52 protein-coding genes and 1 pseudogene (2 of these 53 running past the window's edge) are annotated in these 57,671 nt (G+C 57.1%); 23 read left to right on the forward strand and 30 right to left on the reverse strand.

What is annotated here, in order from left to right:
- The 5 genes from arcA to SK51_RS01585 all read left to right on the forward strand — a co-directional run.
- Window positions 1-511, forward strand: partial view of an arginine deiminase gene (gene arcA / locus SK51_RS01565; RefSeq protein ID WP_023305333.1) — the final stretch only. It extends 710 nt beyond the left edge of the window; the window shows 511 of its 1,221 coding nt (coding positions 711-1,221); its start codon lies beyond the left edge, outside the window; its stop codon occupies window positions 509-511.
- A 10-nt stretch (window positions 512-521) separates the two neighbouring features.
- A complete protein-coding gene (arcC, locus tag SK51_RS01570; protein ID WP_023305332.1) occupies window positions 522-1,433 on the forward strand; it encodes a carbamate kinase in 912 nt (303 codons plus the stop codon).
- 129 nt (window positions 1,434-1,562) lie between these two features.
- A complete protein-coding gene (gene argF, locus SK51_RS01575) occupies window positions 1,563-2,567 on the forward strand; it encodes an ornithine carbamoyltransferase (protein WP_003863360.1) in 1,005 nt (334 codons plus the stop codon).
- A 46-nt stretch (window positions 2,568-2,613) separates the two neighbouring features.
- Window positions 2,614-4,017 carry a YfcC family protein gene (locus SK51_RS01580; RefSeq protein ID WP_003863365.1) on the forward strand — a complete coding sequence of 468 codons (1,404 nt, stop codon included), beginning with the start codon at window positions 2,614-2,616 and terminating at the stop codon, window positions 4,015-4,017.
- 80 nt (window positions 4,018-4,097) lie between these two features.
- Window positions 4,098-4,577: an arginine repressor gene (locus tag SK51_RS01585; protein WP_003863366.1), complete on the forward strand. Its 480-nt coding sequence runs from the start codon at window positions 4,098-4,100 to the stop codon at window positions 4,575-4,577.
- Window positions 4,578-4,580: 3 nt separating this feature from the next.
- On the opposite strand, the pseudogene SK51_RS25130 reads toward SK51_RS01585, so the two are convergent.
- A pseudogene (locus tag SK51_RS25130) lies at window positions 4,581-4,698 on the reverse strand (hypothetical protein).
- Between SK51_RS25130 and SK51_RS23755 the strand changes: the two are divergent.
- From SK51_RS23755 to gbpA, 5 genes are all read left to right on the forward strand, one after another.
- Window positions 4,678-4,782, forward strand: a complete 105-nt coding sequence (locus SK51_RS23755) for a pyrBI operon leader peptide (RefSeq protein ID WP_022646880.1) — start codon at window positions 4,678-4,680, stop codon at window positions 4,780-4,782. The pseudogene SK51_RS25130 and the gene SK51_RS23755 overlap by 21 nt on opposite strands.
- Window positions 4,783-4,816: 34 nt before the next feature.
- Window positions 4,817-5,749 (forward strand): aspartate carbamoyltransferase, encoded by a 933-nt coding sequence (pyrB, locus tag SK51_RS01590; RefSeq protein ID WP_003863368.1) that lies wholly within the window; start codon window positions 4,817-4,819, stop codon window positions 5,747-5,749.
- Window positions 5,750-5,761: 12 nt separating this feature from the next.
- Window positions 5,762-6,223, forward strand: coding sequence for an aspartate carbamoyltransferase regulatory subunit (pyrI, locus tag SK51_RS01595; RefSeq protein ID WP_003863370.1), 462 nt, complete (start codon window positions 5,762-5,764; stop codon window positions 6,221-6,223).
- Window positions 6,224-6,296: 73 nt separating this feature from the next.
- On the forward strand, window positions 6,297-6,683 hold the full coding sequence (gene ridA, locus SK51_RS01600) for a 2-iminobutanoate/2-iminopropanoate deaminase (RefSeq protein WP_003863373.1): 387 nt from the start codon (window positions 6,297-6,299) through the stop codon (window positions 6,681-6,683).
- A 136-nt stretch (window positions 6,684-6,819) separates the two neighbouring features.
- Complete coding sequence (gene gbpA / locus SK51_RS01605; RefSeq protein WP_023305330.1) at window positions 6,820-8,271, forward strand: N-acetylglucosamine-binding protein GbpA; 1,452 nt, start codon at window positions 6,820-6,822, stop codon at window positions 8,269-8,271.
- 202 nt (window positions 8,272-8,473) lie between these two features.
- On the opposite strand, the gene SK51_RS01610 is transcribed toward gbpA, so the two are convergent.
- On the reverse strand, window positions 8,474-10,858 hold the full coding sequence (locus SK51_RS01610; protein WP_023305329.1) for a beta-N-acetylhexosaminidase: 2,385 nt from the start codon (window positions 10,856-10,858) through the stop codon (window positions 8,474-8,476).
- Window positions 10,859-11,058: 200 nt separating this feature from the next.
- Entirely contained in the window at window positions 11,059-13,767 is a 2,709-nt protein-coding gene (gene mgtA / locus SK51_RS01615; RefSeq protein ID WP_048206572.1) for a magnesium-translocating P-type ATPase, read from the reverse strand.
- Between the two features lie 386 nt (window positions 13,768-14,153).
- On the opposite strand from mgtA, the gene treR reads away from it, so the two are divergent.
- Window positions 14,154-15,101, forward strand: a complete 948-nt coding sequence (gene treR / locus SK51_RS01620) for a trehalose operon repressor TreR (protein ID WP_022646876.1) — start codon at window positions 14,154-14,156, stop codon at window positions 15,099-15,101.
- A gap of 81 nt (window positions 15,102-15,182) precedes the next feature.
- On the opposite strand, the gene SK51_RS01625 is transcribed toward treR, so the two are convergent.
- The 3 genes from SK51_RS01625 to SK51_RS25135 form a co-directional block, all read right to left on the reverse strand.
- Window positions 15,183-15,662 (reverse strand): Hcp family type VI secretion system effector, encoded by a 480-nt coding sequence (locus SK51_RS01625; protein WP_023305327.1) that lies wholly within the window; start codon window positions 15,660-15,662, stop codon window positions 15,183-15,185.
- Between the two features lie 270 nt (window positions 15,663-15,932).
- Window positions 15,933-16,583, reverse strand: a complete 651-nt coding sequence (locus SK51_RS01630) for a hypothetical protein (RefSeq protein WP_023305326.1) — start codon at window positions 16,581-16,583, stop codon at window positions 15,933-15,935.
- 194 nt (window positions 16,584-16,777) lie between these two features.
- A complete protein-coding gene (locus SK51_RS25135; RefSeq protein WP_155404790.1) occupies window positions 16,778-16,936 on the reverse strand; it encodes a hypothetical protein in 159 nt (52 codons plus the stop codon).
- 33 nt (window positions 16,937-16,969) lie between these two features.
- Between SK51_RS25135 and treB the strand changes: the two genes are divergently transcribed.
- The 4 genes from treB to nrdG all read left to right on the forward strand — a co-directional run bounded on the left by treB (window position 16,970) and on the right by nrdG (window position 23,165).
- The gene (treB, locus tag SK51_RS01635) at window positions 16,970-18,388 is read left to right on the forward strand and encodes a PTS trehalose transporter subunit IIBC (protein WP_022646875.1); all 1,419 of its coding nucleotides are present in this window, start codon (window positions 16,970-16,972) and stop codon (window positions 18,386-18,388) included.
- Window positions 18,389-18,439: 51 nt separating this feature from the next.
- Window positions 18,440-20,083: an alpha,alpha-phosphotrehalase gene (gene treC / locus SK51_RS01640; protein ID WP_023305324.1), complete on the forward strand. Its 1,644-nt coding sequence runs from the start codon at window positions 18,440-18,442 to the stop codon at window positions 20,081-20,083.
- A gap of 373 nt (window positions 20,084-20,456) precedes the next feature.
- Window positions 20,457-22,595 (forward strand): anaerobic ribonucleoside-triphosphate reductase, encoded by a 2,139-nt coding sequence (nrdD, locus tag SK51_RS01645; RefSeq protein ID WP_023305323.1) that lies wholly within the window; start codon window positions 20,457-20,459, stop codon window positions 22,593-22,595.
- Window positions 22,596-22,700: 105 nt separating this feature from the next.
- Window positions 22,701-23,165, forward strand: a complete 465-nt coding sequence (gene nrdG / locus SK51_RS01650; protein ID WP_022646867.1) for an anaerobic ribonucleoside-triphosphate reductase-activating protein — start codon at window positions 22,701-22,703, stop codon at window positions 23,163-23,165.
- 32 nt (window positions 23,166-23,197) lie between these two features.
- Here nrdG and SK51_RS01655 read toward each other — a convergent pair whose 3' ends face one another.
- From SK51_RS01655 to pmbA, 12 genes are all read right to left on the reverse strand, one after another.
- The gene (locus SK51_RS01655) at window positions 23,198-25,108 is read right to left on the reverse strand and encodes a BglG family transcription antiterminator (protein ID WP_023305322.1); all 1,911 of its coding nucleotides are present in this window, start codon (window positions 25,106-25,108) and stop codon (window positions 23,198-23,200) included.
- Between the two features lie 19 nt (window positions 25,109-25,127).
- Window positions 25,128-26,264: a lactonase family protein gene (locus SK51_RS01660; RefSeq protein WP_023305321.1), complete on the reverse strand. Its 1,137-nt coding sequence runs from the start codon at window positions 26,262-26,264 to the stop codon at window positions 25,128-25,130.
- Window positions 26,265-26,382: 118 nt separating this feature from the next.
- Window positions 26,383-27,123 (reverse strand): 2-dehydro-3-deoxy-phosphogluconate aldolase, encoded by a 741-nt coding sequence (dagF, locus tag SK51_RS01665; protein ID WP_023305320.1) that lies wholly within the window; start codon window positions 27,121-27,123, stop codon window positions 26,383-26,385.
- Complete coding sequence (locus SK51_RS01670; RefSeq protein WP_023305319.1) at window positions 27,120-28,238, reverse strand: DgaE family pyridoxal phosphate-dependent ammonia lyase; 1,119 nt, start codon at window positions 28,236-28,238, stop codon at window positions 27,120-27,122. The genes dagF and SK51_RS01670 overlap by 4 nt, the downstream gene beginning before the upstream one ends.
- Window positions 28,222-29,355: an amidohydrolase/deacetylase family metallohydrolase gene (locus SK51_RS01675; protein ID WP_023305318.1), complete on the reverse strand. Its 1,134-nt coding sequence runs from the start codon at window positions 29,353-29,355 to the stop codon at window positions 28,222-28,224. The genes SK51_RS01670 and SK51_RS01675 overlap by 17 nt, the downstream gene beginning before the upstream one ends.
- Window positions 29,356-29,397: 42 nt before the next feature.
- Window positions 29,398-30,039 (reverse strand): DUF4310 family protein, encoded by a 642-nt coding sequence (locus tag SK51_RS01680; RefSeq protein WP_003856081.1) that lies wholly within the window; start codon window positions 30,037-30,039, stop codon window positions 29,398-29,400.
- A 13-nt stretch (window positions 30,040-30,052) separates the two neighbouring features.
- Window positions 30,053-30,829: a DUF4311 domain-containing protein gene (locus tag SK51_RS01685; protein WP_006810337.1), complete on the reverse strand. Its 777-nt coding sequence runs from the start codon at window positions 30,827-30,829 to the stop codon at window positions 30,053-30,055.
- A gap of 22 nt (window positions 30,830-30,851) precedes the next feature.
- Entirely contained in the window at window positions 30,852-31,151 is a 300-nt protein-coding gene (locus tag SK51_RS01690) for a DUF4312 family protein (protein WP_006810338.1), read from the reverse strand.
- A 2-nt stretch (window positions 31,152-31,153) separates the two neighbouring features.
- Window positions 31,154-31,516, reverse strand: coding sequence for an SFCGS family glycine-rich protein (locus SK51_RS01695; protein ID WP_006810339.1), 363 nt, complete (start codon window positions 31,514-31,516; stop codon window positions 31,154-31,156).
- 10 nt (window positions 31,517-31,526) lie between these two features.
- On the reverse strand, window positions 31,527-31,865 hold the full coding sequence (locus SK51_RS01700; protein WP_026080657.1) for a PRD domain-containing protein: 339 nt from the start codon (window positions 31,863-31,865) through the stop codon (window positions 31,527-31,529).
- Between the two features lie 310 nt (window positions 31,866-32,175).
- Window positions 32,176-32,472, reverse strand: a complete 297-nt coding sequence (locus SK51_RS01705) for a cytochrome b562 (RefSeq protein WP_048206573.1) — start codon at window positions 32,470-32,472, stop codon at window positions 32,176-32,178.
- A gap of 42 nt (window positions 32,473-32,514) precedes the next feature.
- A complete protein-coding gene (gene pmbA / locus SK51_RS01710) occupies window positions 32,515-33,867 on the reverse strand; it encodes a metalloprotease PmbA (protein WP_023299182.1) in 1,353 nt (450 codons plus the stop codon).
- 95 nt (window positions 33,868-33,962) lie between these two features.
- Between pmbA and yjgA the strand changes: the two genes are divergently transcribed.
- Complete coding sequence (gene yjgA / locus SK51_RS01715; RefSeq protein ID WP_003856072.1) at window positions 33,963-34,514, forward strand: ribosome biogenesis factor YjgA; 552 nt, start codon at window positions 33,963-33,965, stop codon at window positions 34,512-34,514.
- Between the two features lie 105 nt (window positions 34,515-34,619).
- Here the strand turns inward: yjgA and mpl are convergent, their stop codons facing one another.
- Window positions 34,620-35,993 (reverse strand): UDP-N-acetylmuramate:L-alanyl-gamma-D-glutamyl-meso-diaminopimelate ligase, encoded by a 1,374-nt coding sequence (gene mpl / locus SK51_RS01720; protein WP_022646859.1) that lies wholly within the window; start codon window positions 35,991-35,993, stop codon window positions 34,620-34,622.
- Between the two features lie 179 nt (window positions 35,994-36,172).
- On the opposite strand from mpl, the gene fbp reads away from it, so the two are divergent.
- Entirely contained in the window at window positions 36,173-37,171 is a 999-nt protein-coding gene (gene fbp / locus SK51_RS01725) for a class 1 fructose-bisphosphatase (RefSeq protein ID WP_022646858.1), read from the forward strand.
- A gap of 39 nt (window positions 37,172-37,210) precedes the next feature.
- Here the strand turns inward: fbp and SK51_RS01730 are convergent, their stop codons facing one another.
- The 5 genes from SK51_RS01730 to ytfQ form a co-directional block, all read right to left on the reverse strand.
- On the reverse strand, window positions 37,211-38,779 hold the full coding sequence (locus tag SK51_RS01730) for a methyl-accepting chemotaxis protein (protein ID WP_048206574.1): 1,569 nt from the start codon (window positions 38,777-38,779) through the stop codon (window positions 37,211-37,213).
- 93 nt (window positions 38,780-38,872) lie between these two features.
- Entirely contained in the window at window positions 38,873-39,874 is a 1,002-nt protein-coding gene (yjfF, locus tag SK51_RS01735; protein WP_022646856.1) for a galactofuranose ABC transporter, permease protein YjfF, read from the reverse strand.
- Window positions 39,861-40,886 (reverse strand): galactofuranose ABC transporter, ATP-binding protein YtfT, encoded by a 1,026-nt coding sequence (gene ytfT, locus SK51_RS01740; RefSeq protein WP_161496795.1) that lies wholly within the window; start codon window positions 40,884-40,886, stop codon window positions 39,861-39,863. Before ytfT ends, yjfF begins: the two co-directional genes overlap by 14 nt.
- A 10-nt stretch (window positions 40,887-40,896) precedes the next feature.
- On the reverse strand, window positions 40,897-42,399 hold the full coding sequence (gene ytfR, locus SK51_RS01745) for a galactofuranose ABC transporter, ATP-binding protein YtfR (protein ID WP_022646854.1): 1,503 nt from the start codon (window positions 42,397-42,399) through the stop codon (window positions 40,897-40,899).
- 131 nt (window positions 42,400-42,530) lie between these two features.
- The gene (gene ytfQ / locus SK51_RS01750; protein WP_022646853.1) at window positions 42,531-43,487 is read right to left on the reverse strand and encodes a galactofuranose ABC transporter substrate-binding protein YtfQ; all 957 of its coding nucleotides are present in this window, start codon (window positions 43,485-43,487) and stop codon (window positions 42,531-42,533) included.
- 310 nt (window positions 43,488-43,797) lie between these two features.
- On the opposite strand from ytfQ, the gene ppa reads away from it, so the two are divergent.
- The gene (gene ppa, locus SK51_RS01755; RefSeq protein WP_006810347.1) at window positions 43,798-44,328 is read left to right on the forward strand and encodes an inorganic diphosphatase; all 531 of its coding nucleotides are present in this window, start codon (window positions 43,798-43,800) and stop codon (window positions 44,326-44,328) included.
- Between the two features lie 141 nt (window positions 44,329-44,469).
- On the opposite strand, the gene SK51_RS01760 is transcribed toward ppa, so the two are convergent.
- The 3 genes from SK51_RS01760 to tamA are packed head-to-tail and all read right to left on the reverse strand — an operon-like array spanning window position 44,470 to window position 50,323.
- A complete protein-coding gene (locus tag SK51_RS01760; protein ID WP_022646852.1) occupies window positions 44,470-44,814 on the reverse strand; it encodes a gamma-glutamylcyclotransferase family protein in 345 nt (114 codons plus the stop codon).
- Window positions 44,815-44,816: 2 nt separating this feature from the next.
- Window positions 44,817-48,593: an autotransporter assembly complex protein TamB gene (gene tamB, locus SK51_RS01765; RefSeq protein ID WP_023305315.1), complete on the reverse strand. Its 3,777-nt coding sequence runs from the start codon at window positions 48,591-48,593 to the stop codon at window positions 44,817-44,819.
- Complete coding sequence (gene tamA, locus SK51_RS01770; protein WP_023305314.1) at window positions 48,590-50,323, reverse strand: autotransporter assembly complex protein TamA; 1,734 nt, start codon at window positions 50,321-50,323, stop codon at window positions 48,590-48,592. Before tamA ends, tamB begins: the two co-directional genes overlap by 4 nt.
- A 224-nt stretch (window positions 50,324-50,547) precedes the next feature.
- On the opposite strand from tamA, the gene msrA reads away from it, so the two are divergent.
- Window positions 50,548-51,189, forward strand: a complete 642-nt coding sequence (gene msrA / locus SK51_RS01775) for a peptide-methionine (S)-S-oxide reductase MsrA (RefSeq protein ID WP_003856057.1) — start codon at window positions 50,548-50,550, stop codon at window positions 51,187-51,189.
- A 250-nt stretch (window positions 51,190-51,439) separates the two neighbouring features.
- Entirely contained in the window at window positions 51,440-52,777 is a 1,338-nt protein-coding gene (locus SK51_RS01780; protein ID WP_022646849.1) for a polyamine export protein PaeA, read from the forward strand.
- Between the two features lie 76 nt (window positions 52,778-52,853).
- Here SK51_RS01780 and SK51_RS01785 read toward each other — a convergent pair whose 3' ends face one another.
- The gene (locus tag SK51_RS01785) at window positions 52,854-53,060 is read right to left on the reverse strand and encodes a DUF1107 domain-containing protein (RefSeq protein WP_003856054.1); all 207 of its coding nucleotides are present in this window, start codon (window positions 53,058-53,060) and stop codon (window positions 52,854-52,856) included.
- 324 nt (window positions 53,061-53,384) lie between these two features.
- On the opposite strand from SK51_RS01785, the gene SK51_RS01790 reads away from it, so the two are divergent.
- Complete coding sequence (locus SK51_RS01790; protein ID WP_017694658.1) at window positions 53,385-53,942, forward strand: YtfJ family protein; 558 nt, start codon at window positions 53,385-53,387, stop codon at window positions 53,940-53,942.
- On the opposite strand, the gene cysQ is transcribed toward SK51_RS01790, so the two are convergent.
- Window positions 53,936-54,676: a 3'(2'),5'-bisphosphate nucleotidase CysQ gene (cysQ, locus tag SK51_RS01795; protein WP_022646848.1), complete on the reverse strand. Its 741-nt coding sequence runs from the start codon at window positions 54,674-54,676 to the stop codon at window positions 53,936-53,938. The two genes, SK51_RS01790 and cysQ, sit on opposite strands and share 7 nt — an antisense overlap.
- A 190-nt stretch (window positions 54,677-54,866) precedes the next feature.
- On the opposite strand from cysQ, the gene SK51_RS01800 reads away from it, so the two are divergent.
- The gene (locus SK51_RS01800; protein ID WP_023305313.1) at window positions 54,867-56,810 is read left to right on the forward strand and encodes a bifunctional 2',3'-cyclic-nucleotide 2'-phosphodiesterase/3'-nucleotidase; all 1,944 of its coding nucleotides are present in this window, start codon (window positions 54,867-54,869) and stop codon (window positions 56,808-56,810) included.
- Between the two features lie 93 nt (window positions 56,811-56,903).
- Here SK51_RS01800 and SK51_RS01805 read toward each other — a convergent pair whose 3' ends face one another.
- Window positions 56,904-57,290, reverse strand: coding sequence for a winged helix-turn-helix transcriptional regulator (locus tag SK51_RS01805; protein ID WP_022646846.1), 387 nt, complete (start codon window positions 57,288-57,290; stop codon window positions 56,904-56,906).
- An 84-nt stretch (window positions 57,291-57,374) separates the two neighbouring features.
- Here SK51_RS01805 and SK51_RS01810 point away from each other — a divergent pair, with 84 nt between their 5' ends.
- Window positions 57,375-57,671, forward strand: the start of a protein-coding gene (locus SK51_RS01810) for an SDR family oxidoreductase (RefSeq protein ID WP_023305312.1). The gene runs 552 nt beyond the window's last position; only the first 297 of its 849 coding nucleotides appear in the window; the start codon lies at window positions 57,375-57,377; the stop codon falls past the right edge of the window.

Raw genomic sequence — 57,671 nt, forward strand, 5'->3', positions numbered from 1 at the left:
GCCGCAGGGCGTGGAGTTCCTCGCCAACAGCCTGTTTAAACATCGTCAGGCCGAGCGCGTGATCGCCGTTGAGCTGCCGAAACATCGCTCCTGCATGCACCTCGACACCGTGATGACCCACATCGACGTGGACACTTTCTCCGTTTACCCGGAAGTGGTGCGCAAGGACGCCCAGTGCTGGACGCTCACCCCGGACGGACGCGGCGGCCTGCTGCGTACCCAGGAAACCGACCTGCTGCACGCCATCGAAAAAGCCCTCGGCATTAACCAGGTGCGCCTGATCACCACCGGCGGCGATGCCTTTGAAGCCGAACGCGAGCAGTGGAACGACGCCAACAACGTCCTGACCATCCGTCCGGGCGTGGTGATCGGCTACGAGCGCAACGTCTGGACCAACGAGAAATACGACAAGGCGGGCATCACCGTGCTGCCGATCCCGGGCGACGAGCTGGGGCGCGGTCGCGGCGGCGCGCGCTGCATGAGCTGCCCACTGGAACGCGACGGAATTTAAAGGAGCCATCATGGAACGAAAACCCACTCTGGTTGTGGCCCTTGGCGGCAACGCGCTGCTCAAGCGCGGCGAGCCGCTGGAAGCGGACATCCAGCGTCAGAACATCGAGCAGGCCGCCCGCACCATCGCAGGCTTAACGGAGCAATGGCGCGTGGTGCTGGTGCACGGCAACGGCCCGCAGGTCGGGCTGCTGGCGCTGCAAAACAGCGCCTACGACAAAGTCACCCCCTACCCGCTGGACGTCCTTGGTGCAGAAAGCCAGGGAATGATCGGCTACATGCTCCAGCAGGCGCTGAAAAACAATCTGCCCCAGCGCGAGGTGAGCGTCCTGCTCACGCAGGTGGAAGTGGACGCCGCCGACCCGGCGTTCAGCAACCCGACCAAGTACATCGGCCCGGTCTATGGCGAAGCCCAGGCGAAAGCACTGGCCGCGGAAAAAGGCTGGGTGTTCAAGGCCGACGGGGCCTATTTCCGCCGCGTTGTGCCCTCTCCGCAGCCGAAGCGCATCGTGGAGAGCGACGCCATTACGGCGCTTATTCAGCGCGACCACCTGGTCATCTGCAACGGCGGCGGCGGCGTGCCGGTGGTGGAAAACGCCAACGGTTATCGCGGCATTGAGGCGGTGATCGACAAAGACCTCTCCGCCGCTCTGCTGGCGCGGCAGATCGAGGCCGATGCCCTGCTGATCCTCACCGATGCCGACGCAGTGTACCTCGACTGGAGCAAGCCGACCCAGCGCCCGCTGGCGCAGGTCACGCCGGAACTGCTCAGAGGCATGCAGTTCGACGCCGGATCGATGGGGCCAAAAGTGGCCGCCTGCCGCGAGTTTGTTGAAGCCTGCAACGGCATTGCCGGGATCGGCGCGCTGGCCGACGGCGCGGAGATCCTGGCGGGCGAGAAAGGCACGTTGATTCGTAACTGAGCACCCATTTCCCCTCACCCTAACCCTCTCCCCAAAGGGGAGAGGGGACGATTACACCCTCTCCCCTTTGGGGAGAGGGCTGGGGTGAGGGGTAAGGTCTTAGACATTAATTTTAAAAAGGATTTACCCATGACCATCAACCTGAAAAACCGCAACTTCCTGAAACTGCTGGACTACACCCCGGCGGAGATCCAGTACCTGATCGACCTCGCCATCGAGCTGAAGGCGGCCAAAAAAGCCGGGCGCGAAAAGCAAACCCTGGTCGGGAAAAACATCGCCCTGATCTTTGAAAAAACCTCCACCCGCACCCGCTGCGCCTTTGAAGTGGGCGCGTTCGACCAGGGCGCGCAGGTCACCTACCTCGGCCCAAGCGGCTCGCAGATTGGCCACAAAGAGTCGATGAAGGACACCGCGCGCGTGCTGGGCCGCATGTATGACGGCATCGAGTACCGCGGCTACGGCCAGGCCATCGTTGAGGAGCTGGGCGAATACGCGGGAGTGCCGGTGTGGAACGGCCTGACCGACGAGTTCCACCCGACGCAAATCCTTGCCGACCTGATGACCATGCTGGAGCACTCTCCGGGCAAAACCCTGCCGGAGCTGAGCTTTGCCTACCTCGGCGACGCGCGCAACAACATGGGTAATTCGCTGATGGTCGGCGCGGCCAAAATGGGGATGGATATCCGCCTTGTGGCGCCGAAATCCTTCTGGCCGGAGGCCGGGCTGGTTGAGCAGTGCCGCGCCATTGCCAAAGAGACCGGCGCGCGCATCACCCTCACCGACGATGTGGAAGAAGGCGTGCAGGGCACCGATTTCCTCTACACCGACGTGTGGGTTTCCATGGGCGAGCCGAAGGAGGCGTGGGCCGAGCGCGTTAGCCTGATGAAGCCGTATCAGATTAATGCGGACGTGATGAAGGCCACCGGTAATCCGAACGTCAAGTTCATGCACTGCCTGCCGGCATTCCACAACGAACATACCAAAGTGGGCCGCGAAATCGAGATGGCGTACGGCCTGAAGGGGCTGGAGGTGACGGAGGAGGTCTTTGAATCCCCGAACTCCATCGTCTTCGACGAAGCAGAGAACCGCATGCACACCATTAAAGCGGTCATGGTGGCGACACTCGGCGACTAATCACCGCCCGGCGCGCCGCGGGGTGCGCCGGGCTCAGGAGAACATCATGGGCAAGTTCAAATTTCCCTCCGCTTATACCATTCTCTTTTTTCTGATTGCCGTGGTTGCCGTGCTGACGTGGATTGTTCCGGCCGGGCAGTACCATATGGCGATGAACGAGGCGCTCGGCAAAGAAGTGCCGGTTGCTGGCACTTACGCGCACGTGGCAGCGCACCCGCAGGGGCTCGTCTCCGTGCTGATGGCGCCGATTGCCGGGCTGTACGATCCGGAGTCCGGCCAGGCCGGGGCGATCGACGTGGCGCTGTTTATTCTGATCATCGGGGGATTCCTCGGGATCGTCACTAAAACCGGGGCGATAGACGCCGGGATCGAGCGCGTCACCACCCGACTGCGCGGCCGCGAAGAGTGGATGATCCCGATCCTGATGGCGCTGTTTGCCGCAGGCGGCACGATTTACGGCATGGCCGAAGAGTCGCTACCCTTCTATACCTTACTGGTGCCGGTGATGCTGGCAGCGCGGTTCGATCCGGTGGTTGCGGCCTCTACCGTGCTGCTCGGCGCGGGGATCGGCACGCTCGGCTCCACCATCAACCCGTTCGCCACGGTGATCGCCGCCAACGCCGCCGGGATCCCCTTCACCAACGGCATCATGCTACGCATCGCGCTGCTGGTGATCGGCTGGATCATCTGCGTGGCGTGGGTAATGCGCTACGCCCGCAAGGTGCGCAAGGATCCGTCGCTGTCGATCGTGGCGGATAAGCAGGAAGAAAATCGCGCCCACTTTCTCGGTAACAAGGGGGAGCAGTCGCTGGAATTTACCCCGGTGCGCAAACTCATCCTGGTGATCTTCGCCCTCGCCTTCGCGGTGATGATCTACGGCGTGGCGGTGCTGGGCTGGTGGATGGCGGAGATTTCGGCGGTGTTCCTCGCCAGTGCCATTATCGTCGGGCTGATCGCCCGCATGAGCGAAGAGGAGCTGACCTCAACCTTTATCAACGGCGCGCGAGATTTGCTGGGCGTCGCGCTGATAATCGGCATCGCGCGCGGTATCGTAGTGATCATGGATAAGGGCATGATTACCCACACCATTTTGCACAGCGCCGAGGGAATGGTCACCGGATTGTCGACGGTGGCGTTCATCAACGTGATGTACTGGCTGGAAGTGGTGCTGTCGTTTCTTGTGCCTTCTTCGTCCGGCCTGGCCGTTCTGACGATGCCGATCATGGCGCCCCTTGCCGATTTCGCTAACGTCAACCGCGACCTGGTGGTTACGGCTTACCAGTCGGCGTCCGGCATCGTCAACCTGATCACTCCCACCTCTGCCGTCGTGATGGGCGGGCTGGCTATCGCCCGCGTGCCCTACGTGCGTTATCTGAAATGGGTCGCGCCGCTGCTGGGGATTTTAACGGTGGTGATTATGGTGGCGTTAAGCCTGGGCGCTTTGTTGTGATTTGCCGGATGGCGCTGCGCTTATCCGGCCTACGGATCGGTGCGGTGCCACCGGTTATTTCGGGAACTGATATGGGAACTATGATGGATTACGAAGAGTACTCTCCCAAAGAGCAACTACAGCTAACGGTCTGCCAGCGTCTGATCGCGGAAAAGAGCTATCTCTCCCAGGAAGAGATCCGCCGTGACTTACAGGAGCGTGGTTTTGAGACCATCAGCCAGTCCACCGTTTCACGTCTGCTCAAGTTGCTTGGTGTCATAAAAATTCGCAATGCCAAAGGGCTAAAGATTTATTCGCTGAATCCCCAGCTGCGCCCGGCCCCCGACGCGGCGCGTACGGTCTCTGAAATGGTGGTGAGCGTGGAGCACAACAGCGAATTTATCCTTATCCATACCGTCGCCGGATATGGCCGCGCGGTGGCGCGTATTCTGGATTATCACCAGTTACCGGAAATTTTAGGTGTAGTGGCCGGGAGCAGTATTGTCTGGGTCGCGCCCCGCGTAGTGAAGCGCACCGCGCTGGTGCATAAGCAAATTAATTATTTACTCAGAACGCATTAATATTCACAAAGAACCGTTTGCATTGAGTAAAGCGTGCATTAAATCGCTTGATCCCAAAAGCGAGCTGCGTATAATGCCCGACAATTTGCCGGGAGGAAGCATGGTCAAGCGTGTACGACATAACGTCTTACCGCGTCTGAAATCAGACGCTGGCCTGCCGTTTTTCTTCCCGTTGCTAAACCTATTCCCAGAGCCCCTCATTTGAGGGGCTTTTTTTTGCCCGGCGTCAGGAGATAAACATGAATCCGCTTTATCAAAAACACATCATTTCCATAAACGACCTCAGCCGCGAAGAGCTGGAACTGGTTCTGGAAACCGCGGCAAAACTGAAGGCCAATCCGCAACCGGAGCTGTTGAAGCACAAGGTGATTGCAAGCTGCTTCTTCGAAGCCTCGACCCGCACCCGCCTCTCCTTCGAAACCTCCATGCACCGTCTGGGCGCGAGCGTGGTGGGCTTCTCGGACAGCAGCAACACGTCGCTGGGCAAAAAAGGCGAGACCCTGGCGGATACCATTTCGGTTATCAGTACCTACGTTGACGCGATTGTGATGCGCCACCCGCAGGAGGGCGCGGCGCGTCTGGCGACCGAGTTTTCCGGCGGCATTCCGGTACTGAACGCCGGTGACGGCGCCAACCAGCATCCGACGCAGACCCTGCTGGATCTGTTCACCATTCAGGAGACGCAGGGCACGCTTGAGAACCTGAACATCGCCATGGTCGGCGACCTGAAATATGGCCGCACCGTCCACTCCCTGACCCAGGCGCTGGCGAAATTTAACGGCAACCGCTTCTTCTTTATCGCGCCGGACGCGCTGGCGATGCCGCAGTACATTCTCGACATGCTGGACGAGAAAGGCATCGCGTGGAGCCTGCACGCCAGTATCGAAGAGGTGATGGGCAACGTGGATATTCTCTACATGACCCGCGTGCAGAAAGAGCGTCTGGATCCGTCCGAGTACGCCAACGTGAAGGCGCAGTTCGTGCTGCGCGCCAGCGACCTTGAAGGCGCGCGTGACAATATGAAGGTGCTGCACCCGCTGCCGCGCATCGATGAGATCACCACAGACGTGGACAAAACGCCGCACGCCTGGTACTTCCAGCAGGCCGGAAACGGCATCTTCGCTCGCCAGGCGTTACTGGCACTGGTTCTGAATCGCGAATTAGCTCTGTAAGGGGAGACGACCATGACACACGATAACAAACTCCAGGTTGAAGCCATCAAGCGTGGCACCGTGATTGACCACATCCCTGCGCAGGTGGGCTTTAAGCTGCTGACGCTGTTCAAACTGACCGAAACGGACCAGCGCATCACCATCGGCCTGAACCTGCCGTCGGGCGAAATGGGCCGTAAAGACCTGATCAAAATCGAGAACACCTTCCTGACCGACGAGCAGGTTAACCAGCTGTCGCTGTACGCGCCGGACGCCACGGTTAACCGCATCGACGATTACGACGTGGTGGGCAAATCCCGCCCAAGCCTGCCGGATCGCATCGAAAGCGTGCTGGTCTGCCCGAACAGCAACTGCATCAGTCATGCTGAGCCGGTTTCCTCCAGTTTCGCAGTGAAAAAACGCGCCAATGACATCGCACTCAAATGCAAATACTGCGAAAAAGAGTTTTCTCATTATGTGGTGCTGGCCAACTAATTGAGGTTGGTAATGAAATCCCGGCTGTTATAATGGCCGGGAACATTCTTAACGCTGTAATTCTGGAGAAAAAATGAGCAAAGTACTCGCGACGGAAAATGCACCAGCGGCTATCGGCCCATACGTTCAGGGCGTTGATCTGGGCAGCATGATCATCACTTCTGGTCAGATCCCGGTGAACCCAAAAACCGGTGAAGTGCCAGCCGACGTAGCGGCGCAGGCGCGTCAGTCGCTGGAAAACGTGCAGGCGATCGTGGAATCTGCCGGTCTGAAAGTGGGCGATATCGTCAAAACCACCGTGTTCGTGAAAGATCTGAATGATTTCGCGACCGTTAACGCCACTTACGAAGCGTTCTTCACCGAGCACAACGCGACCTTCCCGGCTCGCTCTTGCGTGGAAGTGGCGCGTCTGCCAAAAGACGTGAAAATTGAAATTGAAGCGATTGCCGTACGTCGCTAATTCAATTCAATTAAGAAAGGGCAGCTTAGCTGTCCTTTTTATTTCGACTATTTTTACTCTCCATATAAAATGACAAATCGCACCGTCCATTATTAAGCTTCTCCACCCGGTAATATTCTCTAATAATGGATGAGTAATGAAACTTTCAAAAATTGCACTTGCCCTCGCGACAGTGACCGTTGCATCGTCGGCATTTGCTCACGGCTATATTGAATCACCAGCCAGCCGCGCCTATATGTGTAAGCTTGGCCAAAATATTGATTGCGGCGCTGTACAGTATGAACCGCAGAGCGTGGAAAAAACTTCCGGTTTCCCGACCGGCGCTATGCCGCCGGACGGCCAGCTCGCCAGTGCAGGTATTTCCCAGTATTCTCAGCTGGATAAGCAAAGCCAGAATGCCTGGACCAAAAACCCGATAACAGCAGGCCCGCATGAGTTCGTCTGGCATCATACTGCACCGCATAAAACCACTAACTGGCGCTATTACATCACCAAACAAAATTGGGATCCAAATAAGCCGCTGACTCGCGATCAATTTGAATTAACTCCATTCTGTACGATCAACGGAAATAGTCAGGCACCAGCCGTAACAAAATCTATGACTTGCAATGTTCCTGCGCGTACGGGCTACCAGGTTATTTACGGCGTGTGGGAAATTGCGGACACCTCAAATAGCTTTTATCAGGCCATTGACGTTGATTTCGGGAATGGTGGCAACGTAACCCCGGACGAAACGCCTGCGATCGTTTCCGAATGGAGCAAAACCCTGAGCGGCCAGATTGCCGGTAATAACCTGAACGTGGGCGATAAGGTTATCGCACGCTTCTTCGACGCCAACGGTGAAGTGACCGCCATGCGTACCGAAATGACCATCGGCTCTGCTGAACAAGGCGACGCTAACCAGTGGTCTTACGATCTGGCGCAGAAGATCAACACCGCTCAGAGCGATGTCCGCGTCGGTGTTAAAGATGAAGCCGGTGACATCAGCCCGGTTCACGGCGCCAACAGCGTATTCGTGAAAGAGGGCAGCACGCTGAAATCCGTTGCCATCTCCTATGAAGAGCAAAAAGCGCAGGTGAGCGAGACCATCGCCGTTTCCGATCTGCAATACAGCAAAATCGAACATGGCAACGCGACCGTCACCTTCCACGTCAACACACAGGGTGACGTTAATTTTGAAGCACACGTGATGAACCACCACGGTGCGGAAAAAGGTTACCTGAAGCAGGACATGAACAACGTCAATCAGGACGTGACCATGACGCTGACTGACGTGACGGCGGGACACCATATGCTGAAATACTACGCGACCAATAAAGACGGCACGATGTTCGCCCAGGACGTGCTGAACCTGATGCTGGAAAGCGATGCGGCTGCGGACAGCACCGGCCACCACGACTTTACCTTCCCGGAGAATATCGCCTCGTACAAAGCAGGCACCGTGGTACTACAGCCAAAAGACGGTAAGACCTACGAATGTAAGCCTTTCCCGTACAGCGGCTACTGCGTGCAGTACAGCCCAACCGCAAACCAGTTTGAGCCTGGCGTTGGCGCGCACTGGAAAGAGGCGTGGGTGTTGAAGAACTGAGTGGAAAAACCTTACCCCTCACCCTAACCCTCTCCCCAAAGGGGAGAGGGTACCGATAGAGCACCCTCGCCTGGCCCTCCCTCCAAAGGGGAGAGGGTACCGATAGAGCCCCCTCGCCTGGCCCTCCCTCCAAAGGGGAGAGGGTACCGATAGTGCCCCTCGCCCCTATGGGGAGAGGGGTTGGGGTGAGGGGTATTTTTTTCTACTGATTCTGCGTCGCACGCAGCAGCGTTTCCAGCGGGTAAACCGCCGCAATCACCACCTCGTCCTGGATTTTCGCCGCGTTATCCAGTTCGCTCTGGATCGACGCGATCTCTTTATCATCCAGCGTTCCCTGACGTGCCACCAGATCCGTCAGCCGCAGGCCAATCGAGGCCAGCTTGTCCACCTCCTGAATTACCGGTTTGATGGCCTTCAACTGATAGCTGTTTTCGCTCAAGGCCAGCACGTCGCTGGTGTTGTTCTGCCAGCGGTTAAAGACGTGGCGCAGCGCGTCGGCGCTCTCCGTGTCTTCCGCATCGCTCACCAGACGATCAGCCCATTTATTCATCTGACGCACGGTCGCACTTTCCGCGTTTAGCGCGTCAGCGAGCCGGTTGAGCGGCTCAAACTGATGATAGTTTCCGGCCTGGAACTTAAGATGCTGGCGGGTGTAATACTGCGCCGGTTCAAGCGCCTGGGCGAGGATTTGCAGCGGCAAGGTATCCGCATTATTAGCGAGGCGCGTGAACTGTACCTGCTGCTGGGTATGCTGCTGTAGCCCAACCGATACCGTGGACCAGCTGTCCATCGCCTGTAGCCGGGTATACATGTTGTCGATGTCGTTGACGTCCTTCGCCGACCAAAGCCGCTCCGCCACCGCAAAGGCGCGCGGCCACAGACGGATATCCAGCACCGGCGCGACCACGTTTTCCGCCCACAGCGCGGCTTCACCGCCGAGCAGATTGGCCTCGTTCGCCGGGTCCGGCACCACCGGCGGTATGCCTTTTGGCACCGCGTCCAGACGCGTGCCGTCGATCGGGTAGCGGGCGTTACCCACCAGGAAATAGCCGCTGAGCTTATCGTTCTCAACAGAAACGACCGGACGCGTTTCACCCATCCAGGTATCAACGGTAAACGTTACCTGGTTGTCGTCCCGCCACTGAATGTTATCCACCGCCCGACGCGATTTCCCGGCAAAATCAATAAATCCACGCCACCCGGCATCGCCTTTCACCAGCGTAAAGCTGCCTTCCACCGGCTTGCCTTTCAGACGCGGCATGGAGAAAGCCCAGCTCTGGACGCTGTCGGTGTCCGCTATCACATCCACGCCGTTCAGCCCCTGCGGCACAATTTCATTGCGGTAGTGGTAGGCGGTGGATTGCGGCTGATCGAGGTAGAAACCGGTTGAGAGAATGCCCTTATAACCGTTCTGCGCCACCTGCCCCAGCGCGTCCTGTCCCTGCCAGGACTGGATCAGAATGCTTTTCGGCAGATCGGGATGGTAGATCTCATCCCAGCCAACCATCTGCCGGTGGTGCTTCTCAAGGATCGTCTCCAGCTTGCGGTTGAAATACGCCTGCAACGCATGGCTGTCCGCCAGTTTGTTGTCGCGCATGAATCTCTGGATCGCAGCGTTCGCTTTCCACTGGCTGTCGTCAACCTCATCGCCGCCAATATGCAGATACGGATCCGGGAAGATCGCCGCCAGTTCGCTGACCATCGCGTTGGCAAAGGTATAGGTCGCCTCTTTGGTGGGATCCAGCACTGGCTTAAGCACGCCCCAGTGGCGCTCCATGGCGTACGGCCCCGGCGCGCTCATCAGCTCCGGGTAGGCGACGGCAATCGCCGAGGCGTGGCCCGGCATATCAATTTCCGGCACCACGCGTATGCCGCGCTCGGCAGCGTAACGCACAATCTCGCGCATCTGCTCGGGGGTGTAGAACAGCCCATCGCTGGCAAGCTGGGTTAATTTTGGATAACGCTTCGAGGTAAAGCGCCAGCCCTGATCGTCCGTCAAATGCCAGTGCAGGACGTTGAGCTTAGCCGCGGCCATGCCGTCGATCTGGCGTTTGATATCGGGTAACGGGATGAAATGGCGCGCTGAATCGAGCAGCAGCCCGCGCCACGGGAAGCGCGGCGAATCTTCAATGGTAACCCACGGAATCGAGGTGTTTTCGGCACCGTTCTGCATCAGCTGGAGCAAGGTTTCCATGGCGCGCAGCGCGCCGAAGCGGGTGTTGGCGGAGATATTTACGCCGTTGGCGTCCACCGTGAGTTTATAGCTCTCATCGCTGTCCGGCAGCGGCTGCGGCTTCACTTTTTTAGCGATGGAAATACGGATGGTTGGCTTGTCAGGTTTTTCGGCCTGCGGCTGTAGCGTCCAGCCGGTTTGCAGGGCGATGCGCTGGCGCAGGCGGTTGACCGCATCCCCCAGATCGTCGCCGCTGACGCTCACGGTGAGTTGATTGTTAAGCACCAGCGCACCCTGCGTGGTCGGGCGTTCAACCTTCGCAGGCCAGGGCATTAAGGGAAGGTCGCCTGCCGGGGCGGCAAAGGTGGAGGCGCCGAGCATGAGCCCGGCGGTTAAGAGGCTGTACCGTAACATGAATGTTCCTTATCTGACGGGCCAAATAAAGGCAAAACATTCTGTTAACATGCGCTCAAATTGTCGTCAAGCGAATGCGCTGACGGAGATCACAGGTTGTTGAATTTGGGAGGAAAGCCAGCTGCCGGGTGGCGGCTTCGCCTTACCCGGCCTACGTTCGGATCGTAGGCCCGGTAAGCGCAGCGCCACCGGGCTTGCCGTTACTGCCATCCATACCGACGGCTATAGAACCCTTTGACCATCTGCGTCAGCACCATGTAACCCGCGAGGATCGCCACCAGCCACGGGAAGTAGCTCAGCGGCAGCGCCTGAAGTTGCAGGTAACTTGCAAGCGGCGAGAACGGCAGCGCGATCCCGAGCGCCATCACAATGCCCGTCATCACGATCAGCGGCCATGCGGCACGGCTCTGGATAAACGGAATGCGGCGGGTGCGGATCATATGCACAATCAGGGTCTGGGACAGCAGCCCCACCACGAACCAGCCGGACTGGAACAGCGTCTGGTGTTCCGGGGTATTGGCGTGGAACACAAACCACATCAGGCAGAAGGTCAGAATGTCAAAGATGGAGCTGATCGGCCCAAAGAACAGCATAAAGCGCCCCAGATCGGCGGGGTTCCAGCGCTGCGGCTTCTTGATCTGCTCGTCGTCCACGTTATCAAACGGGATGGCGACCTGAGAGACATCGTACATCAGGTTCTGAATCAGCAGGTGCAGCGGCAGCATCGGCAGGAACGGCAGGAAGGCGCTCGCCACCAGCACGCTGAAGACGTTACCGAAGTTGGAGCTGGCGGTCATTTTGATGTATTTGAGCATATTGGCGAAGGTGCGACGCCCTTCGATGACGCCCTCCTCGAGCACCATCAGGCTCTTTTCCAGCAGAATGATATCTGCCGCCTCGCGGGCGATATCCACCGCGCCGTCCACGGAGATACCGATATCCGCCGCACGCAGGGCTGGCGCATCGTTGATGCCGTCGCCCATAAAGCCCACCACGTGCCCTTCACGACGCAGCAGAGTGACGATGCGTTCTTTATGCATCGGCGTCAGGCGGGCAAACAGCGTGGTGCGCAGGGCAAGCTCGGCCAGCTCATCGTCGGACAGGTGCTCAATGTCGCTCCCCACCACGACGTCGCCCACGTCCAGGCCCACTTCGTGGCACACTTTGGCCGCCACCAGCTCGCTGTCGCCGGTCAGGATTTTGACGGTGATCCCGCTCGCTTTCAGTGCTTTCAGCGCCGGCGCGGTGGTCTCTTTCGGCGGATCGAGGAATGCGATGTAACCCTCGAGGATCAAATCGGATTCATCGATACGCTGGTAGTCCCCTTCCCGCGCGGGCAGGAACTTGCTTGCTACCGCCACCACGCGCAGCCCCTGACGGTTCAGGTTATCGGTGACGCGTTTGATGCGGCGCAGCATGGTCTCATCCAGCGGCACGATCTCGCTGTTATGACGCACCTGCGTGGAAACATTCAGGATCTCCTGCAATGCCCCTTTGCAGATCAGCTGATGTACGTCCGGCTGCTCGCTGACCACCACCGACATGCGGCGCCGTTCAAAGTCGAACGGAATTTCGTCCACCTTCTGCCAGCGGCCGGAGAGCATGCGGGCAGACTCTTCATCCACACCTTCCAGCACCGCCACGTCGAGCAGGTTTTTCAGCCCTGTCTGGTAGTGACTGTTCAGCCACGCGCTGTACAGCACCCGTTCGCTGGTCTTTCCGGCGATATCGGTGTGGTTCTCCAGCACGATTTTGTCCTGGGTCAGGGTGCCGGTTTTATCGGTGCAAAGAATGTCCATCGCGCCAAAGTTCTGGATGGCGTCGAGGTGTTTGACGATCACCTTTTGTTTAGAGAGTTTGACCGCCCCGCGCGCCAGCGTGGAGGTGACAATCATCGGCAGCATTTCCGGCGTTAAGCCGACAGCCACGGAGAGGGAGAACAGCGCCGCTTCCCACCAGTCACCTTTGGTGTAGCCGTTGATCAGCAGGACAATCGGCGTCATGACCATCATAAAGCGGATCAGCAGCATGCTGACGCGGCCAATGCCTTTCTGGAATGCGTTCGGCTCGCTCTCCTGCTCGCTGACGCGTCCGGCAAGCTGCCCAAACCAGGTGTTGCCGCCGGTAGCGGTGACAATGGCCTGCGCCGTGCCGCTGACCACCGTGGTGCCCATAAAGCACAGGGTGTCGCATTCCAGCGGGTTCATCTGCTGCGGATCGCGGGTCCGCGCCACCTTCTCTACGGGCAGGGATTCACCGGTGAGTGACGCCTGCGCGACGAACAGATCCCGCGCCTGGATGATGCGTAAATCCGCCGGGATCATGTCCCCCGCCGCCAGCTTCACCAGATCGCCCGGCACCAGCTGGTCAATGGGCAGTTCAATCCAGGCGTTTTCGCCGAGGTCGTTAATCACGCGCGACACGGTGGCAGTATTGCTGACCATCGCTTTCAGCGCATCCGCCGCTTTGGTGGAGCGCGCTTCCTGAATAAAGTTAAGCAGCGTGGAGATCCCCACCATCAGGGCAATTACGCCTGCGGCAAACAGATCTTCAGTGGCGTAAGAGATAATCCCGAGCACCGTCAGCAGCAGGTTGAACGGATTGCGGTAGCAGAGCCACAGGTGGACCCACCATGGAGAGGGTTTTTGCGCCGGGATCTGGTTATCGCCATGTTCCTCGCGGATTTTTGACACTTCTTGCGCGTTCAGCCCTTCCGGGTGGCCGCCAAAGGCGCGCCAGACTTCGTTTTCATCCATCGCCGCCACGTTCAGGCAGCGCTCGGTCAGGGAAGCGGGGATTTCCGCGCCCGCCAGGGTGTTGGCATTTGGCAGCGGATCGCGCGCAATCAGGCGATGTGGCAGGTGGCGGCTCAGCTGCGCGAACAGCTGCCGGGTGATATTTTTCAGCATAGTCATTCCCCCGCATCCGCAAAGGCGGACGCAGTTTTCCCGCAGGCGTGGCAGAGCCGTACCTGTCAGGCACTTAATTTATCAAGCAGGAACGTATGAACGTTGCTGCCTCACGCCGGTGAGACAGCAAAAGGCTGGCTTACCGGAAAGAAGGTTTTCTCCTGGTCAGGAGAGGTGTGGGATCGGGATCCATGTGGCCTCCGGTAAGTTAAAAATGGGATGTCGTCGCGCAGTATAAGGATTTAACCATACCTTTTGTGACTATTCGGGCGGTATGATACCCCCTCGTAAATAAACCGCACGTAAACCAGACTTTGCCCATAGCGAATTCGCAGGATAGCATTAGGCTCAACTGATTATTTTATCGTTGTTACAGGGAATACAGCATGCAGAACCGCCTTACGATTAAAGACATCGCGCGTTTAAGCGGCGTGGGGAAATCGACCGTCTCACGCGTGCTTAACAACGAAAGCGGTGTCAGCGAGCGCACACGCGAGCGCGTCGAGGCGGTGATGAATCAGCACGGTTTTTCCCCTTCCCGCTCCGCGCGCGCCATGCGCGGGCAGAGCGATAAAGTGGTCGCCATTATTGTCTCGCGTCTGGATTCCCTCTCCGAAAACCTCGCCGTACAGACGATGCTGCCCGCGTTCTACGAGCAGGGCTACGATCCGATCATGATGGAGAGCAAGTTCTCGGCGCAAATGGTGGAGGAGCATCTCGGTATGCTTCAGCGCCGCAACATTGATGGCGTAGTGCTGTTCGGGTTTACCGGCCTTAAAGAGGACATGCTTAAACCCTGGCAGCCGTCTCTGGTGCTGCTGGCGCGCGACGCCAGCGGGTTTGCCTCTGTCTGTTACGATGACGAAGGGGCAATCGTGATCCTGATGCAGCGCCTGTATGAACAGGGCCATCGGCATATCAGCTATCTCGGCGTGCCGCATGCCGACATCACCACCGGCAAGCGTCGCCATGAAGCGTACCTGGCATTTTGTAAAAAAAACAATCTCCCCGCCGTGGCCGCGCTGCCTGGGCTGGGTATGAAACAGGGATATGAGCAGGTCGCCAGCGTGCTGACTGCACAAACCACCGCCCTGGTGTGCGCCACGGATACCCTTGCATTGGGTGCGAGCAAATATTTGCAGGAGCAACGCATCGGGGAGCTGCAGTTAGCGAGCGTGGGAAGCACGCCGCTGATGAAGTTCTTACACCCGGAGATTATCAGCGTTGACCCGGGTTATGCCGAGTCTGGCCGGCAGGCTGCCGCGCAGCTGATCGAGCAAATTACCGGGCGTACCGAGCCCCGTCAGATCGTTATTCCAGCCCGCCTGTCGTAGAACGTGTCAGAAAGAAAAGTAAGCGCAGGGAGCAGAAAATCAATTAGCGTATCAATGTCTCCTGCGCCATTTCTTTCGATATTATGCACAACAGCGATCGTTCCATGAATCACGATATAGGATATTGCCTTCCATATACTTCCATGTGATCGCCTCATAGCGCAATTCGAGCGTTTCGAGGTGAGTACTGCTCGTGCCGTTGGGTGACAGATATGGCGCTACCGTTGTGAACTTCACGTTTTCAAGAATGATGTTAAAATACTCGGCTTCGATCCCTGAGTCCAAAATACGGTACATTTTGATTGTCGCTTTCTTCATTGTTCGGCCTTCGCACACCGCACGGTACAGAAGGGGAGTTGTCTGATCGAATTCTTTAATTATTGTGATTGGGCGGTGAACACGAGTACCAGTGAGTTTTCCCCAATGGGAGTCAACCGGGATGGTCACACCGTGAGAGAATGATTTTAATTCAATAGAGCCCAGGCGCAGCGGTATCATGCAGCTGCCGACAACCGGCGAACCGTTCTCATCTTCAAGCCATAAGTGTGCGGGAGTAGACATATAATTTCCTTATTAGTTGATATCAATATTGGAGTGTTCAGCCTTTTATATAACGGCCAAAAATAATCATTACGGCAATGAAGAAAACCCCGACTGGCCAGACTGGGCTTCCTGGAAAGAAATGAGCCTGAATAATGGCGAATATAATTGTTAGCGCGGTTGGGCCGTAAACTGAAAAGAAAGTTCTCCCTTGCCAACGTAAAAAACGTTTTATGTAGTTCAGCATGACTATTGGATCATCCTGCTAATGATGTCTGCAATTTGGTCATTCTACGCCCATTGCGCTTTCATCGCGCCCGCCCGATGAAATATCGGCTCAATGAGAAAATAGAGCATTTCCAGTCCTTGCGCATAAAGTGCAGAATAATAGGCAGGGAATTGAATATGCAGTCGATAAGCACTATCTGCAGCTTTCTGCACGACACCATAAAAACCTATAAGGGCAATACCCCGGGATGCCCATGTTCCTGCAATGGCGCTGAGTTCGAGACTGAGGTTTAAACCAAGTCGAACGTAAGAGGCGACAGCTAATGTAAATCCAGCACCTGTGAGAGTAACTGCTGCAACATGAACATTTACGGCCATCAGGCGCTGCTTGATGTATTCTAACTGGTCTGAGGTTTTGTTTTTGAAAATTTCTTCAAAGTAGATTTGTAGCATGTTATAGGCGACATCAACGCCACTGAGCACCTTATAAACGGCATCCCTGAAACGTATATCTTCGGTCTTTTGTCTCTGGCAAACGTCATTGTATTCATCGGTGAAACATGAGGTGTAATACAACAGACGAGTCGCGCCTTTACTTATCGTATCCACCTGATTTTTAACTTGCTCACTTACACCTGTAATAGCATGGTCGAGCTTTAACGCAAGTATTTTATTGGCCTGTAAATAACTGATGATCTCGTTGTTTCCGTACATACGCGCCCCAGACTTTTTTAGCAATTTGAAAGCAGCCTATGCCTGAACACGATATGAATGTTCCAACCAGATCACGTTTAGGTCTGGTAAACGTATTTTTAAGATATTGACCCGGTATTTCTTCAAAAATATTAACTATTAACCTCATGAATTTAGAATATTTTTATATCACTCCCCTCACAGGCCCGTAAGCTTCAGACATAAATCTCAAAGGGCATACTCGCGCTTGAACACATATCAAGAAACGCATCCAGATAGCCCCCGCTAAACGGATTATTGTGATCTTCGCCCGATTTCGGGAACGTTCCCATTTTCGCCGTCACGTTGAAGGAGTAGGCTTGCGCACAGGTCATAACCCCTTTCACCATCTGTCATGAGGTTTCATGATGAGTAAAGTCAAACAAGCCGATATCGATCAGCTGATCGTCCTGGTCGGCGGACGCGAGAACATCGCCACCGTCAGCCATTGCATTACCCGCCTGCGCTTCGTGCTGAACGATCCGGCCAAAGCCAATCCGAAAGCCATTGAAGAGTTGAAAATGGTTAAAGGCTGCTTCACCAACGCCGGGCAGTTCCAGGTGGTGATTGGTACCGAAGTGGGCGATTACTATCAGGCTCTGCTGGCGACTACCGGGCACTCTTCCGCCGATAAAGAGCAGGCGAAGAAGGCAGCGCGCCAGAATATGAAATGGCATGAGCAGCTGATTTCCCATTTTGCGGAGATCTTCTTCCCACTGCTGCCGGCGCTGATCAGCGGGGGCTTAATTCTGGGCTTCCGTAACGTCATCGGCGATGTGCCAATGAGCGACGGCAAAACCCTGGCGCAGATGTACCCGGCGCTGCAAAGCATCTATGACTTCCTGTGGCTGATTGGCGAAGCCATCTTCTTCTATCTGCCGGTCGGGATCTGCTGGTCAGCGGTGCGCAAGATGGGCGGAACGCCCATTCTCGGAATCGTACTCGGCGTGACGCTGGTCTCTCCGCAGTTAATGAACGCTTACTTACTTGGTCAGCAAACGCCAGAGGTGTGGAACTTCGGCCTGTTTACCATCGCCAAAGTGGGCTACCAGGCGCAGGTTATCCCGGCATTGCTGGCGGGTCTGGCGCTGGGCTTTATTGAGACACGTCTGAAGCGCATCGTGCCGGACTATCTCTATCTGGTGGTGGTCCCGGTCTGCTCGCTGATCCTGGCGGTGTTCCTGGCGCATGCCTTTATCGGTCCGTTTGGCCGCATGATTGGCGACGGCGTGGCCTTCGCGGTCCGTCACCTGATGACCGGCAGCTTCGCACCGATTGGCGCCGCACTGTTCGGCTTCCTGTACGCTCCGCTGGTGATCACCGGCGTGCACCAGACCACGCTGGCGATCGATATGCAGATGATCCAGAGCCTCGGCGGCACGCCGGTCTGGCCGATTATCGCCCTGTCTAACATTGCGCAGGCCTCGGCGGTAACCGGCATTATCATCGTCAGCCGTAAGCACAACGAGCGTGAGATCTCCGTTCCGGCTGCTATCTCCGCCTACCTCGGCGTCACTGAACCGGCGATGTACGGTATCAACCTGAAATATCGCTTCCCGATGCTCTGCGCGATGATCGGCTCCGGTCTGGCGGGCTTGCTGTGCGGCCTGAACGGCGTAATGGCAAACGGGATTGGCGTCGGCGGCCTGCCGGGTATCCTCTCCATTCAGCCTTCATTCTGGCAGGTGTTTGCGCTGGCGATGGCGGTGGCGATTATCATCCCAATGGCGCTGACTACCGTGGTTTACCAGCGTAAGTTCCGTCAGGGCACGTTGCAGATTGTTTAATTCCCTTTTTCGGGGCGCAGTTGCGCCCCTTCGCATTTGCAGGAACGTACTATGAATACCCTTCCTCACTGGTGGCAGAACGGCGTTATCTATCAGATTTACCCAAAGAGTTTTCAGGATACCACCGGCAGCGGCACCGGCGATCTGCGCGGCGTAACGCAGCGCCTTGACTACCTGAAAACCCTTGGCATTGACGCCATCTGGCTGACGCCGTTTTATATCTCGCCGCAGGTGGATAACGGTTACGACGTGGCGAACTACACTGCCATTGACCCGACCTACGGCACGCTGGACGACTTTGACGAACTGGTTGCCCGGACGCATGAACGCGGTATCCGCATCGTGCTGGATATGGTCTTTAACCACACGTCCACGCAGCACGCCTGGTTCCGCGAGTCGCTGGATAAAGCGAGTCCGTACCGCCAGTTCTATATCTGGCGGGACGGTACGCCGGATACGCTTCCCAACAACTGGCGCTCCAAATTTGGCGGCAACGCCTGGCGCTGGCACGCCGAAAGCGAACAGTATTATCTGCACCTGTTCGCACCGGAGCAGGCGGATCTCAACTGGGAAAACCCGGCGGTGCGCGCCGAGCTGAAAAAAGTGTGCGAGTTCTGGGCCGATCGCGGCGTGGACGGCTTGCGTCTGGACGTGATTAATCTGATTTCAAAAGATCAGGATTTCCCGGACGATACCCTCGGCGACGGTCGCCGCTTCTACACTGACGGGCCGCGCATCCACGAATATCTTCAGGAGATGAGCCGGGACGTCTTTACCCCGCGTAACCTGATGACGGTGGGCGAGATGTCCTCCACCTCGCTGGAGAACTGCCAGCAGTATGCGTCTCTTGATGGCCGCGAGCTGTCGATGACCTTTAACTTCCACCACCTCAAGGTGGACTACCCCGGCGGCGAAAAATGGACGAAGGCAAAGCCGGACTTCGTGGCGCTGAAAACCCTTTTCCGCCACTGGCAGCAGGGGATGCACAACAAAGCCTGGAACGCGCTGTTCTGGTGTAACCATGACCAGCCGCGCATCGTGTCGCGCTTTGGTGACGAAGGGGAACACCGCGTGGCGGCGGCGAAAATGCTCGGCATGGTGCTGCACGGGATGCAGGGCACGCCGTATATCTACCAGGGTGAAGAGCTGGGTATGACCAACCCGCATTTCAGCCGTATCACCGACTACCGCGACGTGGAAAGTCTGAACATGTTCGCCGAACAGCGGGCTAACGGACGCGATACCGATGAACTACTGGCGATTCTGGCGAGTAAGTCACGCGATAATGGCCGCACGCCGATGCAGTGGGACGCCTCGCACAATGCGGGCTTTACCGAGGCCGAGCCGTGGATTGGTGTCTGCGACAACTACGAAACCGTGAACGCCCGCGCGGCGCTGGACGACCCCGATTCGGTGTTCTACACCTATCAGTCGCTGATTCGCCTGCGCAAAACCCTGCCGGTGCTGACGTGGGGGGATTATGAGGATCTCCTGCCTGACCACCCTTCCCTGTGGTGCTATCGCCGTCAGTGGCAGGCACAAACGCTGATGGTGGTGGCGAACCTGAGCCATTTGCCTCAGGAATGGCAAGCGGACGCTCTCAGCGGCGAGTCGCAGGTGGTGATAAGCAACTACCCCGCCCCTCAAACCTCAATGCTTCGTCCGTTTGAAGCCGTGTGGTGGTTAAAGCAGTAATTCCTCCGCCGGGCACGATGCCGTGTCCGGCTTACTTTGCTGTTTTTGTTGAATAATTAATCAGATTTTTCCTTCGCGTCTTTACAATTGCCCCAGCGCCCGCCGTTTGTACTCTCGTCTTTTTACTTTGTCCTGCATCAAAAAAATCGCAAACATGTTTGATGCAAATCACTATATGTAGCACTTAAAATGCACGCCGACCCAACATCTTGTATTTATCGTCTACTATTCCAACAACAAGACGGCGCTTACGCTGGCCGGAATTGTGGATAACACGGGCTGGGCACGCGGGAAGTCTTTGCCGCGGCGAGGAATACGCCCGGTGAATACTTCTCCACCTCTGTGGATAACCTGTTTTTAAAATGGAGTGATCATGACACCGCATGTGATGAAACGTGATGGCTGTAAAGTGCCGTTTAAATCAGAGCGCATCAAAGAAGCCATTCTGCGTGCAGCTAAAGCAGCGGGAGTCGATGACGCAGATTACTGCGCCACCGTCGCAGAAGTCGTTAGCAGCCAGATGCATGAACGCAGCCAGGTGGATATCAACGAGATCCAGACCGCGGTTGAAAACCAGCTGATGTCTGGTCCGTACAAGCAGCTGGCGCGCGCCTACATTGAGTATCGTCACGACCGTGACGTCCAGCGTGAGAAACGGGGTCGCCTTAACCAGGAGATCCGCGGCCTGGTAGAGCAAACCAACTCGTCGCTGCTCAATGAAAATGCCAATAAAGACAGCAAAGTGATCCCGACCCAGCGCGACCTGCTGGCCGGTATCGTCGCCAAGCACTATGCCCGTCAGCATCTGCTGCCGCGCGATGTAGTCTCGGCGCACGAGCGCGGTGAGATCCACTATCACGATCTCGACTACTCGCCGTTCTTCCCGATGTTTAACTGCATGCTGATCGACCTGAAAGGCATGCTGACCCACGGTTTTAAAATGGGTAACGCCGAGATTGAGCCGCCGAAATCCATCTCCACCGCGACGGCGGTCACGGCGCAGATCATCGCCCAGGTGGCGAGCCACATCTATGGCGGCACCACCATTAACCGCATTGATGAAGTGCTGGCCCCGTTCGTGACCGAGAGCTTCAACAAACACCGTAAAACGGCGGAAGAGTGGCAGATCCCGGATGCTGACGGTTACGCCCGTTCCCGCACCGAGAAAGAGTGCTACGACGCCTTCCAGTCGCTGGAATATGAGGTAAACACGCTGCACACCGCCAACGGCCAGACGCCGTTTGTGACCTTCGGGTTTGGCCTCGGCACCAGCTGGGAATCACGCCTGATCCAGCAGTCTATTCTGCGCAACCGTATCTCCGGCCTCGGTAAAAACCGTAAAACGGCGGTGTTCCCGAAACTGGTGTTCGCCATCCGCGACGGCCTGAACCACAAGTTTGGCGATCCGAACTACGACATCAAACAGCTGGCGCTGGAGTGTGCGAGCAAGCGTATGTACCCGGATATCCTCAACTACGACCAGGTGGTAAAAGTCACGGGTTCGTTTAAAACGCCAATGGGCTGCCGCAGCTTCCTCGGCGTGTACGAAGATGAGAACGGCGAGCAGATCCACGACGGGCGCAACAACCTGGGCGTCATCAGCCTGAACCTGCCGCGCATCGCGCTGGAAGCCAAAGGGAATGAAGCGGCCTTCTGGACACTGCTGGATGAACGTTTACAGCTGGCACGTAAGGCGCTGATGACCCGCATCGCCCGTCTTGAAGGGGTGAAAGCCCGCGTCGCGCCAATTCTCTATATGGAAGGGGCCTGCGGCGTGCGCCTGAAAGCGGACGATGATGTGTCGGAGATCTTCAAAAACGGTCGCGCGTCGATCTCTCTCGGCTATATCGGCATTCACGAAACCATTAACGCGCTGTTTGGCGACAAGCACATCTATGACAACGACGCCCTGCGTGAGAAAGGTATCGCGATTGTGCAGCGCCTGCGCGATGCGGTAGACCAGTGGAAAGAGGAAACCGGCTACGGTTTCAGCCTGTACAGCACGCCGAGCGAAAACCTCTGCGATCGCTTCTGCCGTCTGGATACCGCCGAGTTCGGCATCGTGGAAGGGGTGACCGACAAAGGTTACTACACCAACAGCTTCCACCTCGATGTGGAGAAGAAGGTGAACCCGTACGACAAGATCGACTTCGAAGCGGCCTATCCGCCCATCGCGAACGGCGGTTTTATCTGCTACGGCGAGTACCCGAACATTCAGCATAACCTGAAGGCGCTGGAAGACGTGTGGGATTACAGCTACCAGCACGTTCCGTACTACGGAACCAACACGCCAATCGACGAGTGCTACGAGTGCGGCTTTACCGGTGAGTTCGAGTGCACCAGCAAAGGCTTCACCTGCCCTAAATGCGGTAACCACGATGCAGCCCGCGTCTCCGTGACCCGCCGCGTGTGCGGCTACCTCGGCAGCCCGGACGCCCGTCCGTTTAACGCCGGTAAGCAGGAAGAGGTGAAGCGCAGGGTGAAACATCTGGGGAATGGGCAGATCGGGTAATCCACTGCCACGTTAATGCCCGGTGGCGCTGCGCTTACCGGGCCTACGGACCGCTCTCTTTTGTAGGCCGGGTAAGCGCAGCGCCACCCGGCGTGGTTATTCGCGATGAACTATCACCAGTACTACCCCGTCGACATCGTCAACGGCCCCGGCACCCGCTGCACCCTCTTTGTATCAGGCTGCGTTCACGAGTGCCCCGGCTGCTATAACAAAAGCACCTGGCGCCTGAACTCGGGTATGCCGTTTACCGCTGAGATGGAAGACCGCATCATCAACGACCTGAACGACACGCGCATTAAACGTCAGGGGATCTCGCTCTCCGGCGGCGACCCGCTCCATCCGCAAAACGTGCCGGCGATCCTGAAGCTGGTAAAACGCATCCGCCGCGAGTGCGCGGGAAAAGACATCTGGGTCTGGACGGGTTATAAGCTGGATGAACTGAATGCGCAGCAGAAGGAAGTGGTGGATCTGATTAACGTCCTGGTCGACGGCAAGTTCGTGCAGGATCTAAAAGATCCTATGCTTATCTGGCGCGGCAGCAGCAACCAGGTTGTGCATCATCTGCGTTGAATGAAGGCGGATATCCTCTTTCCGCCTGAACGTCAAAACCGACTCACACTCTCCATTGCCTCAGCCTTAAACGCCGCAAAATCCTCGCACTGGCACAGGCGCGCCATCGCGCGTTCACGCAGGAAAGTGACAAAAATATCGTAAATCGCCATTGCCTCTTCGTACTCGCTTTTGCTGATGGCGAGCAGAAAAATGACATGGGCGGTTTCATCTCCCCACTGAATGCCCTGCGGCGCCAGCACGGTGTAGACCACCGTTTTTTGCGCCAGCAGGCCGAGGGAGTGCGGCAGCGCGATGCCGTCGCCGAGCATAGTGCTGACGATAGCTTCACGCTCGATAACCGATTCCAGAAATTCCGCGCCGACAAAGCCTTCGCTTTCAAGCTGCCCACACAGTTCGCGGAACAGCGTTTGCTGGTCGACAGGCTTGTCGAGAATGCGGAAATGGGCCGCGTCGAAGTATTTCTCCAGCATCCACGGGCGGGTACGGTCCACCAGCACCAGCTTGCCGATCTGCTCTAACTGATAATCGGTCGGGAACGGGGCGATTATCACCACCGGTTTGGATTTTTCGCTCACGCGAGCGGTGGAGATCACGAAGTCTTCGCCGATGGCATCGGCAAGTTCGTACTCGCGCAGGGTGAGCGTGCGCGTCACCTCAATCTGCGGGTATTTGCGCTGAAGCACCGCCTCGATCATGCGCACCATCGCGTTACCGGCGTCACATACCAGCAGCACGCGCGGCTGACGCTGGTAGCCGATGTTGTAGTGGCGCTCCAGACCGACACCGATATGCAGCACCAGAAAACCAATTTCGTTTTCGCTGATCACATACGGCGTGTATTTGCCCCAGCTCGACACCGCCGCGAGGGTCATATCCCACGCCATCGGGTAGTGCTGCTTGATGTTATCCAGCAGCGGATTGGGGATCATGATTTGATACCGCACGCGGGTAATCATGGTTTTGATGTGCGTGAGCAGATCTGCATGCAGTTGCTCGTCGCTCAACAGGTTGTAGTTATAGTGGGTGTTGATGTAGCGCAGGATATAGTTGACCAGGGCTTCGTCGTCGTCAGCATTAATGGCGCTGGGGGCGATCTCCTGGATCTGCCGCGCCGCAATGTGCACGCACAGCCAGCTCTCTTCCGATGGTGAAAGCGCCTTGCCCGCCAGCTCCTGGATAGCCACGGCGATATCTTTCGCCGCCTCGCGTACGTTCTCTTCCACGTCTTCAGCGTGGAATTCCGGCAGCGGATACCCCTCGCTGATGCGCCGTACCGACACCGCGCAGTACAGGCGCAGGAACAGCTCGCCTTCATCGGTCAGGCGAATGTGATGGCGCGTCAGCGCGTCGTGCAGGACAGGGACCATCTTTTCCGCCACGCCCGCGTTGAGCGCCACGTCGGTCACCAGCGGGTTAAGGCTATCCTGCTGCGCCAGCTCCCACAGGAGGTCGGTCAGGCAGGCGCGGATCGCCATCTCGCTGCCAAACAGCTTCATGCCGTGGCGCGGGCGGGTTTCCAGCGTCAGGTTGTAACGGTGAAACCACTCGCGCACTTCCACCATGTCGCTCTGCAATGTGGCCCGGCTGACGAACCACTCATCGGCCAGATCCTCCAGCTTGAGGGAAAAGGCTGACGTCAGAAAACGCACCACCAGATAGTGCACACGCTCCGGTCCGGTTCGCGGAATACGCAGCGCGCGCGGGTGGGACGACTGCAATTGTTGATAGCGCACCACATCATTGATTTTGAGCTGATAGCCGTTGCCCCGGCTCAAAATGAACTGCGCGCCGTGGCTGGCCAGCAGCGCGTTCAGGGCGGTGATATCCGCCCGGACGGTTCGCGTGGAAACCGACAGCCGCTGCGCCAGCTCGTCCTGCGGCAGCGTCTCGTTTTGCAACAGATCGAAAAGTTGCGCTAAACGTTGGTTCGGAAATCGCACGTCTTTGTCCTCTTACTGCTCAGGGTGAAATGACCATCTGGGATGGGCTGCCGACCGGGGTATAGTCTGACTCGACGCTCAGCTTGCCGTCCGGCGCCACGCGGAAACGGGTAATGTTGTCGCTGCGCTGGTTCATGACGTACAGCCAGCGCCCCTGCTTATCAAGCGTCAGGGTGCGCGGATAGTCGCCCCGCGTCCAGACATCGTCCTGATGTGTCAGCGTGCCCTCCGCCGTTACGGTAAAGTGCCCGATGCTGTTATGCAAACGGTTAGCGACATACAGCTGTTTCCCGTCGGCGCTTAGCGCCAGCCCGGCAGCAAAACTGGTGCCTTTATAACCGTCCGGCAAGGCTGAAACCGTTTTACCCTCTTGCAGCCTGCCGTTGCTGTCCAGCGCATAATGGGTGAGCGTAGAGGCTTCTTCGTTAATCAGCCACAGGGCATCCCCCTTCGGCGTAAAGACGAAGTGGCGCGGCCCGGCCCCTTTTGAGGAGGCGCTGATAAACGGCGGATCGTTCGGGGTCAGCTTTCCGGTTCGATCGTCAAAACGGTACTGATAGATGCGATCCAGCCCCAGATCGGTGGAAAAAACGTATTTCCCGCTCGGATCGGCGGCGATCATGTGCGCGTGAGGGCCGTTATGATCGCTGATGGCGAAACTGCCCTCGACGGCAGCTTCCGGCTTCGCCGCGCCCGGTTCGCCTTTGTCCTGATGGGTGTCCGTAGCATCGCCCAGGCTGCCGTCTGCGTTAACGGGCAGCACCGCGATCGATCCGCTGACGTAGTTCGCCACCAGCAAATGTTTGCCGTTCGGCGTCAGGGAAAGATACACCGGCCCCGCGCCGCCGGAGGCCACCTGATTCAGCTCGCTCAGCGCGCCGTTATCGCCTATTCGCAACGCCTGCACCACGCCCTGCTCCACCTCGCTTGCCAGGTAGAGCGTTTTGCCGTCGTGCGAGACGGTAAGCTGCGCAGCGTTCGGGAGTTGGCTCACCAGCGTTTTGTTATCTAGCGCGCCGGTTTGCGGGTCGACGGTAAAACGGTACAGCCCTTCGCCGTTGGGATTATAGGTACCCACCCAGGCGTATTGCGTCTGGGCGACAGCGGCGGTGGCGAGCATTGAGAGTGAAGCGACAAGCAGGGTAGGGGTGTGCATGGTGGCTCCTTCGGGTGTGTGCGGTGTGTTTCCCCTCACCCTAACCCTCTCCCCTTTGGGGAGAGGGGACGATTACACCCTCTCCCCTTTGGGGAGAGGGTTAGGGGAAGGGCAGGTTCTACTTCACCAGCTTCTTCGTCATCTCCAGCACCGTACGCACATCTTCCGGACGCGTGTCGCCGCTGGCTTTGTCGATAATCGAGCTGTAGATATGCGGGATGATTTTGCTCACGCCCGCGTCCAGGGCGATCTGCAGGATCTCCTCAAAGTTCTCCAGATCGATTCCCCCGGTCGGTTCCAGCCAGAAGTCGTGACGGGCGCAGGCTTCCGCCACCGCTTTATACTCGTCACGGCACTTGAGGCCGCCCATCGGGAAGTACTTGATTGAGCTTCCGCCAAAATCTTTCAGCAGGGCAATCGCGGTTTCAACCGGCACAACGCCGTCCGGCGCGTTGCTGCTCAGCGGGCCGGTGGAAATTTTAACCATGCCGACGGTGCCGGTCGGGGAGACGAGGCCGTTGACCACCGACTCATTCTGCCCCAGCAGCGCGCGGCTGGCGGCCACGCCGGTAAAGACCTGATTGACGTGCTGCGGCTGTACCTGGCGGGAGATTTCACTCACCATCGCCGACTGGTTCGGATCGCCTGCGCCCAGCCCCACAGAGAGCGCGTTATCAATCAGTGCCGCGTACTCGCGCATATCCGCGACGGCGCTCGCCACGTCGGGGTAATTTTTGGAGAGCACGCCCACCAGCACATGACCTTCCGCCGCCTCGTAAATGGCGCTGGCGTTGGCTTTCGATCCTGCCAGCACGTTCAGGCAGACGCGGTCACGGTAAAAGTTGGGGGTCAGTTTCATGCTTTTTTCTCCTGTCCTAATACTTCGCTAATACGGCGGTACACGATGTTCAGCTGATCAGCATTCACGCTGCGCACATCCGCTTCGATAATCCCTTCGTTGGCCTTGTAGCCACGGAAGTAAACGGCGTATTCGCCCTGCTTGAGCGCGTTCACCAGGTCACCGGTGCCGACGCCGGTGGTCGCTTCGTCAAACTTAATCTCGGTGCGCGCGATATCGCGACCCGCGCTGTCCCAGACCACGCGGGCGGTGACGCCGTTCAGGGTGTTGAGCGCGTCAATAAACGGCGTCATCTTCGCCACCATCTCGGCCCCGCTCTCCCTGGTGGCCGTCAGGTAGTGTTCGATGGCGCAGGTCAGGCCGAGGATCCCCTCTTTGCCCACCTTCATCGCGCGGCCAATGCCCGCCGTCTGGCGCTTCACCCACTCAATGTACTGGGTTTTGCCGATCACCAGGCCGCTGGTTGGGCCTTCAATCGCCTTCGCGCCGCTGTAGATCACCAGGTCCGCGCCGGAGCGGTAATAGGTATGCAGATCTTCTTCCGCCGCGGCATCAACGATCAGCGGCAGGTCGTGTTTACGCGCCACCACCGCCGCCTGCTCGACGCTGAGCATGCTTTTCTGTACGCAGTGGTGCGATTTAATGTAGAGGATAGCCGCTGTACGCGGGGTGATCGCTGCCGCCAGCTGATCGGCAGAGCATTCGTTGGCGTAGCCCGCTTCCACCAGCCTGCCGCCGCCCAGCGCCACCATGGTGCCCACCGGCGCGCCAAAGTTCACGTTGTGGCCTTTCGGCAGGACGATTTCGTTGTTTTCAATCGGTGTGACGTGCAGGTTTTCCAGCAGCCAGTCGCTGTCTTTCACCAGCACCGCCGCCACGGACTGGGCAATGCCCGCCGACGCGCAGGAGACCACCGTCGCCCCTTCCACCTCAAGCAGCTTCGCGATGTATTCCCCGGTTTTGTTGACCAGATCCTTCATCTCGAAGTAGTGATTCATGCCGTCCATCGCCGCCTGCACCACTTCCGGGCGCGGCGTGGAGACACCCAGCGCCGTCATGCGGCCAGAGGTGTTGATAACCTGCTTTAAGTTGTACTTCTCATAAATCGAAGGCATGTTCCGTGCTCCCTTGTTCGGTCATGTAGCCCTTGCCCGCGCGGATCGCGGCAAGCGGCACCAGAATGTGTTCAGCCTGCAGGCTGTCGTTTTCAGCATCCGTCAGCACCGTCGGCTGGCGTTTGAGGGTGAACAGCGTCAGATCAGCGTCGAGACCAGGCTGAATGCGGCCTTTGCGCGTCAGGCGCAGGCCGTCTGCGGCGTTGGCGGTGACGCAGTCAATCACCTGCGGCAATGACATGCCGATGGCGAGGAATTTCGACATCACGCTGGCCAGCGAGCCGACCGGGCCGTTGATGCGGTTGCGGCAGTAGATATCCGAGCTGATGGTGTGCGGCAGAATGCCCATCGCGATGGCGCGTTTCGCCACCTCAAAGCTGAAGCTCGCCGTGCCGTGGCCGACGTCCAGACGCACGCCGCGCTTCAGCGCAGACGTAATGGAGGCGCGCAGCTCGCCGGAGGGCGTCAGAATGCGGTTGGGCTTGCCGTTGTAGCAGTGGGTAATGATGTCGCCGGAGCTTAACAGCTCGGCAATCTCATCAAGGTTCGGCGGGTTGTTGCCGATGTGCACCATCAGCGGCAGGTCGCCATTCTCTTTTTGAATCGCTTTCGCGCGCTCCAGCGGGGTAATGCCGTTTTCACCGACCACGCTGCTGCTCATGCGCGCCTTCAGGCCGACGATAAAATCCGGGTAGCGCGTCACCGCCTGCTTCACCGCATCAGCATCAATATTGGCCATATTGGCCAGCTCGTTCTGGGCAATCAGCCCCACGCGGGAGATGTTCAGCAGGGCAAACACCTCGGTGGATGCGTTGCGGGTGATGGCGTAAAAATCATCCACGTCGTCGGCCCCGGTACTGCCCGCGTCCACCACGGTGGTGACGCCGGTGGCAATGCCCACGCTGTCCGGCTCGTCGTGGTAGATCGGGGAGTTCGGGTAGCAGTGGACGTGGGAGTCAATCCAGCCCGCGCTGACGAACACGTCACCGTTAAGCTCAACCGTTTTACGAGCGGGAGCGTCAATTTGGCCTGTCGCGGCGATCTTCCCGTCCTGAATGGCGATATCGGTCAGGGTATCGTCGGCGAGGCGCGCACGGCGCAGGAGTAGATCAAACATGGGGTTCTCCTGATAAGGCGGGCACCGAAGCGCCCGCAGGTATTAAAGGGCGACCGGGAACAGCCAGCCCAAAATCATTGCGCCGAGGATGGCGCCACCGGTAATCGGCTTCTGCCAGATGTAGAACAGCAGCGCGCCCACCAGGGAACCGACGCCGATTGGAATGGAGGCGGTCATGGCGCTGAGGATAATCAACGGCCCGAGGAAGCGGCCGGAGGCGTTACCCGCGCCCATCATCACGTCTGCACCGTAGGTGGAGTTACTCTGGTTGATGGTGAACTTACGCGCCAGGATGATGACGTAGCCAATCGCCAGACCAATCACCAGGCCGGTAATCAGCGAGGCAATAAAGTTGGTCACCGGGAACATGATCCCCGCGCCCAGCAGCAGCGCCGGTACGCCGAGGCCCACGCCGGTCTGGATCGCCCCGCCGATGTCGAGAATCCCGACCAGCGACCCTTCGATGATACGGGCGAAAAGGAAGCTTGCGCCGAACGCCGCCACCGCGCCGTAAACGCCGGTATCGATTCCCGCTTTCAGCATCGCCACGAAGGCCACTTCGTTAAACGCGCCGATGCCGTAGAGGTAGTACATGTGCGTCCCGGCAAAGACGCCGGAGGAGAGCAGGCCAACGAAGATCGGGAACGACCAGTCGGCATACCAAAAACCTTTATTCTGTTCCATTTAGAGGCTCCTGTTATTTACCGCTGAGCGAGTTGTGGATCATGTCGAGCCAGTTCGGCACGGTCAGATGGAAGGATTCGATCATCTTCATGTCGAAGCCGCGGAAGAAGCCGCTCAGCACGAACAGCAGGACGATCGCCGCCATCATCACTTTGGTGACGTGGTTCCAGCCGCTCTCTTCCACGCCTTTACCGATCAGGATCCCCAGCACCAGACCCGGCACGGCGTTACCCATGATCAGCTGCGCTGCGCCGCCAAAGATGGTGGCCCAGAAGCCCGATTTTTTACCCGCGTCGATGGCTGCCAGCCAGAAGATCACCGGCATCACGGTGTTGACCAGCAGGTTCGCGGCAGGCACCAGCACCTTCACGGCGGTGACCTGAAGCGCAGCCGGAACGGAGGAGGCGGTCAGGTTAAGGAAGGTCACGACAATCATGCCGATAATGCCGCAGGCAATCGCCATTTTGCGCGGGTCATGCAGCGTTTCACCGACGTTACGGTTTTTGATCATCAGTGCAGCAGCACCCCAGTTCGGGATGATGCGGTGGTCAACGTCCTGTGTGAAGGCACCTGCGGCCACGGAAGAGGCCCAGGCGTTAAAGAAGAAACCTAACCCAAAGGAGAAGTGGGACGCCGGATCCCCTTCACAGGAGTTCAGTTCCCCCAATGTACGAAACGCGCCCATACCCTGAGTGGTAGGCGCATGAAACATGCGTGCAGCCCCGGCTCCAACACCGACGCCAACCAGGCCGCCAATGATGAGCGATTTTATTAATATAATTAAGAACATCAGTCTGCCCTTTTATGAATAATCAGCGTTGCGTGACGAAATCCACCTGGTCGAGATTGATGGCGGTCACGTTGACGGTCACATCCAGCTCCACGCTGTAGGTGCGTCTTTCCCGACGCAGAAAGAAGAACAAAAACGCTTCTTTTCGCACCGCTTCTTGCGCCTGAACAACCTGCACATCCTGTGGCTCAATACGCAGTAAGATATGCGGTGAGGCTTTCATCACCGCGGCCTGTACGTGGTTGAGGGCGTCGGCAAAGGCGCGCGCTTTGGCATCGCCCTTCCCCTTCACTCTCACCGTGGTCGTGAACTGTTCTTTCATGCTTACGCGCCGTATTTCTTCTGCCACGCCTGTACCAGACGCTCGCCCAGCTCTTCTTTATCCATAAAGCCAAAGCCCAGCACGTTGCAGCCTTCGTTGATAGCGGTCACCCCCTCATCCACGGAGCGCATGCCGTATTTGGCCTTGTAGCCGTATTTGGTCTGGGCGGTGATGGCACCCGCGCCGCCGCTGCCGCAGAACGAGATCCCGAAGGTGGCGTTTTCTGCTTTCATCACGTCACCGAGCTTCATATCCGCTGCCATGCCCGGTACGACAACCGCGCGTCCGCCGGCTTTTTCCACACCCGCAGCCACTTTCTGACCTTTACCCAGGCGATCGCCAATCACGACTGTAATCTGTTCCATGTGTTGCTCCTTAAAGGTTGTCTTTCGCGACTTCGAAGTGAACGGAGAGCAGCCAGGCTTCTTCATCAGGAAGATTGCCAAACTGCGCTACCACTTCACGGGCAAGTTGCATTGAATCTGGTGAAATTTCGTCGAACAGCTCTGCTTCAACCTCCGGCAGCGGCTCGCCGGTCACAGACCGGTGCGCCATTGCGCGAACGTGGGAGGTCAGCATCTGCTCCTGTACCGCGTTGGGGATGATGTTGTGCCGGGCCAGCAGGGCGTAGACCTGCTGAAGCATGGTGTTCGCGAGCTGTTCTGTTTGCACCGCCTGTTCCCCAACGTCGTTCATTACCGCTCCGTTAATCACTCGTCTTACCCCGTTAATGGCTCTGGAATAAAACTAACGTCGAGGGGGCGTTGTTTGTAGCGAGTTGTTTTCCACTTCGAAGTGGAAAGGCGAGCCGCGGCAGTGATCTGTGCCACATAAATGCGGTGAATCTGGATTAATCGCTGGATTTACGTGATGAATATCACGCTATTACGCGGCACTAAACAGGTAAGCGGAGTGGAAAAGATTACGAGCAGGCTCGTAGAAATGTGACGTGGATAAGGTTTTCTTATGGGGATGGAGAAGAGTGTGAGCGGGGATGCTTAACGCGCCCCGCTCATCCAGACTATCAACGATACTTTTTGTGATACGCGTTGCGGGTCGCCGCAAACTGGTCGGCTGCCGCCTGGGCTTCCTTCACTTTGCCTTCGTTCGCCAGCTTCAGCGGCGTCGCTTTTTGCGCATCCAGCGCCGCTTCACGCATTTTGGTCAGTGCGTCTTTCATCTCCGCCGCATCGTCGGTTTTCTGCACCACCTTCAGGTTTTGACTGAGGATGTCCATGTTGTCTTCAAGATCGGCAGCAAACGCAGATGAGCCAAGAACCAGCGTTGAAGCCGCGACGATCGCTAACAGGTGTTTACGCATTGCTCACTTCCTTTTTTATTATAAATCACGCTTTTACGGGGATTATTGCCCGGCGATTTTCATCTCCGGCAGTAATACAGAACCACACTGAATATTGCTGCGTGTTTCAATATCGTTACCGACCGTAACAATATTGCGCCACATGTCCTTGAGGTTGCCGGCGATGGTGATTTCGCTCACCGGATACTGAATTTCACCGTTTTCCACCCAGAAGCCCGCTGCGCCGCGAGAGTAGTCGCCGGTGATACCGCTCACGCCCTGCCCCATCAGCTCGGTGACCACCAGACCGGTGCCCATCTCTTTCAGCATCTGTTCAAAATTCAGGCCCTGCCCGGCAATGCGCCAATTATGAATGCCGCCCGCGTGCCCGGTGCTTTTCAGCCCCAGCTTACGCGCGGAGTAGTTGGTCAGCAGCCACTGGGTCAGAATGCCGTCTTTAACGATATCCCGGCGCTCCGTGCGCACGCCTTCGCTGTCGAACGGCGTGGAGGCCAGCCCTTTCAGCAGGTGCGGGTGCTCTTCGATGGTCAGCCATTCCGGCAGGATCTGCTTGCCCAGCGAGTCGAGCAGGAAGGTCGATTTACGGTACACCGAACCACCCGCAATCGCCCCCACCAGATGACCAAACAGACCGGTTGCCACTTCGTTGGCAAAAATGACCGGGGCTTTCATGGTGGAGAGTTTACGCGGCGAGAGGCGTGACAGCGTACGTTCGGCGCACTCTTTTCCCACCCACTCCGGAGACTGCAAATCCCCCAGCGCGCGGCCAATGGTATACGCGTAATCACGCTCCATATCGCCGTTCTCTTCGGCGATCACGCAGCTGGAAAGCGAGTGGCGGGTTGAGCAGTACCCCTGCAACATGCCATGGGAGTTACCAAACACTTTGATGCCGTAGTGGCTGTTAAAGCTGCCGCCTTCGGTATTAGTGATGCGTTTGTCAGCCTGCAAAGACGCCTGCTCGGCGCGCGAGGCCAGCTCAATGGCTTCATCCGGGGTCACTTCCGCCGGATGGAACAGATCGAGATCCGGCGCGTCAAACGCCAGCAGCTCTTTATCAGCCACGCCAGCGTAAGGATCCGGGGAGGTGTACCGCGCGATATCCAGCGCCGCCTGCACTGTACGGGCGATGGCATCCGGGCTGAGATCGGTAGACGACGCGCTGCCTTTGCGATTCTGGTGATACACCGTGATCCCCAGCGCGCCATCGCTGTTAAATTCTACATTCTCCACTTCGCCATAGCGGGTGCTCACGCTAATGCCGGTGGTTTTGCTGACCGCCACTTCGGCGCCATCTGATTTACCTGAAGCGAGCATCAGCGCGGTGGAGACGGCTTCTTCCAGGATCTTACGCTGCGCTTCAACTTGTGAGGTTACTTTCATCGCAAATGCCATACTGTAAGAGAGAGTTAAGTGAAGTCTAACAGAGAACCGTTTTTCAGTGCGCGTCTTAACTGGTAACATTAGCCTCTTTTTTTAAGGAGCCTGACATGACTAAGCAGCCCGAAGACTGGCTCGACGACGTTCCCGGTGATGACATCGAAGACGAAGATGATGAGATCATCTGGGTCAGTAAAAGTGAAATTAAACGTGACGCCGAAGAGTTAAAACAGCTTGGCGCAGAAATGGTAGAACTGGGTAAGAACGCGCTGGATAAGATCCCGCTCGACCAGGATCTGCGTGATGCCATTGAACTGGCACAGAAAATCAAGAAAGAAGGGCGTCGCCGCCAGCTTCAGCTTATCGGGAAACTGCTGCGTCAGCGCGATGTTGAGCCGATCCGTCAGGCGCTGGATAAACTTAAGAACCGCCACAACCAGCAGGTTGCGCTGTTCCATAAGCTGGAGCAGATCCGCGACCGTCTGATCGAGCAAGGTGATGACGCGGTACCTGAAGTGCTGAACCTGTGGCCGAATGCCGACCGCCAGCAGCTGCGTTCTTTGATCCGTAACGCGAAGAAAGAGAAAGAAGGGAATAAGCCGCCGAAGTCTGCGCGTCTGATTTTCCAGTATCTGCGCGAGCTGTCTGAGAACGAAGAGTAATCTGTGCGGGTTTGCGCCGGATGGCGGCGTAAACGCCTTATCCGGCCTACAAGGTCATGCGAAAAAATGTAGGCCCGGTAAGCGCTAGCGCCACCGGGCCTTTTTTTACTCTGCGGCCGCGGCTTTCTTCGCCAGACCGTCCAGCAGCTTCTGATGGATCCCACCAAACCCGCCGTTGCTCATCACCAGAATGTGATCGCCAGGCTGTGCGGCTTTCACCACCATATCCGCTAAGACATCCACGTCCGCACTCCAGTGCGCTGGCTGAATGCAGGCGTCGGCCACTTCGGCCACCTGCCACGGAATATGCTGCGGTTGCAGGAGGAAGACCTCGTCGGCACGCCCTAAGGACGGCGCGAGATCGTCTTTGCATATCCCCATTTTCATGGTGTTCGAACGCGGTTCCAGCACGGCCAGAATACGCGCGGTGCCGCCAACTTTGCCACGCAATGCGGCAAGCGTCGCCAGAATGGCGGTTGGGTGGTGCGCGAAATCGTCGTACACCGTCACGCCATTCGCTTCACCACGCAGCTCCAGACGGCGGCGGGCGTTAATGAATGAACCCAGCGCATTGGCGGCATCCGCAGGCAGTACGCCCACGTGACGCGCCGCGGCGATCGCCATCAGGCCGTTGTGCATATTGTGCTCACCCACCAGGCCCCACTTCACTTCGCCCACTTTTTCGCCGTCGAGCAGCACTTCCCATTCGGAAGCATCCGCGTTGAGCTTTTTCGCCTGCCAGTGCCCCTGCTCGCCAACCAGCTCCTGCTCGCTCCAGCACCCCATCGCCATAGTCTGCTTCAGGTTGATGTCGTTCTCCGGCAGGATAATGCGGCCCTGACCCGGAACAATGCGCACCAGATGGTGGAACTGTTTCTGAATCGCTTTCAGGTCGTCAAAGATATCCGCGTGATCGAACTCAAGGTTGTTGAGGATCAGCGTGCGTGGGCAGTAATGCACGAACTTGGAGCGCTTGTCGAAGAACGCGCAGTCGTATTCATCCGCTTCAATCACAAAGAACGGGCTGTCGCCCAGACGCGCGGAGACGTCGAAATTCCCCGGCACGCCGCCGATCACGAACCCCGGCTTGTAGCCGCAGGCTTCGAGGATCCAGGTCGCCATACCGGCGGTGGTGGTTTTGCCGTGCGTCCCGGCAACGGCGACAACCCAGCGGTCGCGCAGGACAAAGTCATGCAGCCACTGCGGGCCAGACATGTACGGGATATTGCGTTCCAGCACCGCTTCAACGCATGGATTCCCACGGGTCATGGCGTTACCAACGATCACCAGATCCGGCTGCGGCTCGAGCTGGCTGGCGTCATATCCCTGAATCAGAGAAATCCCCTGCTTCTCCAGCAGCGTGCTCATTGGCGGATACACATTGGCGTCCGAACCTGTCACTTCATGGCCCAGCGAGCGCGCCAGCATTGCCAGTCCGCCCATGAAAGTGCCACAAATCCCCAATATATGAATGCGCATACGTCACTATCCTTCTTCAATGTGGCGCACATTTTACTCACATGTCAGCGGCTGTGAAACGCATTTCAGGTAAATCCGTATTTTGCTGGCGCGATTCACCTCTGCGCTAATATTTGAATGTTTGTTAAGATTGTTGGACATCAACCGCTTTACTCAACATAAGATGCAGGGAAAGTGTTATGAAAACGTTAGGTGAATTTATTGTCGAAAAGCAGCACGAGTTCTCTCATGCTACGGGTGAGCTCACTGCTTTGCTGTCGGCAATAAAGCTGGGCGCTAAGATCATCCACCGCGATATCAACAAGGCCGGTCTGGTCGATATCCTGGGTGCCAGCGGTGCCGAGAACGTTCAGGGTGAGGTTCAGCAGAAACTCGACCTGTTCGCCAATGAAAAACTGAAAGCAGCACTGCGCGCGCGCGACATCGTTGCGGGTATCGCCTCTGAAGAAGAAGATGAGATCGTCGTATTCGAAGGGTGTGAACACGCAAAATACGTTGTTCTGATGGATCCGCTGGACGGCTCCTCCAACATCGACGTTAACGTTTCTGTCGGTACCATTTTCTCCATCTACCGTCGCGTCACCCCGGTTGGCACACCGGTGACGGAAGAAGACTTCCTGCAGCCGGGCAGCAAGCAGGTTGCTGCCGGTTACGTGGTGTATGGCTCATCCACCATGCTGGTGTACACCACCGGCTGCGGCGTGCACGCCTTTACCTACGATCCGTCGCTGGGCGTTTTCTGTCTGAGCCAGGAGCGCATGCGCTTCCCGGAGAAGGGCAATACCTACTCCATCAACGAAGGCAACTACATCCGATTCCCGAATGGCGTGAAGAAGTACATCAAATTCTGCCAGGAAGAGGATAAAGCCACCCAGCGCCCGTACACCTCGCGCTATATCGGCTCGCTGGTGGCGGATTTCCACCGTAACCTGCTGAAGGGTGGTATTTACCTCTACCCAAGCACCGCCAGCCACCCGGACGGAAAACTGCGTCTGCTGTACGAGTGCAACCCGATGGCATTCCTGGCCGAACAGGCAGGCGGCAAAGCGAGTGACGGTAAAGAGCGTATTCTGGATATCGTGCCGGAAAGCCTGCACCAGCGCCGTTCGTTCTTTGTCGGCAACGACCACATGGTGGAAGACGTTGAACGCATGATCCGCGAATTCCCGGACGCGTAACGCGTAAATAGGGGAGCCCGACAGGCTCCCCTATTTTTATCATGCCGTTTGCGCCGTCAGTTTGAAGGATGCCATCGCCTCCATCAGCTCGCGCGATTGTTCCTCCAGGGAACGCGTTGCCACAGAGGACTGCTGAACCAGCGCCGCATTTTGTTGCGCCGTTTCATCCATCTGATTGACGGCAATGTTAACCTGCTCAATACCGCGGCTCTGCTCCTGAGACGCCGTCGCAATTTCTCGCATCAGTTTGGTCATACGCAGCACTTCGGTAGCGATCTCGTCCATCGTCTCACCGGCCTGTTGCGCCAGCTCGCTGCCCTCGTTCACGTGGGTTTGCGAATCGCTGATCAGCGAGCGGATCTCTTTCGCCGCATCGGCACTGCGGCTGGCGAGATTGCGCACCTCACCCGCCACGACCGCAAAACCCCGTCCCTGCTCGCCCGCGCGCGCCGCTTCCACGGAGGCGTTCAGCGCCAGAATATTGGTCTGGAAGGCAATGCCGTCGATGACGCTCAGGATATCGGCGATGCGCGCCGAGCTGCCGGCGATGTCGCGCATCTTCTCAATGACGTAGCAGACCATTTCGCTGCCATGATCGGCGGTATCGGAGACCGACTGCGCCAGCTGGTGCGCCTGCCCGGCGTTATCGGCGTTAAGTTTCACCGTGGCGGTGATCTCTTCCATGCTGGCGGCCGTCTGTTCCAGCGAGGTGGCGGTGGATTCCGTGCGCTGGGCCAGGTTCAGGTTCCCTGCCGTCAGCTCGCGGCTGCCGGTATCAATCTGCGAGCTGGCGTCACGCACCCGCAGAACGGAATTCATCAGCGACTGGCGCATCTCTTCGATGACCGCGTTGAGGCGATTAAATTCCTGGCTCGCGGGCGCGTTCAGGGTGTGGGTTAAATCCCCGGCCGCTACGTGCTCCAGCTGGACAATTGAGGCTGAAAGCGGCTTGAGCAGCATATGGCGCAGCACCAGCCAGGCCAGCACGATAATGCCTGCCGTCAGCAGCGCCGCGACGATAATCAGGATCAGCACACGGGTTTTACTCGCCTGCACGGCGCTCACCTCCGCTTTGCCGCGCGCCTCGCTCCACGTCTGGAACGCCTGCATATCGTTATCAAACTGCTTCGCCACCGGGACCAGCTTGCTTTCCAGCAGATCGTAATAGCCGTCCGCGCTTTGCTCGTTCAGGGCTTTCAGCATCGGGCTGATACCCTGCTGGTTGTACACCGCCAGGCTCGAGGCGACGTTATCCAGCAGCTTTTGCCCCTGCTCATCCGCCACGCCGCCGCCGATCACGCCCTTCAGCGTTTTCTGTGCCAGCGCCACTTCCTGGTTAATGGTTTTGACCGCCCTGGCCGCATCGTCCAGCAGGCCGACCTCCATCATGCGGACGGCCTGTCCCGCTTCGTTACGCGCGCGCAGGATCAGCGTATAGCCGGCATTTAGCTGCACCATCTGTTCACCCTGAAGATGATTGATGCGCTGGAGAGAAGCAGAACTTTGCGTAAGGGCATAAATGCCAATGCCGCTGACAATCAGCAGCAGAAGGGTCATAGCGGCCAGTAAAGAGAGCAAGCCGGTACGAATCGATAGCGTTTTAAGCATGATGTTATTTCCGGTAGCGAGATATTTCTGGGCATAAAAAAAGAGTATCGACCGCTACCGGAAAATGTTTAGAGTTTAAGCAATTTCAGCATGTTATCGCCCTGTTAAAGATGTATTCACACGGGTAACAGGCGAGCTCTGGCGGTTCTCCCACAGCACCGTCAGGCCGCGCTGGAGCGCGATAAAAATAAACAGCAGAATACCGATGGCGATTTTGGTCCACCAGGAGCTGAGCGTGCCGTCGAAGTTGATATAGGTCTGAATCAGCCCCTGGATCGCCACGCCAAACAGCGTACCGAGCACCGTCCCTACCCCGCCGCTGAGCAGCGTACCGCCAATCACCACCGAGGCAATGGCGTCAAGCTCAACGCCCACCCCCGCCAGGGCATAGCCTGCCTGGGTGTATACCGAAAACACAATCCCCGCGAGCGTGGCAAGGCCGGTCGAAAGCATATAGATGCGGATGGTGGTGCTGCGCGTGGAAATCCCCATCAGGTTCGCGGACGTGGCGCTGCCGCCAATGGCATAAACCTGGTTACCAAACCGGGTACGGTGAGCGAGGAAGATCCCGATCACCACCACGCCCAGCATCAGCAGCCCCATTGCGCTCAGGCGCCCCCCGCCGGGGATTTTCCACGCCAGGCTGGAAAGCGTGTCGTAGATCGGATGGTTAATCGGAATTGACTCCTCCGACACCAGATAGCTCACGCCGCGCAGGAAGAACATCCCGGCGAGAGTGATGATAAACGCCGGTATTTTCAGCGCGTCGATCAAAAGCCCCATAAAGGCGCCGAACGCGCAGCCCATGACCAGCACCAGCGGAAACGCCAGCAGCGGCGAAATACCCCAAAAGCCAATCGCCTTGGCAAGGAACACGCCGGTAAAGGCGATCACCGACCCAACGGAGAGATCGATCCCGCCGGAGAGGATCACAAACGTCATGCCGACGGCGATAATGCCTAAAAAGGCGTTGTCGGTCAGGATGTTGCAAATCACCCGCGTGGAGGCGAAGCCCGGGAACTGGGTCAGGCAGTAAAGGTATCCCAGCACGAACACGCCCAGCGTGATCATTAACGGCAAATTACGTTTTATCATGACCGCGGAACCCCTTAATGAGAGTGATAAAGCGCGGCGACTGCACGATAAGTACGATAAGCACCACGACCGCTTTGACGACCTGATTAAGCTCCGGCTGGAACCCGGAGAGCAAAATACCGGTATTCATACCCTGAATAATTAACGCCCCCACCACCGAGAGCAGCAGATTAAAACGTCCGCCCATCAGCGACCCACCGCCGATAACCACCGCGAGGATCGCATCAAGCTCCAGCCAGAGTCCGGCGTTGTTGGCATCCGCCCCGCGAATGTCGGCCGCCACAATCACCCCGGCAATCGCAGCACAGACGCCGCTCAGCACATAGGTCAGCATCACCATCAGCCGTGTATTTACCCCGGCGTTTTTCGCGGCCCGAATGTTAATCCCCACCGCTTCGATGAACATCCCGAGCGCCGTTTTGCGGGTGAAAAGCCAGAACACCACCAGCGTCACCAGCGCGACGATCACCGGGGTCGGGAAGAACAGAAAATTGCCGCTGCCAATCCACGCAAGATTCGGGGAGGTAAAGGTGACGATTTGACCGGAGGTGATAAGCTGCGCCACACCGCGCCCGGCCACCATCAAAATCAACGTCGCGACAAACGGCTGGATCTTGAGCACCGCGACCAGAATGCCGTTCCACAGCCCGGCTAATACACCGGAGCCCAGCGCGGCCAGCAGAACCACCGGCAGGCTGTGCCCGGCAACGGTCATCGAGGCGGCGGTGGCGCCCGCAATCGCCATTACCGCACCGACGGAGAGGTCAATCCCGCCGGTGGCAATCACCAGCGTCATGCCAATCGCCAGCAGCGCCACGGGCGCGGCACGGTTTAAGATGTCGATCGGGCTACCAAACAGGCGGCCATCCTGCACGACGATCTGGAAGAAATGCGGAGCCACCAGGCTATCCACCAGCAGCACCAGCAGCAGCGCCACGATTTGCGGCGTGCCGGTCGGCCAGCTGAAGCGGCGCTTCGCTTCGCCAGTTTGCGAAAGAGAACGGGACATCACATATGACTCCTTACGCCGCGATGGCATTCATGATCGCCGGAACCGACAGTTTATCCAGCGGGATCTCTGCCACCTGCCTGCGATCGCGCATGATGATGACGCGATCGGCATAGCCAACCAGCTCCTCCAGCTCAGACGAGATCACCAGCAGCGCCAGACCGTCGGCGCACAGCGTTTCGATAAGCCGGATGATTTCGGCATGCGCGCCCACGTCGATACCGCGCGTGGGCTCGTCGAGGATCAGGAACTGCGGTTTGGTCAGCAGCCAGCGCGAGAGCAACACCTTCTGCTGATTACCGCCCGAAAGGAACTCGATGGGCTGTTCCGCGCTCGGGGTACGGATACCGAGCTGGCGGATGAAGCGCTCGGCAATCGCGTTCTGCTCGCGCTTAGGGATCGGACGCAGCCAGCCGCGCTGGGCCTGTAGCGCCAGAATGATGTTTTCCCGCACCGAGGCGGCGGCAATAATCCCGTCCGTTTTTCTGTCCTCCGGGCAGAAGCCCACGCCGAGGCACGACGCCTGATGCGGTGAACGTAGCGTTTGCGGTTTGCCTTTGATCAGCGCCGTTCCGCTGTCGGCAGGTTTGATCCCGAAGATCACTTCGGCGGTTTCGGTGCGCCCGGAGCCTAACAGCCCTGCCAGACCCACAATTTCACCGGGGCGTACCTCGAGGTTAAACGGCGCGATGGTCCCTTTTTTGCCGTAATCGTGAAACGCGGCGATCGGTTTTTCGCTCAGCAGCGTGCGGCCCGCACGCTGGAGTGCGTTGGTCTCCAGCTCGCGGCCCAGCATCATTTTGACCAGCTCAATCTGCGGCAGCTCGCGGGTTTCCCGGCAGCCGACAAAGCCGCCGTTGCGCAGCACCGTAATACGGTCGCTCACCTCGTAAACCTGATCGAGGAAGTGCGTAACAAAGATCAGGCTCACGCCCTGATCGCGCAGCTGGCGCATCAGGGTAAAAAGCATCTCCACTTCCTGGGTATCGAGGCTGGCGGTGGGTTCATCGAGGATCAGCACTTTCGCCGAGAGATCGATAGCGCGACAGATCGCCACGATCTGCTGCATCGCCACGGAAAAACGGTTCAGCGGTTCGCGCACGTCGAGAGAGAAGCCATACGATTCCATCAGCTTCGCGGCGCGCGCTTCCATCTCTTTGCGGCGCAGCAGGCCAAAACGTCTGGGCTCGCGGCCAATAAACAGGTTATCCGCTACCGACATGTTTGGCAGCAGGTTCACTTCCTGGTAGACCGTGCCGATCCCCAGTTGCTGCGCATGCGCGGTGTTTTTGGGCGAAATAGCATTACCTTCCAGCCAGATAGCGCCGCGATCGGCGTGATAGACCCCGGTCAGGGTTTTAATCAGCGTCGACTTCCCCGCCCCGTTTTCGCCGAGCAACGCCATGATCTCCCCCCGCCGCAGGCTGAAATCAACGTTATCCAGCGCCTTAACGCCAGGGAAAAATTTACTCAGGCCCTCTGTGCGGAGGATTTCCTGGTGTTGTTCGGTGGTCATGGTTTCCCCTCACCCTGACCCTCTCCCCGGAGGGGAGAGGGGACTATTCGTGCCAGTCTTTAATTTTCTGCCCAAACTGCCCTTTTCCCTCTCCCCTCCGGGGAGAGGGCTAGGGTGAGGGTAGGCTGAGCTTAGTAGCCCATATTTTTCTTCTTCTCTAACTCTTCTTTCGCCGTGTCCGGCAGGTAGAGCGTGGATTTGGTGATGGTCAACTTCTCAGGCTGGGTGCCGTCTTTCTTGAATTTCTCCAGCGCATCGAATGCCGGGCCCGCCATGTTCGGCGTCAGCTCCACGCTGGCGTTCGCTTCGCCGTCAATCATCGCTTTGTAGATGTCCGGTACGCCGTCGATCGAGCCGGTGAGAATATCTTTGCCCGGCTTCAGGCCCGCTTCTTTGATGGCCTGGATGGCGCCGATCACCATGTCGTCGTTGTGGGCGTAAACCATGCAGATATTTTTGCCGTTATTTTCTGCCTTGATGAAGCTTTCCATGACCTCTTTACCTTTGCTGCGGGTGAAGTCGCCGGACTGAGAACGGATGATCTTGATGTTTGGTGCTTTGGCGATGGCCTCCGCGAAACCTTTCTTACGGTCGATAGCCACGCTCGCCCCGACGGTGCCCTGCAACTCAACCACGTTACACGGCTTGCCATCCACCTGCTTCACCAGCCAGTCACCAATCAGTTTGCCTTCCAGCACGTTATCGGCGGTGACGGTGGTCATATAGAGAGATTTGTCTTTTACGTCGATGGAACGGTCGAGCAAGAACACAGGAATTTCAGCCTCTTTAGCTTCCTTCAGCACCGGCTCCCAGCCCGTGGCAACAACCGGGGCGATAAAGATGGCATCCACGCCCTGAGCGATAAAAGAGCGCACCGCTTTAATCTGATTCTCTTGCTTTTGCTGACCATCGGCGATTTTCAGGGTAATACCGCGCTTTTCGGCCTCACTTTTCGCCACGTTCGTTTCAGCGGCGCGCCAGCCGGATTCAGATCCGACCTGCGAAAATCCAACGGTTAACGGTGCGGCCATCGCCATAGACGACATGGCTGCCGAAACTGCTGTAACAAGAAGTAAGCGCTTCCACATATGAACGTCCTCGTAGGGGTAGGTTATTGTTGGTTAAAAGATGTTCTGCGGATGAACTATAGCCAATGGAATATGTTACGGATTGCGTTACATCACACTTCAGAAAAGTGAATAAAACGTTAATCACAAGTTTGTAATCGCTTTCATTTCCACATTTAAAATGCGGCTGAGTTTATGGATTATCCTGTCATGGAAACGGTCTGAAAAGTGAAAGCGCGAGGGAGATAAGACGAAAACAGGCGAAGACTTTCAGCGCCAGTTGGCTATAATACCTGCCACTTGTTTACCATCCATTTTAAAGGACACCGACATGAGCTTACTCAACGTCCCTGCGGGTAAAGAACTGCCAGAAGACATCTACGTTGTGATCGAAATCCCGGCCAACGCAGATCCAATCAAATACGAAATCGACAAAGACACCGGTGCGCTGTTCGTTGACCGTTTCATGTCTACCGCCATGTTCTATCCGTGCAACTACGGCTACATCAACCACACTCTGTCTCTGGACGGTGATCCGGTTGACGTACTGGTCCCAACGCCATACCCATTGCAGCCAGGCTCCGTCATTCGCTGCCGTCCTGTTGGCGTGCTGAAAATGACTGACGAAGCGGGTGAAGATGCGAAACTGGTTGCCGTACCGCACACCAAGCTGAGCAAAGAGTACGATCACATTAAAGATGTGAACGACCTGCCAGAGCTGCTGAAAGCGCAGATCGCCCACTTCTTCGAGCACTACAAAGATCTCGAAAAAGGCAAATGGGTTAAAGTTGAAGGCTGGGATAACGCAGAAGCGGCGAAAGCAGAAATCATCGCCTCTTTCGAGCGTGCTGCTAAGAAGTAATTCTTACTGCTGATACTAAGCCCCGCGCGTCGGGGCTTTTTTGTGCCTTTCGATGCGCCCGGCGGCGCTACGCTTGCACGGGCCTACAATCAGCAAGAGGTGCAAAACGATAACGCCACCTTACGGTGGCGCTGTCGTTTTTCAGAACTGGTCTCTGTCTAACCAGTTACCGCTTTCAATCAGCGTTAACCCGTTGACCGAACGTTGGTACACATACATCCATGCACTGCCGTAAGGCGTCTGGATCAACTGGCGAGCGTATTCACCGCCCCTGGTGCGCAAGGCATCAAGTTCGGCCAGCGTAGCATTATCAATACGATAAACCTCACCCTGTACCGTTCCGTTCCCCGGAACCGCGCCTGGATAGTGGCCCAGACTGTACAACTGGTAGTTTTCGATTGTGTAATTTCCCAGCAACTGGGCGTTGGTCATCCAGTGGCTGTTGCCTTGCTTAGTTCGTAAACTGCCATAAACAAATATTCGCATTGCTAAAACTCAAACTGATAGAGCAGATCAAGTGCCTGGTCTACGCCGGACACTGCTTCCAGATATAGCTTAGGCATCAGGCGATAACGTAACGTGAGTGTAGCCAGTGAGTCAAAGATCCCCACGCCATATTTTACCTGTAGACCCGGCAGTACATAGCCGCTGACCACTACCTGCGAAGAGTCACCCACGCCCTGAGTGTCCAGCGCCAGATTGCTTACGCCAAACGTCTCGCCGATTTTACCCACAACCTGACCACTTTGTGCAACCCCCAGACCGACTAACATCGATGTCATTGCCGCACCATCGCCCTGTTGGCTATCCAGACCCTGGCCGCGCAGCAGGTAGGAGAGCGCTTCCTGCTGCGACATGGCCGGGTCAGAGAAGATCTCTGCCTTAGGTTCATCGGCGGAGCCCGTCACGCGCACGCCCGCAATCACATCATCTTCGGTGGCTTCCGGGTTACGGATCGCTTCGATATTGAGTACCGGCTGATCCGGTGGGCCGGAGAACAGCAGCTCACCTTTACGCACAATCAAATCCTGACCGTAGGCATGGAAGCGCCCTTCAGGAATATTGATTTGTCCATTGAGGCCAAGCCCCTGTTGATCCTGCGCCACCTTCAGGTCACCCGTGAGTCTCGCCTTCAGCCCAAACGCGTCCAAACGCACGTTATTCCCCACGTGCACAATAAGATTACTATTGATCGGTATGCCAGCGCTCTTCTGTTCAACAGGTTTCAGATTTTCATTGAGCATAACTTCATCACTGGAGACGCCAACCGCGCTTTCCGGCACTTCGTGAACCACGATGCGCGCCCAGGGCACGTCGACGCGGCCGTCCAGGGTGAAGAGACTCGGCGTTGCCTCAAAGACCACGTCTGGCGACACGTCCAGGCGCACCATCGGCGGTACCGTGATACGCACCCTGCTGCCCTTGGCCGCAATACGGGCGCGCCAGTTGTCGAGCTGGCTCCAGTCTGCGTCACCATTCAGGTTGATTTGTCCCTGCTGTGTCAGCACTGAGCCACTGAGGGTTGAGCTTTGGCCGTTAAAGTTCATCGTCAGCTGGCTTGGCTGCATATCGAACGGCATAAAGTTACCGTCAATGTCCACGCCGTTTAACCGCATCTGGCCAAACAGCTGCGGGCTTTGCGCATCCCCCGCCAGACGCAGGTTGGCGCTGAGCATCCCCGCCGCCTTTTCTCCCCGCGAGAAAATCGGATTCACCATCGCCAGGTTGAAGTTGCGAATATTGACGTTGCCGCCGAGATTGCGCCGCCCTTGCGGATCGGTAATTTGCACCTGTCCGTCAAGCTGACCGTTGTTGGTCAGACGAATAAGCCATCCCAGTTCCGCACGATTGTTACGCAGGTCAGCGTTCACATTCAGGGTGTCGAACGCCACCGGCAGCGGCGCGTCATTGACCTCCTGCGTCACCTTCACGTTACGCCCGGAGAGGGTAACGCTGCCCTGCGGCAGTCCCTCTTTGGTGGTGTCCCACGCGACGTCCGCTTTACCGCTGAAGACCCCGCTGGCCTGGGTGGTTTCCGGCATAAACGGTTTCAGCATCGCCAGGTCAAAACGGTTGAGGTTGATCTGCGCGCGTCCTTCCGCGCCCGCATCAATGGTCTGCGGCACGCACAGCTCAGCATTCGGGTTGGTCCAGCAGTGTGGCCCAATGCTGATCTTTTGCTCCGCATTGCGGTAGTCCAGCGCGATGGATCGGGACAGCACCAGCGGGCCGACCGGCGTGCTGAAGCGGGTGTTATCCAGCACGCCCTTCCAGCGCGTTGCCTGGCGGTCAAAACTGCCCGTCAGGTGCAGCTGCCCGGAGACCGGCTCGCCCTGCACGCGCAGCTGGAGATCGTGCTGCTTTTCGTTACCTTTTGCCGCCAGCGTGACCAGACTGATGTTCACGTCCGGCTGGGAGATACGCTCCACGCGCAGGTCCAGGTTTCCGCCGATCTGATCGGTGGATTTCACGTTCCCTTCGACGCGCACGCGGGCAATGGAAAGTTCCTGCCAGCGCAGGTTATTGGCGGTGATGTCCGCCAGCAGCTGCGGCGCCTCCACTGTACCGCGAACCTTCACTAACCCCTTCGCCGTCCCGCCAAGACCCGGCAGGGCGTTATCGAGATTTGGCGCGTCGATGGTGGCATCCAGATCGAGATCTTTCACCCCCAGCTCGCCTTTGATATCTGCCGTGTTGCGGCCCAGCGCCACGTGCAGGCCCGGGATCACCCACTGGAGATAGCTGTTGCCCTTAAGCGAGCCCTCTACGTTGACTTTGTTCTGCTTCACATTACCGGTGAGCTTGAGTTCCGGCACGTCCATCTGCCAGGTGCCGCCGTACAGGCTACCGCGGGTTTTGATCAGACCATTCAGTTTTGACGGCCAGTCCGGGACTTCTTTAGCGGTGTTGATCCCGGTCAGCTTCAGCTCGCCGCGCCAGCTGATCGCCTGCTGCCAGTCGAGCAGCGCGGTCAGCTCGGTTTTCCCTTCCAGCGCCGCCACGGTCAGCTTGTCGAGGTTAACCTGCAACTCGTTACCCTTCGCATCCAGAGTAATATCGGCGGGCGGTACTCCCTGCCCCTTCACTGCCGTACGGAACGACAGCGTGTAGTCGGTCATTTTGCCACTCAGCTTCAGCTTTAGATCGTCGGCCTGGAACTGCTTTTCACCGGTGAACGGCCAGTAAAGCTGCTTGCTGACAATCTCAAGGTTGAGCGGTAGACCGGCCTCTGCCAGCTGGGTTTGCCCGCGCAGTACCATATCCACAGGGCCGGAGAGGTTCACGCCGAACTCCAGCTTCTCGCGCAGCGCGCCGCCGACTTTCACCTTCACCTTCTCGCCTTTCAGCGGATCGATGTTCAGGGCGCTGTTAAGGGTAATATCTACCGGCCAGTTATCGCGCAGCAGCGCATTGCCTGAGGCGTTTACCGACCCCTGGTTGGTATCGATATCCAGCGCGTCAAGCTTCATGTTGCCGTCGATACTGCTGACTTTAAGCAGCATGTTGAAGACCGTCAGATCGGTATCGCCGGTCAAACGCAACTGCTCGCCTTTAAACTCTTCGATATTGAGGTTCAGCGGCAGATGCACGTCGGTCATCTCCGGCAGAACCGGTTTCGAGAAGAGATCTTTCAGCGTTTCACCCAGCGGTTTTTCTTCCGGCTGCGGGTTCTGGATCTTCGGCTCGACGATCTCTTCCTGCGCCACGTCGGCCACCTTCGGCAGCGCAATCAGCAGCCCTTGCAGGGAGGTTGGGGTCAGGGTGAGGTTTTTCTCCTGCCAGCGCAGACCGGAGGTGAAATCCATCACCGATACCGTCGTGTCGTCGATTTTGATATTGACGTTATCCAGCGCGACCCGGTAGAGCGCAATCGGGTACGGCGTGGAGAGATTCAGCGGGCCGCTGTCCTCTTCTTCGACAGGCTCAGACTTCGGCATTTTTTTGGAGTCTATCGCCACGTTAACGTCTTTTAGCGACAGATCGTTTACGCACAGCTGGCTATCCCGCAGGCAGCCGACCTTGACCGCCAGATGAAATTCGCCCGCGTTCACCGCCACGCCGGGCTGTTCATAACGAATATTCTTCAGGCGCAGATCGCGCCAGCCGCCCGTCACCTGGCCGATTTCCAGCCCTGGCACCCAGCGGTTCGCGGCGTTAAACAGCAGATGCAGGCCCGTGGTGGTACCCACCAGAAATGCCACCGTACCGAGCAGTAATACGATAAAAATCAGCACCCCGAGGCTTATCTTCTTCCATAAACTCATAATTCAGGCCCCAGACCGATGTAAAACTGTAAACCGTGTTCGTCTTTGTCGCCCACCGGAACGGCGAAATCTAGCTTGATCGGCCCGACCGGTGACTGCCAGCGCACGCCCACACCCGCGCCGGTTTTGAAATCGCTGCGGCGGATGTCGTTCACCGCCTCGCCGCTGTCGACAAACATGGCGCCCCACCATTTGCCGCTGACGTTGTACTGATACTCCAGCGAGCCGGTCGCCAGTTTAGAGGCCCCGGTCAATTGGCCTTTCTCGTTTTCAGGTGAGATCGATTTGTACTTATAGCCGCGAATGCTGCGGTCGCCCCCGGCGAAGAAACGCAGATCTGGCGGAACGCGTTCGAAGTCACCGGTTTCGATCCAGCCCAGGTTGCCGCGAACCACAAAGCGGTGCTTGTCGTAGAGGGTACGGATCCAGACGTTTTGCGCCTGCACGACGGAGAAATCCACGTCTGAGCCCCAGGCGGAGTTGGAATAATCGATGGAGTAGCGCTGTGAATCGCCCCAGGTCGGCATCAGGCCACCGCGCGAGCGGGTACGGCTGATCATCACGCCCGGATAAAGCAGCATGGTGGTGTTGGTGACGTTTGCCTGAGTAAAGTGGTCAAGGCTCCAGCGCAGGTTAATGGCGCGCTGCCAGCCGCTGGAGAGATCCCAGAAGCGTGATACCGCAAGCGTCGTCGAATCCTGCTCGGTATCGTTCAAATCGGTACGTTTAAAGCCGCCCTGCACGAGGTAGTATTGCTCAAGCGGATTTTTCAGCAGCGGCATTTTATAGCTGAAGTCCAGCTGCTGTTCAGGCGCAGACAGGCTGAGGCTGGTGGTCAGGCTGTGACCGTAGGAGTTCATCCACGGTTTTTTCCACGAGGCTTTCACGCGCGGGCCGACGTCCGTGGAGTAGCCGACACCGGTCTCAATGGTGTTCTCGGTGCGCGGTGAGACCACGCCATGCAGCGGTAACACTTTCGTTTTACGGGATTTATCAAATTGCGGTGCCACCACCACGGAGTTAAACCAGCCGGTGGCAGATAAACGACGGTTCAGCTCGCCCAGGTCGCTAGACTGGTAGTAGTCGCCCTTTTTAAACGGCACCAGGTTTTGCAGATACTCATCACGGATTTGCGATCCTTCAAAGGTTACATCGCCAAACCGATAGCGCTCGCCGCTGTCGTAATCGATATCCCAGAATGCCTGACGTCGTTCAAGCGCAACGCCCAGCTGGCTTTTGTTGAACTGGCTGTCAAAGTAGCCTTTGCGCAGCGAAACGCTGGTTAAGGATTTTTTAAAGCGATCGTAATCCCCGTGATTAAGCACGGTGCCCACTTTCGGGCGGTTGCTGAGCAGATCCAGGTAGTCACGATCCGTGCGTGCACCGCCGCGCAGCACCACGTTCGTGCCGCCAATCAGGACGGGTTCTCCCGGCGAGACGCGGGCAATCAATACCTGACGTCCTTTAGCCGGCGGCGGGCGTAAATCGAAATCAATGGTGGGTTCGTAGTACCCCAACGCCTTTAAGCCTTCGCGAATGGCGTCATCCACGCGCGCGCGAAAACGCCGATCCGGCGTGACTTCATCGCTCTGGATGGTGGAAAGCTGCGCACGCACGTTTTTTTCCAGCGCCCCGGATAACCCCTCAACCTGCAAACGGACATTCGCCGCGCTGGCAATCCCGCTTGTCAGCATTAAACTGACTAAACATAACTGGCGGATCTTTGTCACGTTTTCTCCTGAATATCCCTGTTTCCACCCTGGAAGCAAATGCAGTGCCGCTCCGCGGCAAAATACGGCCTGAAAGCCAAAAACCCAAATTACGGGTTGAAAAAGGGCCTAACACCCAAATATTTCTTATGATTAAATCTAGACTCATTCATCGCATTTATTGTGTTCAATTAAACGCTTCGTGACAACCTTAACCGAAACAACGCTACCCCGGAGGCCCCACCGTGAGTTTATTTGATAAAAAGCATCTGGTATCACAAGCCGATGCGTTACCGGGACGCAACACCCCTATGCCAGTGGCGACATTACACGCCGTAAACAACCATTCAATGACAAACGTTCCTGATGGAATGGAGATCGCCCTGTTTGCCATGGGCTGCTTCTGGGGCGTAGAACGCCTGTTCTGGCAACTGCCGGGCGTGTACAGCACCGCTGCGGGCTACACCGGAGGATATACGCCTAACCCAACCTACCGCGAAGTCTGTTCCGGTGAGACCGGTCATGCTGAAGCGGTACGTGTGGTGTATGACCCGAGCGTCATCAGCTATGAACAGCTGCTCCAGGTGTTCTGGGAAAACCATGACCCGGCGCAGGGCATGCGTCAGGGTAACGATCACGGCACCCAATACCGCTCGGCCATCTATCCGCTCACCCCTGAGCAGGAGGCTGCGGCCCACGCCAGCCTGACGCGTTTCCAGGAAGCGATGCAGGCAGCCGGTGATAAACGTCAGGTCACGACGGAAATCGCTACTGCGAAACCGTTCTACTATGCCGAAGACGACCACCAGCAGTATCTGCATAAAAACCCGTACGGCTACTGCGGCATTGGCGGCATCGGCGTCTGTCTGCCTCCACAGCAGGACTGATTACTGCATCAGCGCCACGCGAGCCGCGTGGCGCGCCTGTAAGCAAAAGTGTCAGTTCATTACTTAACCACTCACTGCCTTTTCATCCGGCCACTTTTTGCCGAAAACGTGACCTCTGGCAGATTTACACGCCTTTACGCTATACTACCGCTGAAATAATCGGCTCAACGCTACGAGCTGAGTTCAATGTGTCTTCACACGAATGGTATCAACTCCCCTTCTGAGGATCTGGCGAGAAGCCGGATAAACTATGTTAAACAGTATTTTAGTAATACTTTGTCTTATTGCCGTCAGTGCATTTTTCTCGATATCGGAGATCTCGCTGGCTGCCTCCCGTAAAATCAAACTGAAGCTGCTTGCCGACGAGGGCAACATCAACGCATCACGCATTCTGAAAATGCAGGAAAACCCAGGCATGTTCTTTACCGTGGTGCAGATTGGCCTGAACGCGGTCGCCATTCTTGGCGGTATCGTGGGCGATGCAGCATTTTCTCCGGCGTTTTATAGCCTGTTTGTAAAGTACATGTCCGCAGAGCTGGCCGAGCAGTTGAGCTTCATCCTCTCCTTCTCGCTGGTCACCGGTTTGTTCATTCTATTCGCGGACCTGACCCCGAAACGCATCGGTATGATTGCGCCAGAAGCTGTGGCTTTGCGTATCATCAACCCGATGCGCTTCTGCCTGTATGTCTTCCGTCCGCTGGTGTGGTTCTTCAACGGCCTGGCGAACGTCATTTTCCGCATCTTCAAGCTGCCGATGGTGCGTAAAGACGACATCACCTCCGACGATATTTATGCGGTGGTGGAAGCCGGGGCGCTGGCAGGCGTGCTGCGCAAGCAGGAGCACGAGCTGATCGAGAACGTTTTCGAACTGGAATCCCGTACCGTGCCGTCCTCCATGACCGGCCGTGAGAACATCATCTGGTTCGATCTGCATGAAGACGAGCAGAGCCTGAAGACCAAAGTGGCGCAGCATCCGCACTCCAAGTTCCTGGTCTGTAACGAAGATATCGACCATATCATCGGCTATGTGGACTCCAAAGACCTGCTGAACCGCGTGCTGGCAAACCAGAGCCTGGCGCTGAACAGCGGCGTGCAGATCCGCAACACCCTGATTGTGCCGGACACCCTGACGCTCTCCGAAGCGCTGGAAAGCTTCAAAACTGCGGGTGAAGACTTCGCGGTGATCATGAACGAGTACGCGCTGGTGGTGGGCATTATCACCCTCAACGACGTAATGACGACGCTGATGGGCGACCTGGTCGGCCAGGGGCTGGAAGAGCAAATTGTGCAGCGTGACGAGAACTCATGGCTGATTGACGGCGGTACGCCGATTGAGGACGTGATGCGCGTGCTGGATATCGACGAGTTCCCGCAGTCCGGAAACTACGAGACCATCGGCGGCTTTATGATGTTTATGCTGCGTAAGATCCCGAAACGTACCGACTCGGTGAAGTTCTCCGGCTTCAAGTTTGAAGTGGTGGATATTGATAACTACCGCATCGACCAGTTGCTGGTAACGCGCATTGATAGTAAACCGACCGTGCTGGTACCGAAGCTGCCGGACGCGGAAGATAAGGTGTCGGCGTAACCCTTTGTATGTCCCACAAACATCAACGGCTCCCATCGGGAGCCGTCTTTTTAACTACTACTGCATAGCACGTTGGTTAAGCCATCTCAGTTTGCAGACGCATAACCTGACGGTTGACTTCGGACATCACAGACAAGTGCTGTTTGTCCTTCACTTTCGGGATAAGGATTTTGCCCTTATCGAACTCAAAAGCGCCAACATCCTTGATATACAACCGTCCACGGAACAGGATCTTCACGTACTTCGCCACCTGAAGCGGGTTGTAGCGTTGGAAAATTTTCATTCTTGTATCTCCTGCGAATCATACGCCCTTGCGGTGCCACAATCGGCCCGACTGTCCTGAGCGCAAATTTTGATGCCCAATGACTATAGACCAGAACCTCGTACTTACCCAGTGTGCATAAGTTTATTTACCGTTTGATTACAATTATTCAGAATAATCTTTGCAAAGCGTGATACAGAGCAGTATATGCCGTCGTTTTTGCGTGGATATGTGCGTTCGCCCGCAAACTGGCATCGGGATTGCGGGAAAAGCCCATTGATCGCACTTATGATTAAAAGCGCATGACCAAGTGGTCGGATCACCTGCTCACAATAAGGAAACACCATGACCCTACGTAACCTCCTGGCAGCAGCTTGCCTGTTGCTGCCGCTGATGGCTTCCGCGCACAACATTGAAAAAGGACAACGTGTCCCGCCGGTCGGCATTGCTGACCGGGGAGAATTGATTCTCGACAATGATAAGTTTAGCTACAAAACCTGGAATAGCGCGCAGCTTGCGGGCAAAGTGAGAGTTGTACAGCATATTGCCGGACGTACATCCGCTAAAGAGAAAAACGCCACCCTCGTGGAAGCGATCAAGGCCGCAAAACTCCCGCACGATCGCTACCAGACCACCACCATCGTGAATACCGACGACGCGATTCCCGGCTCCGGGATGTTTGTGCGCTCAAGCCTTGAGAGCAATAAGAAGCTCTATCCCTGGTCGCAGTTTATTGTCGACAGCAACGGCGTGACGCGTAAGGCGTGGCAGCTGGAAGAAGAGAGTTCAGCGATTGTTGTGCTGGACAAAAACGGTCGCGTACAGTGGGTTAAGGACGGCGCGCTGACGCAGGATGAGGTGCAGCAGGTGGTTGCCCTGCTGCATAAGCTGCTGACTCAGTAAAGTGACACCCTGAAGCCAGGATTGAGGAATGACTCGCGCGGGGTGTAGTCCAGTGGCTTACCCTGCCAGTCATGCACATGCGCGCCTGCGGCCGCAGCCACCGCATGCCCTGCCGCCGTATCCCAGACGTTCGTCGGCCCGAAACGGGGGTACAACTGCGCCTGCCCTTCCGCCACCAGACAGAACTTCAGCGACGAGCCAATCGACGTCGTCTGGTGTTCCCCCAGCTGTTGCAGGTACTCCTCCAGCTCGCTGTCGCTGTGCGAGCGGCTGATCACCACCAGCGGAGGACGGGCATCTCGCACCTGGATCTGCTTACGCACGCCGCACTCTTCCTTCCAGGCTTTACCTTCCGCCGCGCTGTACATCACCTTCATCACCGGGGCATAAACCACGCCAAGCACCGCCTTTCCTTTTTCAATCAGGGCGATATTCACGGTAAATTCACCGTTACGCTTGATGAACTCTTTCGTGCCGTCCAGCGGGTCCACCAGCCAGTAACGCTGCCAGTGCTGACGTTCGTCCCAGCCCTGGGGCGCTTCTTCAGAAAGGACCGGAATATCCGGCGTCAGGGTCTGCAAACCTTTCAGGATCACCGTATGCGCCGCGATATCCGCCGCTGTCACCGGGGAGTCGTCCGCTTTGCTGACAACATCCATCGGTTTCGCACCGTCGTACACCTGCATAATGGCATCACCCGCATCCCGTGCGAGCTGACAAATTTGATCTAACATTCTCCACCTCTTCGTTAACGCAGTGGGCATAACTTATTGTTTTAGTTATATCGTAATGTGAACAATTCCGCTATCTGTGAAGCAATTCTGGTTTCAGCGTTCTTTTTTCTGGCAGCATTCACACTTCTGTAAGCAACAAATACTACATACATACTCTTTTGTGGCTTGGATCGAAAAAAGGACTCCTCAGATGATTAAGTTTAGCGCAACGCTCCTGGCAACGCTGATTGCGGCAAGCGTTCAGGCAGCGACGGTGGATCTCCGCATTCTGGAAACCACCGATCTGCACGGCAACATGATGGACTTCGATTACTACAAAGATACGCCTGTCGAAAAATTCGGACTGGTACGTACGGCAAGTTTGATCAACGCCGCCCGCGGTGAAGTGAAAAACAGCGTGCTGGTCGATAACGGGGACTTAATTCAGGGCAGCCCGCTCAGCGACTACATGGCGGCGAAGGGGCTGAAGAAAGGCGAGATCCATCCTGTTTATAGGGCAATGAATACGCTGGACTATGCCGTCGGCAACCTGGGCAACCACGAATTTAACTACGGCCTGAAATACCTGCACGATGCGCTGGCAGGGGCAAAATTCCCGTACGTTAATGCCAATATCATCGACGTTAAGACGAAAAAGCCCCTCTTTACCCCTTACCTGATTAAAGAGACCGAGGTTGTCGACCAGGACGGTAAAAAACAGACGCTGAAAATCGGCTATATCGGCTTTGTGCCGCCGCAGATCATGACGTGGGATAAAGCCAACCTCGACGGGAAAGTAACCGTCAACGACATTACCGAAACGGCGCGCAAATACGTGCCGGAGATGCGGGCGAAAGGCGCAGATGTGGTGGTCGTTGTGGCCCACTCTGGCCTCTCGGCCGACCCGTATCAGGCGATGGCTGAGAACTCCGTGTATTACCTCAGCCAGGTACCGGGCGTCGATGCGATCCTGTTTGGTCACGCCCACGCCGTCTTCCCGGGCAAAGATTTCGCCAGTATCAAAGGCGCGGACATCGAAAAAGGGACGCTCAACGGTGTGCCATCGGTGATGCCGGGCATGTGGGGCGACCACCTTGGCGTGGTAGATCTGGTGCTGAATAACGACAGCGGGAGCTGGAAAGTCACGCAGTCGAAAGCGGAAGCGCGTCCGATTTATGATGCCGCTGCAAAAAAATCCCTGGCCGAAGAAGATAAAAAGCTGGTCGACGTCCTGAAGCATGACCACGACGCAACGCGTGAATTTGTCAGCAAGCCGATCGGTAAATCGGCTGATAACATGTACAGCTTCCTCGCGCTGGTACAGGATGACCCGACCGTGCAGGTAGTCAACATGGCGCAGAAAGCCTATGCCGAGCACTATATTCAGGGCGATCCGGATCTGGCCAATCTGCCGGTTCTGTCTGCCGCGGCGCCATTCAAAGTGGGCGGGCGTAAGAACGATCCGGCCAGCTACGTTGAGGTGGAAAAAGGCCAGCTGACCTTCCGTAATGCCGCCGATCTCTACCTCTATCCCAACACCCTCGTGGTGGTGAAAGCCACCGGGAAAGAGGTGAAGGAGTGGCTGGAGTGCTCTGCCGGACAGTTCAACCAGATCGATCCGCACAGCAGCAAACCGCAGTCGCTGATAAACTGGGACGGTTTCCGCACCTACAACTTCGACGTGATCGACGGCGTGGAATATCAGATTGATGTAACCCAGCCCGCGAAATATGACGGCGAATGTCAGGCCATTAATCCGCAGGCAGAACGCATCACACACCTGACCTTCAACGGCAAAGCGATTGATCCGAATGCCTCTTTCCTGGTGGTGACCAACAACTACCGCGCCTATGGCGGTAAGTTTGCCGGTACGGGTGACAGCCACATCGCCTTTGCCTCGCCGGATGAGAACCGTTCGGTGCTGGCGGCGTGGATTAGCGCGGAGTCGAAAAAAGCGGGTGAAATTCATCCGGCGGTGGATAACAACTGGCGTCTGGCGCCGATCCACAGCGACACGACGCTGGATATTCGCTTTGAGACATCACCGTCCGATAAAGCAGCCGCGTTTATCAAGGATAAGGCGCAGTATCCGATGAAACAGGTCGCGACGGATGATATTGGGTTCGCGATTTATCAGGTAGATTTGAGCAGGTAGCGATGCTTGTGCCGGGTGGCGCTTGCGCTTACCCGGCCTACGGGATCGAGGATTGCGGGTAGGCCGGGTAAGGCGAAGCCGCCACCCGGCATTTCATGCCGCACGATCGTCCCGATTCGCCATCACCTTCGGCGTATTCACCTCAATCCAGTCAGCCAGCGCGGCCACCTTCTCGCTCACCTCCAGCCCCATCGGCGTCAGGCTGTATTCCACGTGCGGCGGCACAACCGGATAAGAAACGCGATCGACAAACCCGTCCTGCTCCAGCGCCTGAAGCGATTGGGCCAGCATCTTCTCGCTCACACCGCCCAGCTTGCGGCGCAGATCGCTAAAACGATGCGTCCCCTGACGTAACGCCACCAGGATCAGCACGCCCCAGCGGCTGGTAACATGTTTGAGCACTTCCCGTGACGGGCACTGTTCTGCAAAGAGATTGCCATCGCGCATTTGCTCGCTGAGCGTCGGTATCGGTGTTTTCATACTTACCTTTTTGTGCGTACTTACTAAAAGTTAGTTATGGTGATAGTGTGCCACAACACCAGACAAACACGAAGGAGATTCATCATGATCGCGATTACCGGCGCAACCGGCCAGCTTGGCCAACACGTTATTGAAGAACTGCTGAAAACCGTTCCGGCCAGCCAGATCGTGGCTATTGTGCGTAACCCGGCAAAAGCCGACGCCTTAAGCCAGCGGGGAATTGTGGTACGTCAGGCGGACTATACCGACCAGGCCGCGTCCACCACCGCCCTGAACGGCGTGGATAAGCTGCTGCTTATCTCCTCCAGCGAAGTGGGCCAGCGCGCCGTACAGCACCAGAACGTGATAAACGCCGCCAAAGCCGCCGGGGTGAAATTCATC

This window comes from Enterobacter sp. MGH85 (genome assembly GCF_001037655.1).
GTDB classification, from domain to species: domain Bacteria; phylum Pseudomonadota; class Gammaproteobacteria; order Enterobacterales; family Enterobacteriaceae; genus Enterobacter; species Enterobacter intestinihominis.

What these genes read in the sequence shown, in the direction of transcription:
- arcC (WP_023305332.1), top strand. Translation starts at nt 522, where the DNA reads ATGGAACGAAAACCCACTCTGGTTGTGGCCCTTGGCGGCAACGCGCTG.
- argF (WP_003863360.1), top strand. Translation starts at nt 1,563, where the DNA reads ATGACCATCAACCTGAAAAACCGCAACTTCCTGAAACTGCTGGACTAC.
- SK51_RS01580 (WP_003863365.1), top strand. Translation starts at nt 2,614, where the DNA reads ATGGGCAAGTTCAAATTTCCCTCCGCTTATACCATTCTCTTTTTTCTG.
- SK51_RS01585 (WP_003863366.1), top strand. Translation starts at nt 4,098, where the DNA reads ATGATGGATTACGAAGAGTACTCTCCCAAAGAGCAACTACAGCTAACG.
- SK51_RS23755 (WP_022646880.1), top strand. Translation starts at nt 4,678, where the DNA reads ATGGTCAAGCGTGTACGACATAACGTCTTACCGCGTCTGAAATCAGAC.
- pyrB (WP_003863368.1), top strand. Translation starts at nt 4,817, where the DNA reads ATGAATCCGCTTTATCAAAAACACATCATTTCCATAAACGACCTCAGC.
- pyrI (WP_003863370.1), top strand. Translation starts at nt 5,762, where the DNA reads ATGACACACGATAACAAACTCCAGGTTGAAGCCATCAAGCGTGGCACC.
- ridA (WP_003863373.1), top strand. Translation starts at nt 6,297, where the DNA reads ATGAGCAAAGTACTCGCGACGGAAAATGCACCAGCGGCTATCGGCCCA.
- gbpA (WP_023305330.1), top strand. Translation starts at nt 6,820, where the DNA reads ATGAAACTTTCAAAAATTGCACTTGCCCTCGCGACAGTGACCGTTGCA.
- SK51_RS01610 (WP_023305329.1), bottom strand. Translation starts at nt 10,858, where the DNA reads ATGTTACGGTACAGCCTCTTAACCGCCGGGCTCATGCTCGGCGCCTCC.
- mgtA (WP_048206572.1), bottom strand. Translation starts at nt 13,767, where the DNA reads ATGCTGAAAAATATCACCCGGCAGCTGTTCGCGCAGCTGAGCCGCCAC.
- treR (WP_022646876.1), top strand. Translation starts at nt 14,154, where the DNA reads ATGCAGAACCGCCTTACGATTAAAGACATCGCGCGTTTAAGCGGCGTG.
- SK51_RS01625 (WP_023305327.1), bottom strand. Translation starts at nt 15,662, where the DNA reads ATGTCTACTCCCGCACACTTATGGCTTGAAGATGAGAACGGTTCGCCG.
- SK51_RS01630 (WP_023305326.1), bottom strand. Translation starts at nt 16,583, where the DNA reads ATGTACGGAAACAACGAGATCATCAGTTATTTACAGGCCAATAAAATA.
- SK51_RS25135 (WP_155404790.1), bottom strand. Translation starts at nt 16,936, where the DNA reads ATGACCTGTGCGCAAGCCTACTCCTTCAACGTGACGGCGAAAATGGGA.
- treB (WP_022646875.1), top strand. Translation starts at nt 16,970, where the DNA reads ATGAGTAAAGTCAAACAAGCCGATATCGATCAGCTGATCGTCCTGGTC.
- treC (WP_023305324.1), top strand. Translation starts at nt 18,440, where the DNA reads ATGAATACCCTTCCTCACTGGTGGCAGAACGGCGTTATCTATCAGATT.
- nrdD (WP_023305323.1), top strand. Translation starts at nt 20,457, where the DNA reads ATGACACCGCATGTGATGAAACGTGATGGCTGTAAAGTGCCGTTTAAA.
- nrdG (WP_022646867.1), top strand. Translation starts at nt 22,701, where the DNA reads ATGAACTATCACCAGTACTACCCCGTCGACATCGTCAACGGCCCCGGC.
- SK51_RS01660 (WP_023305321.1), bottom strand. Translation starts at nt 26,264, where the DNA reads ATGCACACCCCTACCCTGCTTGTCGCTTCACTCTCAATGCTCGCCACC.
- dagF (WP_023305320.1), bottom strand. Translation starts at nt 27,123, where the DNA reads ATGAAACTGACCCCCAACTTTTACCGTGACCGCGTCTGCCTGAACGTG.
- SK51_RS01670 (WP_023305319.1), bottom strand. Translation starts at nt 28,238, where the DNA reads ATGCCTTCGATTTATGAGAAGTACAACTTAAAGCAGGTTATCAACACC.
- SK51_RS01675 (WP_023305318.1), bottom strand. Translation starts at nt 29,355, where the DNA reads ATGTTTGATCTACTCCTGCGCCGTGCGCGCCTCGCCGACGATACCCTG.
- SK51_RS01680 (WP_003856081.1), bottom strand. Translation starts at nt 30,039, where the DNA reads ATGGAACAGAATAAAGGTTTTTGGTATGCCGACTGGTCGTTCCCGATC.
- SK51_RS01685 (WP_006810337.1), bottom strand. Translation starts at nt 30,829, where the DNA reads ATGTTCTTAATTATATTAATAAAATCGCTCATCATTGGCGGCCTGGTT.
- SK51_RS01690 (WP_006810338.1), bottom strand. Translation starts at nt 31,151, where the DNA reads ATGAAAGAACAGTTCACGACCACGGTGAGAGTGAAGGGGAAGGGCGAT.
- SK51_RS01695 (WP_006810339.1), bottom strand. Translation starts at nt 31,516, where the DNA reads ATGGAACAGATTACAGTCGTGATTGGCGATCGCCTGGGTAAAGGTCAG.
- SK51_RS01705 (WP_048206573.1), bottom strand. Translation starts at nt 32,472, where the DNA reads ATGCGTAAACACCTGTTAGCGATCGTCGCGGCTTCAACGCTGGTTCTT.
- pmbA (WP_023299182.1), bottom strand. Translation starts at nt 33,867, where the DNA reads ATGGCATTTGCGATGAAAGTAACCTCACAAGTTGAAGCGCAGCGTAAG.
- yjgA (WP_003856072.1), top strand. Translation starts at nt 33,963, where the DNA reads ATGACTAAGCAGCCCGAAGACTGGCTCGACGACGTTCCCGGTGATGAC.
- mpl (WP_022646859.1), bottom strand. Translation starts at nt 35,993, where the DNA reads ATGCGCATTCATATATTGGGGATTTGTGGCACTTTCATGGGCGGACTG.
- fbp (WP_022646858.1), top strand. Translation starts at nt 36,173, where the DNA reads ATGAAAACGTTAGGTGAATTTATTGTCGAAAAGCAGCACGAGTTCTCT.
- SK51_RS01730 (WP_048206574.1), bottom strand. Translation starts at nt 38,779, where the DNA reads ATGCTTAAAACGCTATCGATTCGTACCGGCTTGCTCTCTTTACTGGCC.
- yjfF (WP_022646856.1), bottom strand. Translation starts at nt 39,874, where the DNA reads ATGATAAAACGTAATTTGCCGTTAATGATCACGCTGGGCGTGTTCGTG.
- ytfR (WP_022646854.1), bottom strand. Translation starts at nt 42,399, where the DNA reads ATGACCACCGAACAACACCAGGAAATCCTCCGCACAGAGGGCCTGAGT.
- ytfQ (WP_022646853.1), bottom strand. Translation starts at nt 43,487, where the DNA reads ATGTGGAAGCGCTTACTTCTTGTTACAGCAGTTTCGGCAGCCATGTCG.
- ppa (WP_006810347.1), top strand. Translation starts at nt 43,798, where the DNA reads ATGAGCTTACTCAACGTCCCTGCGGGTAAAGAACTGCCAGAAGACATC.
- SK51_RS01760 (WP_022646852.1), bottom strand. Translation starts at nt 44,814, where the DNA reads ATGCGAATATTTGTTTATGGCAGTTTACGAACTAAGCAAGGCAACAGC.
- tamB (WP_023305315.1), bottom strand. Translation starts at nt 48,593, where the DNA reads ATGAGTTTATGGAAGAAGATAAGCCTCGGGGTGCTGATTTTTATCGTA.
- SK51_RS01780 (WP_022646849.1), top strand. Translation starts at nt 51,440, where the DNA reads ATGTTAAACAGTATTTTAGTAATACTTTGTCTTATTGCCGTCAGTGCA.
- SK51_RS01785 (WP_003856054.1), bottom strand. Translation starts at nt 53,060, where the DNA reads ATGAAAATTTTCCAACGCTACAACCCGCTTCAGGTGGCGAAGTACGTG.
- SK51_RS01790 (WP_017694658.1), top strand. Translation starts at nt 53,385, where the DNA reads ATGACCCTACGTAACCTCCTGGCAGCAGCTTGCCTGTTGCTGCCGCTG.
- cysQ (WP_022646848.1), bottom strand. Translation starts at nt 54,676, where the DNA reads ATGTTAGATCAAATTTGTCAGCTCGCACGGGATGCGGGTGATGCCATT.
- SK51_RS01800 (WP_023305313.1), top strand. Translation starts at nt 54,867, where the DNA reads ATGATTAAGTTTAGCGCAACGCTCCTGGCAACGCTGATTGCGGCAAGC.
- SK51_RS01805 (WP_022646846.1), bottom strand. Translation starts at nt 57,290, where the DNA reads ATGAAAACACCGATACCGACGCTCAGCGAGCAAATGCGCGATGGCAAT.